This window comes from Polaribacter sp. 11A2H (assembly GCF_011379025.1).
In the GTDB taxonomy this organism is placed as follows: Bacteria; Bacteroidota; Bacteroidia; order Flavobacteriales; family Flavobacteriaceae; genus Polaribacter.
This window is the reverse complement of record NZ_WTLD01000011.1, coordinates 1-57,671: the sequence shown is the minus strand read 5'-3', so window position 1 is coordinate 57,671 and position 57,671 is coordinate 1. Positions and strand designations below refer to the sequence as shown.

Sequence of the window (57,671 nt, the reverse complement as noted above, 5' to 3'; positions counted from 1 at the left end):
TGCCTCTGCAAATGGGGTTTTGCCTACGGCGGATTTAACAATTGCAAGTATACCTGCAGGTGGTTCTGTGGTAATAAAATCTTTGGCATCACTAACCGGAGTTACTTTAATAAATAACCCAACCGAAGTAACAAATACTGGTGTAGCCGATTTGGCTGGAGGAGACGATACTATAATTCTATCAAAAACAGTAAATGGATCTGCATGGGAAAACAGATATGATGTTGTAAAAAGTATTAGCGATGAAACATCATTAGTACGTATAGACGAAATAACAAAAGCAAATTCCACTTTTACGGCAGCAGAATGGCTTTCTTTTATAGATGATTCAATAGAAGTTGTTGGAGATTCAAAGCCAATTCCTGCAATAGTCAGACATGTAAATGCACCACTTTTATCAGAAGTAAAAACACCAATTAATGAGACTAATTGTGGTTTAGGCTTGCATAGAGTAAGTCCAACTATTCGTACAGGATCTGCTTGGAGTAATGGTTTTCCGGATAAATCTAGAAGCGTAATCATTAAAGAAACATACGAGCATTCTACAGGTAGTTTAAATGCAAGAATATTAGATGTACAAGGCAGTAACGTGTTAAGTGTTGGTAATAATCCATTAATCGTTTTAAATAATACCAATATTAATGTAAATGCACAAATCAGAATTTTAGGTACTGGACAGTTTATTCAAGTGCACGATGGTAATCGTAATGTAACCGGTAATGGAAAACTATTAATAAATCAAAAAAGTGAGGTTCCAAATGTATATAGGTATAATTATTGGTCATCACCTGTAGTAGAGTTTATTGGCGGAAATACGTATAGAGTTTCAAAAATTATGAAAGATGCTGGAGGTGAGCTTACTGCTAGTTCAATCTTATCAGATATTAATTTTGTTAGCGGTTACGATGGAGCTGTTGCGAGCCCAATACAAATAGCTAGTCATTGGATTTGGACTTATTTTAATAGTACAGCAAATAATGATTGGGTGCAATTAAAAGAAACGAGTTATTTATCTAAAGGTTTAGGATATATTATGAAGAGTACAGGTGCTAATGCACAATATTTTACATTTTCTGGAAGTCCATTAGATGGAGATATCTCATTTAATATCTCAGGAAATACAAATAGTCTTATTGGAAATCCGTATGCAGGTACTTTAGATGGTCATGCATTTATTCTAAATAATGAAAATACAATTGATGGTACACTTTATTTTTGGGAACACTCTGGTGAAGCAACAGATAGTGGGCATGTAAAAGGTGGATATGAAGGTGGTTATGCACAATTAACTTATGGAATGGGAGTCGCTGCAACTAGCGTTGTAGGAATAAACGGGGTAACAGATTCTTACTCTTATACTACACCAACAAGATATATTGCTATGGGGCAAGGATTTTTTATCTACTCAGATGCAGATGGAGGAACGGTGAATTTTAATAATAAGCAGAGAAGTTATCAAGCAACAGCGCCTCATTTTTTTAAAGGACAACAGAAAGAAGTTGCTAATAGTACGCTACCAATTTTAAAATTAGGAATGGATTTTACCAATAAAGACTATTTAAAAATTCATAGACAAATAGGTGTTTCATTTAATGAAAACCATTCTTATGCTTTTGATTATGGATATGAAAGTGTAATGATAGATGTTCAGGCATCAGATATATTTTGGAATTTTGAAGAAATGAACCATAAGAAATTGGTTATTGCAGGTGTTGAAGGTATTAGTGATGCTTTAAAAGTGCCACTTACAATTCTTGTTGATTCTGATGAACCACTTTTTTTAAGAATAGATGAATTAGAAAATATTGATAGAAAAATTTATTTATTTGATGCTGTAGAGAATACTACCAGAGAATTAAAAACGGATGAGGTGGTTGAATTAACATTATCAAAAGGAACTTATGACGATCGTTTTTTTATTACCTTTAATGAAGCAAAAGTGTTATCTGTTTCTAATGAGGTTTTAGATTTTAGTTTAAGAGTTTATATGGATAACAATTCGAATGCAATATCAATACGTAACAATACCAATCTTTTTATAGAAAATGTAGCAATATTTAATGTGTTAGGTCAGCAAATTAAAGCATGGAATCCAAATGTTGTAAATGAAAAAATTGACTTAGAAGTTGGTAACTTATCAACCTCTATTTATATTGTTAAAGTAAAAACAAACAAAGGTACATTTACAAGTAAGATTTTAAAAAAATAAAAAAGTACATACTGTATTCTAAAAAACCTTTCCTAATAAGAAAGGTTTTTTTGTTATGTAACAAATCTTACAAAACTGTACTTTAAAATCAATTATCTTTGTGGTTATGAATGAAAACTTAAATCCTGAAAACGACCATTTATCAAATGAAGATTTAGATGTAGAAAAAAAATTACGTCCGCTTTCTTTTGATGATTTTACAGGGCAAGATCAAGCAATAGACAACTTAAAAATATTTGTTGAAGCAGCAAATCAAAGAGGAGAAGCTTTAGATCACACACTTTTTCACGGACCTCCAGGTTTAGGAAAAACAACTTTAGCGCATATTTTAGCAAACGAATTAGAAGTAGGAATAAAAGTTACTTCTGGTCCTGTTTTAGACAAACCCGGAGATTTGGCAGGTTTGTTAACAAACCTAGATGAACGTGATGTGCTGTTTATTGATGAAATTCATAGATTAAGTCCTATTGTAGAAGAATATTTATACTCTGCAATGGAAGATTATAAGATTGATATTATGATAGAATCTGGCCCAAATGCCAGAACTGTTCAAATAAACTTAGAACCTTTTACTTTAATTGGAGCCACAACCAGATCTGGTTTGTTAACCGCACCAATGAGAGCTCGTTTTGGAATAAGTAGTCGTTTACATTATTACAAAACAGAATTGTTAACCACAATTATTCAAAGAAGTTCACATATTTTGGGGGTTCCTATTTCTATGGAATCTGCTATAGAAATTGCCGGTAGAAGTAGAGGAACACCAAGAATTGCAAATGCTTTACTAAGAAGAGTTAGAGATTTTGCACAAATAAAAGGAGACGGAAGTATTACCATAGAAATTGCAAAATATGCTTTAAAGGCATTAAATGTAGATGCGCATGGTTTAGATGAAATGGATAATAAAATTCTAATGACCATTATCGATAAATTTAAAGGAGGCCCTGTTGGTTTAAGTACCATTGCAACGGCCGTTTCTGAAAACACAGAAACGATTGAAGAAGTGTACGAACCTTTTTTAATTCAGCAAGGTTTTATTATGAGAACTCCAAGAGGAAGAGAAGTAACCGAATTAGCATACACACATTTAGGAAGGGTAAAAGGAAAAAGTCAAGGAGAATTGTTTTAATCTTTAGAAACAAGAAACAAGAAACAAGAAACAAGAGAAAAGAGAAAAAAGTAAGAATTCCTTCCCTTTGGGAAGGTTAGGATGGGCTAATGAATATAAAAAAAATAATACCAATTTTAGAATGGTTACCAAACTACAATAAAGCTTTTTTTAAAGGAGATTTGTTAGCTGGTATCACTGTTGGTATTATTTTAATTCCGCAAGGAATTGCCTATGCTTTAATTGCAGGTTTACCACCAATTTATGGTTTGTATTGTGCGTTAATGCCACAAGTTATGTACGCCATTTTTGGATCATCAAGACAAGTGGCAATTGGTCCTGTAGCCATGGATTCTTTAATTGTAGCAACAGGGGTTTCCACATTAGCTTTGGCAGGTTCCGATAGTTATATTTCCATTGCTATTTTATTGGCATTAATGGTTGGGGCTATTCAATTTATAATGGGAGTTTTTAGTTTGGGGTTTATTGTAAACTTTCTATCAAAACCCGTAATAACCGGCTTTACATCCGCGGTAGCGTTAATTATTGGGTTCAATCAATTTCGGAATTTATTTGGAGTAGATTTTGTACAAAGTGATCAATTACAGTATGTTGTAGTAGATGTTTTTGGTAGGATTATCGACTTTAATCACCCAACAACTATTATCGGATTAATTTCTGTGGTAATCATTATCATCCTCAGAAAAATCAATAAAAAAATACCAAGTGCACTAATTGTAGTTATTTTAGGTATTCTAATTTTAAAGTTTTTTGGAAGCTCTATAAGTGATGTTTCCATTGTAAAAGACATTCCTTCTGGGTTGCCAATTTTCGGAATTCCAGAATATGATATCGATCTAATAAGAGAGTTATTACCAATTGCATTTACGTTGGTAATGGTTGGGTATTTAGAAACCATTTCTATAGGGAAATCTTTAGAAGCAAAACAAGATGAATATAGAATAAGACCCAATCAAGAATTAATAGCTTTAGGAATCAGTAATATGGTGGGGTCGTTGTTTAAAGCATACCCAACAACCTCTAGTTTTTCTCGTTCTGCAATTAATCAAGAAAGTGGAGCAAGAACAGGTATGGCAGCATTAATTTCTGTGGTTATGGTGGTTATTACACTATTATTTTTAACACCATTATTTTACCATTTACCCAAAACAGTATTGGCGGCAATTATTATTGTGGCCGTTTTTAATTTGGTAAATATTAAAGAAGCCATTTTTTTGTGGAAAGCAAATCATTTAGATTTCTGGTTAATGTTAGCCACATTTATAGGAACATTATTTTTAGGAATAGAATTTGGTATTATGGTTGGCGTAGGCTTGTCTTTAATTGTATTAATTTATAGAACCTCTAGACCTTATGTTGCAGAATTAGGAAAGGTACCAGGCTCTAATTTTTATAGAAATAAAAGTCGTTTTGAAGAGGTAGTTATAGAAGACGATGTTTTAATTTTTAGGTTCGATGCACAAATATTTTATGCAAATTCTAGCTACTTTAGAGATAAGTTAGATGAAATGGCAGATAGAAAAGGAGCCGCTTTAAAGTTGATCGTTTTAGATGCAGAAAGCATTAATAGAGTAGATAGTACGGGAGTAGAAATGTTAAAAGAACGGATTAAATTCTATAAAAAGAAAAATATTACTTTTTTATTAGCAGGTGTAAAAGGCCCCGTTAGAGACGATTTTTTTAGAAGCGGAATTTTAGAAATTATAGACATCAATCACTTTTTTATGAGACCAAACGATGCTGTTAGGTTTTATAAGACAGGAGATAGAAAGCATCAAGAAAAATATGCGAAATATATTCATCAAGCATATCATTAAAAGGAATTAGTTTATATCCTGTAAGGTTTTTAAAACCTTGTAGGTATAATGGACAAGACCTACAAGGTTCTAAAAAAGACCTTGCAGGATAAATCAAAAAATAACATACATGATTATAGAACAAATTTATACAGGGTGTTTAGCGCAAGGAGCTTATTATATAGAAAGTAATGGCGAAGTTGCTATTATAGATCCATTAAGAGAAGTGCAAGACTATATAGATAGCGCAGCTAAAAATAATGCAAAAATCAAATATATTTTCGAAACGCATTTTCATGCAGATTTTGTGAGCGGACACGTTACGTTGGCAGAAAAAACAGGTGCAGAAATTGTATTTGGACCAACAGCAACAACAAATTTTGATGCAATTATAGCAGAAGATAATCAGGTTTTTAAAGTAGGTGATATTACTATTACGGTGTTACATACTCCTGGTCATACAATGGAAAGCTCTTGTTATTTATTAAAGGATGAAAACGGAAAAGACCACGCACTTTTTAGTGGAGATACCTTGTTTTTAGGAGATGTTGGTCGCCCAGATTTAGCTCAAAAAAGTGATGTTACAGAAAAAGATTTAGCTGGTTTTTTGTTTGATAGTTTACGTACTAAAGTAATGACTTTAGCCGATGAGGTTATTGTATATCCAGCACACGGAGCAGGTTCTGCTTGTGGTAAAAATTTAAGTAAAGAAACGGTAGGTACCATTGGTAATCAAAAAGAAACCAATTATGCGTTAAGAGCAAACATGACCAAAGCGGAGTTTATTAAAGAAGTAACCGATGGGTTATTGCCTCCGCCAGCCTATTTTCCTTTAAATGTAAAGTTGAATAAAGAGGGCTATAAAGACATAGATGAGGTGCTAGAAAATAGTGCAAAACCATTGTCTGTAGAAGCCTTTGAAATTCATGCAAATGAAACTGGTGCAGTTATTTTAGATGTTCGTCATCAATCAGAATTTATAAAAGGTTTTATACCACAATCTATTTTTATTGGTTTAGGTGGTACTTTTGCACCTTGGGTTGGCGCATTGGTAAAAGATATTAAGCAACCTATTTTATTGGTAACTCCAGCCGGAGAAGAAGAGGCTACAATTATACGTTTATCTAGAGTTGGTTTCGATAATGTTTTAGGGTATTTAGAAGGTAGTTTTGGTACTTGGGAAAAAGCAGGTAAAGAAATAGATACCTTAATTTCTGTTTCTGCAGATGATTTAGAGGAGAAAATTAAAGAAAATGTAGTTGTTTTTGATGTTAGAAAACAAAGTGAATATAATAATGAACATATTGAAGAAGTAGTAAATACGCCTTTAGATTCTTTAAATGATCATATTTCTAAGTTCCCTAAAGGAGAAGATTTTTACCTGCATTGTGGTGGAGGTTACCGTTCTGTAATTGCTGCTTCTATCTTAAAAGCAAGAGGAATTCACAATGTAATTGATGTAGCAGGTGGTTATGCTGCTATTAGAAATACAACGATTAAGAGAACAGCTGCAGTTTGTCCATCAACTTTAAAATAAAAATTATGAAAAATATTTTATGTATTTTCTTTATGAGTTTCTTTTTTATCAATTGTAACTCACAAGAAGATGTTAAGTCGGTTTCTACACAAGAATTAAAAGAATTACTTTCTAAAGAAAAAATTCAATTAATGGATGTAAGAACACCAGCTGAAACAAAAGAAGGTGCTATAGAAACAGCCACTTTTGCAAATTATTTTGATGCTGATTTTAGTAAAAAAGCGTCTAATAAATTAGACAAATCTAAACCAGTATATTTATATTGTAGAAGCGGGAAAAGAAGTCTAAAAGCCTCTAAAATTCTTAAAGAGAATGGTTATGAAGTCTACAATGTTTTAGGCGGATATAATAAATGGAAACAAGAAAATTAAATTTGACGATATTAGGATATCTAGGGTAAGCGATAAAAATTGGGTATTAGATAAACCGAAATATTTTGTAGGTAGTCCTTTTTGAAGATTTAATTTTTAACGTTAAAAAACACATAAAAAAGAGAGAACAAGAACCTTAAATTGGGTTTTTGTTCTCTCTTTTTTGTATTTTAGTTTTATAAAAAAATAGAGAAGTTTGAGTATTTATAAATCCGTTTTCATTGCATTTTTTTTATTGTTTGTAACAAGCTTAAATGCTCAGTTTTCTGCTGAATATTTAAAGTATCAGAAACTGCATCCAGAAGATGGAAGAGTCCGTTTACAACAAGAAACTAGTATTACAATAACGGTTGTAAATGATAGTTTACAAATACAGCAAGAGTTTATTGAAGAAGATTTGTATTTAAACGATGCTGCAACGTATAATTCTAAAAACACCTTAAATTTCTCTGCATTTTTCGAACTAAAGAATATAGAAGCTTCTTCTTTTTCTTTTGATAATAATGAATATATAGAAAATAAAGTAGAAAAATTTACAGAAAAAGATGAATTGAATCAGTCTTTTCATGATGATTCTAAACTGTTAAACTTTGTATATGCTAACTTAAAAAAAGGGTCGAAATCTAGGTTGAAATATAGTCAAGAAATTAAAAACCCTCGTTTTTTAACACCCTTTTATTTTGGTGATTATTTTCCTGTGGAACAAAATAAAGTAACCATTATTGCTGATGAAGATATCTCTTTAGAGTTTAAAGAATTTAATATTTCTGATGCTGAAATTACATTCCATAAAGAAAAAAAAGGAAAGAAGGTAATTTATAGTTGGACGCTAAACAACCAACCGAAATATGAATATGAGTCTAATACACCAAGTTATAAAACCATTTTACCACACATCGTTCCTATTATTACTTCTTATAAAATTAAGAATGAAAACAAGAAATTATTAGGTGAAGTTGCAGATTTGTATAATTGGTATTATTCTATGGTAGAGAATGTAAATACAGAAGCTCCAAGTACAGAACTGGTGGCTTTGGTATCTAAAATTACGGCAGATAAAAAAAACGATTTAGAAAAGGTAAAGGCTATTTATTATTGGACACAACAAAATATAAAATACATAGCTTTTGAGTATGCTTTAGGCGGATTTATTCCGAGAGAATCTAATGACGTTTTTAGAAAAAAATATGGCGATTGTAAAGACAATTCGAGCATTTTATACAGCATGTTAGCAATTGCAGGCATAAAAGGAAATTTAACATGGATTGGTACCAGAAGCATTCCTTATACTTACAATGAAATTCCAACGCCAGTTGTAGACAATCACATGATTCTTTCTTATGAAAACAATGATAAAACCTATTATTTAGATGCCACTGGTCGGTATATAAAATTCGGAATGCCAACTTCTTTTATTCAAGGAAAAGAAGCATTGGTGGGCTATGGAAAAGATTTTAAGATTAAAAAGGTACCAATTATCGCCGCTAAAGAAAATGCAATTATAGATGTAACTAATATTAAAATTGAAAACGGCAAGGTTATTGGATCCTCTAAAACTACTATTTCTGGGTATCCAAAAATTGATATTTTTCATACGTTAGAAACTGGAGACTCAGAAACGAAGTTGAAAAAATTCTATAAAAATGTGTTTGGAAAAGGGAATAATACCTTTCAGATTAATAATTTTAAAGAAACCAATAAATATCATTACGACAATGATTTTATAGTAGATTACGATTTTGAAATTAAGAATTATGCCAAAAATTTAGGAGATGAAATTTACATCAACCTAAATTTTAATAAAGAGATTTCTTTTTATAAAACAGATAAAAATAGAGAAAACGCCATTGAATACGAATATCAAAAATACTATAAGTATACTACTATATTAGAAATTCCTGAAGGTTATAAAGTAGATTATGTGCCAGAATCAATAACAGTTTCTAATGATTTATTAATTTCTAAAATTACCTATCAAGTAAAAGAAAATGAAGTAATTTACAATCATGAAATTGAGTTAAACTTCTTAGTTTTATCAACAGAACAACAAAAAGAAGTAAATAAAGAGATTCAGAAAATTGAAAGAAATTATAAAGAAATTGTAGTTTTAAAAAAAGAATAAGAACAAAACGAATTGACCAATAATCATGAGGTGTCATTCTGAATTTATTTCAGAATCTCCTATAACGATTTTTTATTTTAAGACCCTGAAATAAATTGATGGAGACAAATAAGACATGATTTTAAATAAACGAATGATGAAGAATAAAATTCACCTATTAATTGCCTTATTATTTGCTTTTCAGATTGCGATAGCGCAAGAAAAACCCTTTTTTGAAAGCTATGATTGGGAGGTAAATCCGAGTTATAAAGTAGATAAAGAAATTTCTGAAGACATGATTGCTGTTAAAGAAAAAACAGTGACAGAATTTTATTTTCAAGAGGAAGATTTAGTAGAATTCTATTTAGAACACAAAGTTTTATGGCTAAATTCTGATGATGCAATTGAGGAGTATAACAAAATATATTTGCCGTTTTCATCCGAAGCAGAAATGCAAGTGAATAAAGCAAGAGTGATTACTCCCGATGGAAAAATCATCAACTTAGATAAATCTAAAATTCTTACAGCTGAAGATGAAGAAACTGGTAATACTTATAAATATTTTGCTTTAGAAGGCATTACAAAAGGTAGTTTTATAGAGTATATGTATGTGGTAAAAAGACCACCAAGTTATACCGGAAATAAAATTTACATTCAAGATGGGTATTATAAAGACCAAGTAGCGTTCGATTTGTACTCGCCAAGTAATTTGTTGTTTAAATTTAAGAGCTATAATAATTTACCAGATGTAGAAAAAGATACATTAAGTACAGATAAAATACATTATAAATTACATGTTTCTAAGGTAGAAAAATTAGAAAACGAATACCAAGCTCCTTATAATGCTTCGAGAGGTTTTATTGTTTATAAAATGGATAAAAATGTAGATAATATGGACGAAGATATTATCTCTTATAGCAATATTGCACAGAATGTATATGCTTCTTATTATCCGGAATATTCCGAAAAAACAAAGGAGTTGTTAAAGGATTTTATAAAAGAACTAGCGTTGCCAAAAAATGCAGATCAAGAAAGTATTATTAGAAAATTAGATTTTTATATAAAATCGACCGTGTTTTCGCAGGATACTTTTAATGAAGACTTGCAAGATTTAGACCTTATTTTAAAAACGCAAGTAGCCAATGAAAGCGGAGTTATTAAACTATATATTGCTGTTTTAAGAACCTTAAATATAGAACATGAGTTGGTGATAACAACGGATAGAAATGAAATAAAATTCGACCCAGAGTTTGAAGCAACAAATTTTTTAACGGACTTTTTACTGTATTTTCCTACATCAAAAAAGTATTTGTCTCCAAATGCATCCGGAACAAGATATGGTTTTCCGTTGCCTTATGTAACAGATAATTACGGACTATTTTTGAAGGAAGGTGTTGTTGGAGATCAGAAAACGGTTACCGGAAGAATTGCATATATAGAGCCTGTAAAAGTTGATGAGGTTTTAGATGTGATGAAGGTAACCATCGATTTTAATAAGGATAATTTAACCGAAAATACCGTTCATTTAGACAGAGCTTTCAGCGGATATTACGCCATGAATATTCAGCCTTTTATGCATTTAATTCAAGGTGAAGATGCTAGAAATGACTTGGTAGATAGTTTTGTAGAAAGCATGACGTATGATTTTGATGTAGAAAAAAGAGAATTAATAAATGCCGATGCAGAATTGTTCGGAATAAAGCCTTTACAGATAAAAGTAGATTTTACTACGGAAGGTTTTGTAGAAAAAGCAGGAAGAAAATATTTGTTTAAGTTAGGCGATTTAATTGGACAACAAATAGAAATGTACCAAGAAAAAGAAAGGGTTTTACCGTTAGAAGGGCAGTTTCATAGAGGTTATAATAGAACCTTAACATTGCATATTCCTGAGGGCTATAAAATTACCAATTTAGACGATATTAATATTAATAACTCCTATGTGAAAGACGGAAAAGAATTGTTCTTTTTTAAATCTTCTTATCAATTAGAAGGAAACACATTAACTGTAACTGCTAACGAATATTATAAAGAAAACAGTATTGAAGTTGACATGTATGAAGAGTACAGAACTGTAATTAATAGTGCGGCAGATTTTAATAAAATTGTGTTGTTGTTGGAAGCTGAATAGTATTTATAAGTCATTGTTTTTTGTGATATTTTATCATATTGTCACTAATTTAATGTTGTTTTAATTCTCTATAAGTGTCTTTTTATTTCTTAAGGTTGTTCCACTGTATTTGCTAAAGTACGTTTTAACAAGGTTGTATAAATAGGTTTGTTTCCTAGTAGCATTGTAAATACAGATGCAGTAACTGTAGTGATTATTAAAGGTAATATTAACTCATAGTTAGATGTCATTTCTATGGCTAATACTAGGCCTGTTAGGGGTGCTCTAACAGTTGCCGAAAAAATACCAGCCATTCCTGCAATGGCAAAAATTCCAGGATGAGAAATTAAATCAGGAAATAATTGTTGCATGCTAATACCAAATAGCACACCTAATATTACACCTAGTGTTAACATGGGTAAGAAGATACCTCCAGGCACACCTAAACTGTAACTAAAAAAAGATAAGAGTAGTCTTACCGTAAATAAAAAAACTAAAAATAATAAAGTAAACGAATTGTCTAACACCTTTGTGATGGTTTCGTAACCACCACCAATCATATCTGGAGAGAAAATACCGATAATAGCAATAATAGATCCCACAAAAATACCTGTATAAAGGATTGGTAATTTATTAGAAAATTGGAAAAAATTTAAAGATAGAATTAGTACTTTGTTGTAAATTAAACCAATAATACTGCAAACTAAACCTAGAATAATAAATAACCATAAACTATAAATATTAGGACTAGGGAACACCATCATTTGTATAGTGGGTTTAGATTCTACTAAAATACGTACTATAAAATCTGCTGAACCAGCACCAATCATAATGGATGCTACGGAATAAAAGTTAAACTTAAAATGTCCATGCATTTCTTCTATTACAAAAATGATACCCGCAAAAGGAGCATTAAAAGCACTTGCAAGTCCTGCAGCAGCTCCGGTAGAAATTAAAGGATTATTTTCAAGACTGGTTTCACCAAAAGTATCTTTAATCATTTTACCAATATTAGCTCCCAATTGAATTGTTGGACCTTCTCTACCTAATAATAACCCACTTCCTAAAGAAAATAAGGAGGCTATAAATTTTATAGGAATTACCCTTTTCCATCTCATTGGACGCACGCCGTCTAAAGCACCTTCGATTTCTTGCACTCCACTCCCTGATGCTTCTGGAGCAAATTTTCGAACTAAAAATAATGCGATACTAATTGCTGTAATAGCAAATAAAATAGGCCATACCCAGCTTACTATATCACCAGTTACTGCATTTTTAAATAAGCTTTCTCTAAAGCTTTCAGTATAACTTAGACTAAGCCTAAACAAACCTGCAAAAAGGCCTACAAGAATTCCAATTAATAAAGCATAAAATAACAGTTTGAAATTTTTTGTACTCTCATCTGTAGATCGTAGATGTTTATTATGAGATATATTAAACGGTATCATAAATCAATTATTTTTTGATTCGAGTATTGTAAATGTCACCTAAAAAGTAAAAGATTCCTTATTATTTTAAAAGTAAGAATCGTTGGAACAAATATTTTAAGTTCAAATTTTGTTTGTGGTAAAATTACTAAAAAATGAAATTGTAGCTCTTTTTTTACTGATTTACTTTTGTTTTTTTATTGATGATATAAAGGGAAAAGAATACAATAGGAATTTGTAAATTAAAAGTAATTACTTACATAAAGGACATCTTAATGTGGGTTTTAACCAAAAAAAATCCCAAGCAAAAGCTTGAGATTTTAAAAAGTAATTTCAATAAGTAAACAAAAGTTTATCCTAAATATGTTTTTAAAAGATGTGTTTTAGATTGATGTTGTAAGCGTCTAATTGCTTTTTGTTTTACTTGGCGGACTCTCTCTCTAGATAAATCAATCGTTGCTCCAATTTCCGTTAAGCTATAAGAACTAGGAAGATTAATGCCGTAAAACATTTTTATCACTTTTGCTTCCTTGTTAGAAAGCGTGTCTAAGGCTCTGTTTATTTCAATGGATAAAGATTGCTTCATTAAGTTTTTGTCGGGTCTAGGAGACTCGTCAGACTGTAATACGTTGTATAAGTTAGAATCTTCTCCTTCTTTAAAAGGTGCATCCATAGATACATGTTTACCAGAATTTTTTAAAGATTGCTCTACCTCATCTTCAGTCATGTCTAACTGCTTCGCAATTTCTTTATTAGTAGGCATTCTTTGCTCTCCTTGTTCTAAACGAGCATATATTTTACGTATTTTATTAATGCTACCAATTTTGTTTAAAGGCAAACGTACAATACGAGATTGTTCTGCCAAAGCAGACATGATAGATTGACGAATCCACCAAACGGCATAAGAGATAAATTTAAAACCTCTTGTTTCGTCAAAACGTTTTGCAGCTTTTACAAGACCTAAATTTCCTTCGTTTATTAAATCAGACAATTTTAAACCTTGTCCTTGATATTGTTTTGCAACAGAAACAACAAACCTTAAATTTGCGGTAACAAGTTTATCTAACGCTCTATTATCTCCTTTTTTTATTTCTAAAGCTAGTTCTACTTCTTCATCAGCAGTTATTAGCCCAATTTTACTAATTTCTTGAAAATATTTCTCTAAAGATTTGGCGTCACGATTGGTTACTTGTTTTACAATTTTAAGTTGTCTCATATATTGTTTCTGGTTTTTGTAGATTAATTTTAAATAAATAGATTGCAATCATCACACGTTTTCATTTCTCCATAATATGTTTCTCTGTATTGATGGATCGTTTTAATAGGAATTCCTAAAAAATACTTTTTAATGTACGTTACTCTAGAATTTAGAGTTCCCATAGCAGACGAATAGTATTTTTGATATTTAGTTTTTCTTTGAACTTTAATTATTTTCATATATATAGATTTAAAGAAGTGTAAAAACACTTTTTTATAAAATTGTAGATGACAAAGGACATAATTTCCTTTAAAAAATTAAGAAGTAGAAAAACTAGAAAGCAGTCGTGATGAATTTATCAGAATGATTTTTTAAAAGACAAAAATCAAAAGAATAAATGCTCGTATTATTTTCGATGTAAAAAGAAGAATTTCTCATGAATCTACAATATACGAAAAAACGAGCGATTTTCAATAGAAAATGCTCGTTTTGTTTATTTTTTTAGTCAGTTTTAATCAAAAACCTCGATATAAGGATAAGAGAATAAATCCTTGGTTATCGCCCTGCGATTAAAACTTTAAGGTAACGCCAACTAAGAAGTTTCTAGTAGCTTGTGGGTAATAACCTGCTCCGTCACCAGTAACTGTATTTCCATTATCAGTATAATCATACGTGTAATAATAACCTCTGTCTACATATTCTGTATTAAAAATATTATTTACCAAAGCAGAAAATACAATCGATTTAAATACTTTGTTTGGTGTTATTTGATACACAATATTAAAATCAGACGTAAAATAATCGTTTAAAACATCGTTATCAGAAATAGCACTTCCAAAATTACTCATGTATTGTTTGCCAACAAATTTAGATAAGAAAGAGAACTGTAAATTGTCTATTGGTTTAAAAATAAACATGTTTCCTGCAATAATATCCGGAGAAAAAGACAAATCTGTATTTCCTAATGCTTGCGGAATTGGGTTTGCATCTCTCGTAATAAAAAAGTCTCTGTTTTTATTAGAACTAAAAGCAACATTCGGTTTTATAGAAAATTGATCTGAAACCCTAATATCTGCATCTATTTCTAAACCTAAACGGTAGCTGTCTCCAGAAGTCGCTCTTACAGGCGCGCCAACATCATCTAAAGCACCAGTTAATACCAACTGGTTTTTATAATTCATATAATAAATATTGGAGTTTAATTTAAAGTTCTCCGACTTAAATCTCCAACCAAATTCTAAATCATTTAAAGTTTCATGTGTGGTAACGCCAGCTTCAAAATCGTTTCTGTTTGGTTCTCTATTTGCAACTGCAAAAGAAGTATATAAATTATTATCGTCGTTAATTTTATAGGTTAAACCTACCTTCGGATTAAAGAAATTAAAGTTTGCATCTACGTCAATTGGAGCTCTTTTAGAAGTAATTCCTTTGGTTTCATAATTTACAAAACGTCCTTGTACATCTGCATAACCAGATAATTTCTCACTAATATCAAAAGTTGCTTTTGCAAAGATTGAAAAATCTGTTTTCTTAGCGTCAGAAAAATAATATTGATCTCTAATGCTTGCGGTATCTGTAAACTCTTTTCCCCAAATTACTTCACCAAAGTGGTTTCCTGTATAATTAGAATATGAAATTCCTGAAATTAGATTCAGTTTATCCGTTTTGTAATTGGTGTTAAAATTCACTACATAAAAATCGTTTTCTAACCAACGTCTTACAATAGCATCTGTAATCGGTATTAAAGAAGTACTACCGTCTTCATTTTCTACAGTTTTTATCTTTGTTCCTTCTAAGATACCATTATAATTATCAAAATCTAATGTACCGTCTTCATCTAAATCACTAATTACTTCTGTATCTGCTTTGTATTGCTCAAAAAATCCAGCACCTTTTGTATAGTTCAACGCTAAATTAGTAGACCAGTTTTCGTTTAACTTTTCATTCCAATGTAATTGGTAATGGTTTTGGTCATAATCATCCACTTCATTCTCATACGTATAAGGATTCTGTCTTCTATCTTCTTTAAGTTGATCTGCCGTTAAACCTTCCCAAGCTTGGTACGTAACTTCTTTTCCACCAAAAGTAACCGCTTTTATCAATGTGTTTTCATCGGTATAACTACCTTGTAAATAGTACGATTTTATATCAGAGCTTGCTCTATCTACATAACCATCAGAATAAATATTAGACAAACGACCTGCAATTTCTATGTGGTCGTTAATTTTACCTGTTGTAAATTTTACGGTATGTTTTCTAGTTCCGTAAGAACCAAAAGAGTTGGATATTTCTCCACCAGCTTCCTCGGCAACAGCATCTGTTAAAATATTTAAACTCGCACCAAAAGCACCAGAACCATTGGTTGAGGTTCCTACACCACGTTGCAATTGTAAATTCTCTGTAGAAGAAGCAAAATCTCCTAAATTCACCCAAAAAGAACCGTGACTTTCAGCATCATTATACGGTATTCCGTTTACGGTAACATTAATTCTTTCTCCGTTAGAACCACGCACACTCATGTAGGTATAACCAACACCTGCACCAGCATCTGATGATGAAACCACAGAAGGCATATAATTAAGCAGAATAGGAATATCCTGACCTAAATTACGGGTTGCGATTTCCTTTTTAGAAAGATTAGAAAATGTTACTGGCACATCAGCATTTACACGAACTGCAGAAACCAAAACTTCTTCTAAAACCGTGGCATTTGGAACTAAAGTAAACTCAATTTCATTGTTTTTGTCTAAATGAATTTCTTTAGAAACGGTGTTGTAACCAATAAATGAAACCTGAATGGTGTAGTCTCCTTTTAGTAGATTTAATTGAAACTTTCCATCAAAATCGGTAGAAGTTCCTTTGTTGTTTTCTTTCACCAAAATAGTGGCTCCTGGCAAAGATTCATTGTGTTCGTCTACTACTTTTCCTTTTAAAGTAAGCGACTGGGCGTTTGCAAATATACCTGCAAACAAGAATAAAAAAAATGTGATTTTTTTCATTTTAAAATAATTTAAAACGAATAAAAAGAGGTAATTATTCTTGTGATTTATGTTGAATAATTAGTGTTTATCATTTATGTAAAATAAGAACAAAATAATTTTCAGTTAAATTGTTTTACGCTACATAACGATGTGTTATGCAAAATGGCGATTATCGCCTCCCTAAACAGCATTATCTGTTCTAGGTTCATTGGGTATGATCTCAGCCTTAAAAAGTTGAAAGTTTATATCGTTAAAAGTATAAAAAGTCTGTTGAGACTGAAAACTAATAACTGAAACTGCCAACTAAAAAGCACCCCTTTATGAGAACGCTGCAAAATTACCTCAGTTTTTTGACATAAAGAATAACAAAAGCTTTTTTTTTTGAAGCTATTTCCTGCTTTCACTACTCGCTTTTTTTATCCTAAAAAGGGATAAAAAAGAGCTCAAACATGTCGTTCAATCAGGGCTACATTTGTTTGCTAACTTTATTAAAATAAAATTGTAATTAGTAGTTAATGTTTTTTTCTATCTTTAGAAAACCAAAATCATCAAAATGAAAAAAAGTATTGTAATTTTATGTCTTATAATTGGCTTAATATCTTGTCAAAAAAAACAAAGTGGTTATATTGTAGAAGCAGATATTACAGGTTTAAAAGACAGTACAAAAGTACTTTTATTTAATTCTAACACTTGGAAAGAATTAGATTCTACAATCATCATAAATAATAAATTTACTTTTAAAGGAAAATTAAATGATCCTACACCTGTTGGTATTTATATTTCTGATGTATCTATTGGTTTTTGGTTAGAAAATAAAAAAATTACGATAAATTCTTCTAAAGAAGAACTATTAGAAAAAAATAATGACTTTAGTAAAATTATTACAGGTAGTGAAACAAATAAAATTGCACTTCGTCATGAAAAACTTTTGAAGCCTTTTAGAGACAGGCAAGCAGAAACGTATAAAAAATTTAATAAAAAACTTATTTCAGAAGAAGCATATAAAGCATATAGAGATTCAATTACAAATACTTCTACTAAATTTCTATTCGAGAATCCTAATAATTATTTTTCTTTATCAGAAATCTTAGATTACAGGTTTGATTTAAAAAAAGAAAAACTAGAAGATTATTTCAGTCAACTTCCTTTAGAACTAAAAAAATCTAGTTACGGAAAAATATTGGATGATTTTTTACATATAAAACCAGTTAGAGAAGGAGATGATATTGTAGATATTATCGGAAAAAACTTAGACGGAGAAGAAATAAAATTAAGTGATTTTAAAGGAAAAGTAGTGCTTTTAGATTTTTGGGCAGGTTGGTGTCCTCCGTGTATAAAACAAATAAAAGAAGAATTTCCTTCGTTAATAGAAAAATACAAAGACAAAAATTTTCAGATTGTAAGTTATTCATTTGATATAAGAAGAGAAATGTGGAAAAATGCAAGTGATAAATTAGAAATAAATTGGCCAAATTTTTCTAAACTAACTAAGATTAATATTGATCCGGTTGCATTACAATATGATATATCATCCATACCAATTACTTTTATTATAAGCGAAGAAGGGAAAGTTTTAAAAAAAGTAGAATATAATGATGATTTAGAAAAAGAATTGGATAAAGTATTATTGGGTAAAGAGTAAATTTAAATTATATATCATCTTATTTATTATTTTAGCTTTTGTAATTTGCTATATATAATTACGACTGTTACAATTTAAAATATTTTTTTTGATCAATTTAAAACATTCTAAAACTGCTATTCTTATCTTTTCGCTTTCGCAAGAAGCCGAAAATTTACGTAAGCCTTTCCTTCAAAAAAAGGATACGGCTAGCAAACTGAATGCTTTAATTAAAGAAAAAGTTAGTTCTTTAGGTGTAGATTATTTTCATTATACAGAGAAAGATCAAAAAGGAAATAATTTTGGAGAACGGTATGTAAACACCATTTCCGAGATTTTTAATAAAGGCTATACTAATGTTATAACCGTTGGTAACGATACTTTAAGTTTAGAAAAAAAACATCTTCGTACCGCATTAGATTCGGTTAATAGTAAAAAAGTACCTGTTGGTCCTTCTTATGATGGTGGTTTCTATCTTTTAGGTTTGCATAAAGATCAATTTAATGCATCAGAATTTCTATCACTTCCTTGGGAGTCATCAACATTATATAAAGAGTTAAAAACACTTTTATCAGCAAAAGAAATAACCACTGCTACACTTCCTTATTTATACGATTTAGATGAAGAGTTAGATATTTCTAAAAACATAGCAGCACTTTCTTTTCTAAAAATAAAAGCACTTAAATTATTACAAAACCTACAAGTAGTAATTTTAAGAGCATGCAAATATATTTTACAAAAATTTAAAGAAGCTTCTTTAAAGCTGCCTTACAATAAAGGACCTCCATTGGTTTGTAATTAACTATAAGTACAATTTCCTGTAAATAAAACAGGACTTATTATTTTACACATATTTTAACTCAAACTAATGAAAAATTTATTTTTCGGGTTACTTGCGCTATTTACTATTAGCCTAAGTGCTCAAGAAGGTCTTGTGGTATACGCCATAGATTATAATACCAAAGAACCAATTAAAAATATAACTGTAACTCTTGTGAATGATCAACAAGGTTATGAAGTTAAAAAGACCACAAACGAAGTAGGTAAAGCCTCTTTTAATTCCATTGCCGTAGCAAACGGTTATCAAGTTATTTTTGATGGAAATAAAACATACGGAACCACAATTTCCGATAGGGTAGATGTGCGTTCTAATGAAGAATCTGTAGTCAGATTGTTATTATTTCCGGCTTCATTTCAGCAAGAAACGTTAAACGAAGTTGTTGTTACTGCTTTAGGAATTAAAAGAGAAAAACAATCTTTAGTATCTTCCGTAACCACTATAAAACCTGCGGCTCTTACAGAAGTTACGCTTACGAACGTGGTAAATAGCCTTGCAGGACAAGTTGCTGGTGTAAAAGTTACCAATGGTTCTTCTGGTGTAGGATCTTCTTCTCGTATTGTTATTCGTGGAGAGAATTCTTTAAGCAGCTCCAATCAACCTTTATTTGTTGTAGATGGTGTACCTATTAGTAATGAGCAAATTACAAGTGATTTAGTAAACGACGGTTCGTTACAAGAAGTAGATTATGGTAATGGCGCATCTGAAATTAGTCCAGATGATATTGCTTCTATCTCTATTTTAAAAGGAGCTGGTTCTGCGGCTTTATATGGTGCAAGAGCGGCTAACGGAGTGGTATTAATTACAACCAAAAGAGGTGAAAAGAAAAAAGGTTTAGGTGTTAGCATTAATAGCTCTTTAACCATAGAAACTTTATTAACCCTGCCAGATTATCAAAATGTATATGGTGGTGGTTCTAATGGTCAATATTCATTTCAAAACGGTGCTGGTGCTGGTGTTAACGATGGTGGTTTAAGTAGTTATGGTCCGCGTTTAGACCAAGGCCTTTTAATCAATCAATTTGATAGTCCATCTGTAGATATTAACGGAAATACAGTTCGTGCTGGAGACGTTATTGCAAGAACACAAGCAGACGGAACTTTAACGCCTATTACACCTACTGCTTGGGTTTCTAATCCTAATAATGTGCGTAATTTTTTTAAAACCGGAATTACGAAGCAAAATAATATTGCTATTAGCTCTTCTGGCGATAAAGGAAGTAGTAGGTTTTCGTATAGTAATTTAATAAACGAAGGAATTGTACCAAATACCGATTTAAAAAGAGATGGTATCTCTATAAGTTTAAACCAAGAATTACACAAAAAGTTACATGTAAATGCTTTTGTTAATTATATTAATACAAGAAGTGGAAACCGTCCTAATTTAGGATACGGATATGAAAATCCTCTTTATGGTTTTAATTGGACAGGTAGACAAGCAAATGTTAACTCCTTTAAAAATTATTGGCAAGCAGGACAAGAAGGTTCTCAGCATTTTGATATTAACTACAACTGGTTAACAAACCCTTATTTAACTGTTTTTGAAAACACTAACAGTTTTAATAAAAACAGATTTTTAGGAAACGCTGCCGCTGTTTACAATATTACAGACAAATTAACTGCAACCGTACGTGCTGGTTTAGATACTTATAATGATAAGCGAGAATTTAGACGTGCTGTAAGTACCAATGCAAATTTAGAAGGATCTTATAGAGAAGACAACGTGTTTTTTAAAGAATTAAACACAGATGTATTAATCTCTTATGATGATGTAATTAATGAAAACTGGAAATACAACGTAAGTGCAGGTGCTAACCGTTTTGATCAAGAAATTGAGTACAGTTATACTTTAGCACCTCAACTAGCTATTCCAGATATTTTTACACTTGCAAACTCTAAAGCTGCTTTGGTTGCAGAAAGTAATACGTTTACTAAAAGAATAAATAGTGTATATGCTACTAGTAATGTAAACTATAAAGATGCTCTTTATTTTGATGTTTCTTATAGAAATGATTGGAGTAGTACTTTACCTGCCAATAACAATTCTTTTGGATATTATTCTGCCGGCGTAAGTGCTGTAATTAGTAAATTAGTGACATTACCAGAAGCAATCTCTTTCTTAAAACTTCGTTTTAGTGGTGCAAGTGTTGGTAATGATACAGATCCTTATCAAAACAATCAGAACTTTTTATTAAATCAGAACTACGGAACCAATTTTCGCGTAACCAATGAGAATGTACTAAAGAATTCCAATTTAAAACCAGAAAGATTAAATGCTCTAGAAACGGGTGTTGAGGCTTGGTTTTTTAAGAATCGATTACAGGTAGATGTTTCTGCTTATCAAAATACGAGTGTAGACCAAATTATATCTAGTCCTATTTCTCAAGCGAGTGGTTTCGGTAATTTTAACATAAACGGAGGAGAAGTTCGTACGAGAGGTTTAGAAATTTTATTGAGTAGTATTCTAATTAAGAATAAAGATTTTAAATGGGAAAATTCTGTGAATTTTTCTACTTCTAGAAGTATTGTTACAGAATTACCAGAAGGAGTAGATCAATTTGTAACAGGTTCTGCAGACGTGTTTTCTGGTTCTGGCGGTTCTAATAGTGTTTTTTATATTGCCCAAGAAGGTGGTAGAGTTGGAGATATGTTTGGTACTGGTTTTGTAGAAATTGATGGAGAGATTCTTCACAATGCTAATGGTCTACCTGTACAAGATCCTAATTTACGCTTATTAGGAAATTATAATCCAGATTTTCAAGTAGGTTTTAATAATAACTTCACCTATAAAAATATAAACCTATCCTTTTTATTCGACTGGAGACAAGGTGGAACAATCGTTTCAAGAACTAAAGCTTTAGGAAGTACTTCTGGTGTATTAAAAGAAACTTTAATAGGTAGAGAAACAGGTATTGTAGGTAATGGTGTGGTTAATATAGGTACAGATGCAGCTCCACAGTATGTAGCAAACACAACTAATGTTTCTGCACAAACATACAATAATAGCTTTTTTGATCGTGGTAATGAAGCAAGTGCATTATATGATGGTTCTTATTTAAAATTAAGACAACTAAGTATTTATTATAAGTTTAATAAAGACTTAGTCAATAGAATTGGTTTCCAAAAAATAAAAATTGGTTTAACAGGGAGTAATTTATTCTTATTTACAGAAAACCCTCACTTTGATCCAGAACTAAATGCTTTACAAGGACAAAGTGTAACACAAGGTGTTGAAGATTTCTCATACCCATCTACAAGGAGTTTCGGAATTAGTATTAAAACTGAATTTTAAGAAAATGAAAAATTATAAAAATATATTTTTAGCAATCTTCGTTTTTAGTACATTTTTTACTGCGTGTACTAACGGTTTCGAAGAAATTAATACAAATAATAATAATCCAGAATCTGTTGCTCCGCAATTTTTATTAACCAATGTTCTTTCAGTTTCTTCTGATTTAAATGCCTACGACCAAGGCTTTAGACAAGCCAATTATTTAGCTCAATTTTCGGCTAGTATTGAATTTGAACGTATTGATCGTTATGAAATGGGGTCTAATAGTGGCTATTGGAATGCTATTTTTGGTTTACTTTCTGATATTGAATCTATACAAAATTCAGAAACTACAAACAGTGCTTATAATGCGGTTGGTGATATTATGAAAAGTTATTTATTCTCTCAACTTACCGATTTATGGAATGATGTTCCGTATTCTGAAGCTTTAGGAGCTGTTGATGGTGTTTTTTCTCCTAAATACGATACGCAAGAAAGTATTTATACAGATCCTGAAACAGGTATTTTGGCTACTTTAAAAAATGCTGCCGCAACATTAGAAAACAACAATGCTATTATTGATGGAGATGTTTTATTTAATGGCGATTTAAGTAAATGGATAAAATTTGCCAACTCTTTACAAGTTCGTTATTTAGTGCGTATTAGTAAACGTTTAAGTGATTTTTCAGACTTACAAGCTTTGGCAGATTCTGGTAACATCATGCAATCTAACAATGATAATGCGGTTCTTCCTTATTTAAGTACATCTCCAAATCAGTTTCCTTTATTTAATGCAGCTTCTGGTATTAATAATGAACATACCATGACGATTACTGTAGAAGAAATTTTAAAATCTTGGAACGATCCTAGAATGGCAGTTTTATACAAACCTACAAATGCAACTGCTAATACAACCGCAGAATTTCATGGTTTATTAAACGGACAATCGAATAATAGTATTGCCGCGAGTGGTGTAGACTTAAATAATATTTCTTTATTCGGAAGTATTTTTAGAGATACTCCTAATGGCGTAGATGCACAATACATGCAATATTCCGAAACTCAATTTGCTTTGGCAGAAGCTGTTGTAAAAGGTTTTATTTCTGGTGATGCAAATACATATTACCAAAACGGAATTGCAGCTAGCTTTGCTTATTATAACACAGAAATGCCTGCAGATTATTTTACAAGAACTGCTATTGCTTTAGACGGAAGTGAAGATGATATCACAAAAATTATGACTCAAAAATGGTTGAGTTTAATTTCTGTAGGTCATGAAGCTTGGTTTAATGTTCGTAGAACAGGAATTCCTAATCTAGTAGCTGGTCCAGATAATTTTAATCAAGATCGTTACCCAGTTCGTTATTTGTATCCAGAATCTGAACAAGCTTCTAATAACGCTAATTATAAAGAAGCTGCAGAAAGGATTGGTGGAGACAATATTAATAGTAAAGGTTGGTGGGAAAAAGATTAACTTTTTAATCTTTAAATTAGAAATAAAGAGAGGTAAACCCATAATTTATACTTTAAAAATGTGGGTTTACAATCGAAATATAAAACATCATTATATAATGACAAATTACATGAAAACGATATACACATTTATACTCTTCTTGTTGGTTTCTGCCTTTGCAGAAGCACAACAAAAACCGATACATTTAATTATTGATGCAGACACCGCAAATGAAGTAGATGATCTTTTTGCGCTGGTTCGTGCTATAGATGAACCTGCACTTCATCTTTTAGGGATTACTTCTGCACAGTTTCATACATCGCCACAAGCAACGGATAATACGGTTGGTGAAAGTCAGGCTATTAATGAGCAAATCATTAAAGTGATGAACCGCCCAGAAATTAAATTGCCTTTAGGTAGTAATGTTCCGTTAGCGTCTATGACAACACCATCTCCTTCGGAAGCTTCTAAATTTATTATTAAAAAAGCGCACGAAATGAAAGGTAACGAAAAGTTAGATTTGGTTATTTTAGGTTCTTGTACCAATGTTGCTTCTGCAATTTTAGAAGATCCTTCTATAATTTCTAAAATCCGAGTAAATTATCTTGGTTTTTGGCACACGGTAAAAACAAATACGTATAACAAAAAAGAGTTCAATTCTGGTAACGATCCACTTGCAGTGGATGTGCTTTTAAATACGGTTGATTTAGAGTTTAATGTAATGACAGCAACTACTTCTCAGCATTTAGTGTTTAAGAAAAAAACGATAGATAAGCAGTTAAAAGGAAAAGGCGGAATTAAAGACATCTTAGTAAATCGTTGGGATACGTACAATCGTTGGTGGACAAAAAAAGATCCTAAAAAGAAAAAATGGGTAATGTGGGATGTTGCAATTATTGAGGCTTTAATAAACCCAGAATATGCAACAATAACGCCTTTACAAACCCCAAAAGAAAACACAAAAAGAACTATTGGTGTGTACACAGATTTAGATAAAAAAGCAATGGAAAAGGCTTTTTGGAACCACCTTAATAAATTGTAATATGAAATATATCGATATAAATTCATCGTTTAAAATAATTAAAGAATTATTATTAGAAATCAATTTTTTAAAGGAGTCTGAAGAAATTTTATTCATAGAAAAACCAGGAGAAGGAAATATGAATGTGGTGTTGCGTGTAAAAACCAATCAGCGTTATTTTATTGTAAAACAATCGCGTCCTTTTGTACAGAAATATCAAGATATTCCTGCACCAGAAGATAGAATTGATGTAGAATATCAGTTTTATAAAGCTATTGAAAGTCCTGCTGTAACTTCTCATATTCCTGAAGTTCTTGCTTATGATGCAAAAAATTATGTATTAATTTTAGAAGATTTAGGGAATTGCGAAGACATGAGTCTTGTGTATAAAAATCGTGTTATCGAAACGGAATCAATTCAACTTTTGGTAGATATTCTTTCTAATATTCATAAAAGTGATGTTTCTAACACGTATCCAGAAAATAAAGAATTACGAGCTTTAAATCATCAACATATATTTGTTTTACCTTTTGCTGTTGATAATGGTTTTTCTTTAGATACCATTCAAGATGGATTAGAAGAAGTGTCACAAACTTATAAAAACGATAAAAAATTAAAAGAACAAATTGCTTTGGTTGGAGAGCGTTATTTATCGGAAGGAACAACTTTACTACATGGAGATTATTATCCTGGTAGTTGGATGACCAAAGAAGATGATGTATTTGTAATTGACCCAGAATTTAGTTTTAAAGGTTTTCCAGAATTCGATTTGGGAGTTATGGCGGCACATATGGTAATGGCAACCGGAAATAAAATATTAATTTCTACTGTTAAAAAAGCGTATACATTAAAGTTTGATGAACGTCTTTTCTTGCAAATAACAGGAATTGAAATTATGAGAAGGCTAATTGGTTTAGCCCAACTTCCGTTGGATAGAACTTTAGATGAAAAGAAAGAATTACTTGAAATAGCGAGATTATTAATAGTTGATTAATCTAATCCTGGTTTTTTTCTCAATGCTTTTTTTACAGAAGTTCTCTTTTTCTTTTCTGCATTTTTTCGAACAGAAGATTTACTTGGTTTTGTAGGTCTTCTTTTTTTCGGACGAATTAAACTGACACGTAATAATTCTAAAAACCGTTTGATTGCTAAGTCTTTGTTTCTGTGCTGAGAACGTGTTTCTTCACAAAATAAGATGAGGTTATTTTCTTTTGTTAACTTGCTTGAAAGTTTGATTTTTAAAAGGTCTTTTTCGTTATCAGAAAGAGAAAGAGAGTTTTCTAAATCGAAAGTTAATTCAATTTTAGAAGATGTTTTATTTACATGTTGTCCACCAGCTCCAGAGCTTCTAATGGCTTTAAAATTAAGTTCTTTTAGTATGTTTTCTTTGTTCATGTTCTAAAAATAGATGTTAGAATATAGATAAAAGAAAATAGACGAGCTTCTTAGGGCTATTCTCTAACTTCTTTTTTCTATTTTTTTAATACTCAAAAGGAGTGCCAAGATCATTTGTGTTTTGATGCATAAAATGCAGGTCTACATCTTGTAAAGAATCAGAGAAAGAATGCAAATCATTTTTACTAGCAATTATTTTGTCTATAACTTCTGTTGCATTCCTTAAGCGCGTTTCTTTATCGCCTTTTAATAAAATATAGGGTCTGTTGTTATCTATTAAAGATTTTTTGAATGCATTAAACATTTCTAAACGCAATTCTGGTCTGTCTCGTAAATCATCTTCTTCCCAAGGTGTATCAATGTACGTTAACAGATATAAATCATATTGATTTTCGCTTGCTGCTTCGTTTAGTCTTTCATCAACAAAACCACCATAAAACTCTTCTGAGTATACTTTGGTTTCTAGTAAATCGGTATCGCAAATTAAAATTTTATCAGCCTTTTTTGCTAAAGAATTTTCTAATTTCATTTGTCCGATGGCAATAGGAAGTAAATCTTCTTTTTCGCACGTTTTACGCTCGTTGTTCCATTTTTCTTGTAAATATTCACGTGCAAATTCTGGTGCCCAAACCGTATGGTAATAACGTGCTAAATGACGAGAAAGTGTAGTTTTTCCTGAAGATTCTGGTCCAAAAAGCACCACTTTTACGATGTTAATTGGGTCTTGTTTAAGTTCTTTTTCCATGCTAAATAACCAGATATCGCTATAAAAGTAAATATTAAATATTGAAAACTCGTAAAAGTAAACCCTTTATAAAAATACAAAGGAGCAGAAATAATGTCTCCAACAATCCAATAAATCCAATTTTCTATTTTTCGTTTTGCCATTAACCACATACCAACAAAGAAAATTGCCGTTGTAAGGGTGTCTACATAAGCCGTCCAACTAGTCCATTTTTCGAAATACGTATAAATTCCGTAAACAAAAATTAACGTTGCTATAAATATAAGAACACTTAGCTTTTTTTCTTTTAAAGTAGTTCTAGAAATAGGCGTTTCATGTTCTCCATCGCTTTTACAAGTCCAAATATACCAGCCATAAACACTCATTATAAAGTAGTAAGCGTTGATCATCATATCCCCTAAAAGTTCCCATTTATAAAGTAGGTACACAAAAATAAGCGTGCTAATCATTCCTGTAGGAAAAACCCATATTTTATTCAATTTAGAGTACCAAACAGATAAGAAACCGAATATTATAGCAATAATTTCTAATGAGATATCTATAGTAGAATAAGTTTTGTATTGTCCGAAAAGGAAATCGATAATTTCTGACATTGAGTTTTATTTGAAGTTGTAAATGTAATCTTTTCAGTTTTTATTAGTAAACGTAAAAGTGTAATTCATTTAAAACTACTTTAAAAAAGATAATCGTGTCATTTCGAACTTTAGGGAGGAAATCTCATAAGGTTTGGTTGTTGTTGTGTTATCACTGTTATGTGATTTCTCCTAACGTCGAAATGACAATTGTTGTGTTTTTTTTGCGTTCAGTTTTTGCTGCACCCAGTTTTGTCATTTCGACCTTTTGGGAGAAATCACATAAAGCTTGGTTGTTGTTGTTGTTGTTGTTGTTGTTGTTGTGTTATCACTGTTCTGAGATTTCTCAATACTTCGAAATGACAAGTTTGTGGTTCAGTTTTGTGGGATCACTGTTATGAGATTTTTCCTAGCGTAGAAATAACAAACAGTGAGGAAATATTAAAGCGTATTATTTTTTAAGTTGATTAAAAAACGCTTCATCATTTTCAAAAGCAGTACCAATAACCACTAAATCTGCACCAGCATTAAAAGCGGTTTCTAATTGTTTTTTAGAACGAATTCCGCCACCAACAATTAAAGGAATGTTTAAATTCTCACCCACAACAGTGATAATATTATGGCTGACTGCCTCAGTCGCTCCGGAACCGGCTTCTAGGTAAATTAGTTTTTTACCAGAAAATTCGCCAGCTAAAGCGGTGTTTAAAATGAGTTCGGTGTTTTCTTGCGCAATTGGTTTTGTGTTGCTTACTTTTTGGGTAGCTGTATCTTTTTTGCCATCAATTAAGATATATCCTGTAGAAATAATCTCTAAAGAAGAATCCTTCAAAAAAGGGACACTTCTTATTTGTTGTTCAATTAAATATTCTGGATTTCTGCCAGAAAGTAGACTTAAAAATAGAATTCCGTCTGCTTTTTGAGAGATTTGTTTTACATCACCAGGAAAAAGAACAACAGGCAAATGCGTTGTTTTTTTAATTGCCGCAACAACTGTATCCGTTACGTTATCTTTATCTGTACTACCACCAACAAATATATGCGTTGTTATAGATTGATGTACTTTTTCAAAAAAAGAAACGATGTTTTTTAGATCAATCTTTTCTGGATCGATTAAAACTGCTAACAGTTTTTTGCCTTCTTTTTTTGCTAGTAAAATGTTCTTATAAATATTCACAACTGCGAAAATAAGAAATTACAAGCAGATTAATATTAAAGTGATCTGTTTTTACAAGTTGTACTAATTGTCTATTTAGAAAGTATATTTTTTTCTAAAATCCATTGGCGTACAACCAGTTTTAGATTTAAAGAATCGAGAAAAATAGGCGTAATCAGAAAACTGAAGTGTATCTGCAATAGCAGCTAAATTATTTCCGGAATGAATAATTAATCTTTTAGATTCTAAGATAATTCTTTCAGAAATTAATTGACTTGTAGTTTTGTTCAGTGCTTTTTTTACAACTCTATTAAGGTGTTTGGTGGTGATGTTTAATTGATCGGAATAAAATTTAGGTAATTTCTCTTTATAAAAATGTTGGTGTATTAAGTTTTCTAGATTTTCTAGTATAATTGAATAACTAGTAGAAACGAGTTTTTCTAAATTAACATCTGCAGTGTAAGCCCTTGTTAAATCTATATAAATACTATTTATAAGGTTTATTATTTTTAACTCTCTTAACAAGTTTTGTTGTTGATATTCTGCGTACACTTCTTCAAACTTTAGTTTTAATACATCTATTTTTAATGGAGACAATTCTAAGAAAGGCGGATTCTGATTCGAATAATAAAATGGAAACGAGTGAAGGGTATGATCTAAAAATTTTATTTCATAAAATTCTTGAGAGTGGAAAAAGATAAAACCTTCTGGTTTTGTATCAAACTGCCAAGAATGAGTTTGACCAGGTTTTAAAAAGAAAACCTTGCCTGGGTTTACTTGGTAAGAATTAAAATCAATTTCATGCGTACCAAATCCTCCGGTAAAAAGAACACATAAGTAAAAATTATGACTGTGAGGTTTGTCAATTAACTTCTTATTCAATTCCAAATGGTTTGAAAAAGAATTGACATACAAATCCTTTAAAGATTCAGATTCTTTAAATTGATCAATTTTTAAAACAGGTATTTTCATAAGAATGTCCTAAAAGTACAAAAAATGGCGATTATACTATATGGTAAATGTAGTTTTATCAACTTAATTTTGTTATATTATTAAATTAGAGAGTATGGCAAATGTAATTGATATGTTAAAATGTAAATGTCCTAATTGTAAAAAAGGGAAAATGTATAGCGAATTAGGGAATCTTCTTCTGCTTAGATCTCCTAAAATGTATACAACTTGTAGCGAGTGTCATTTTAAATTCGAGAAAGAACCAGGTTTCTTTTTTGGAGCTATGTTTGTAACTTATGCACTTATATCGGCAGAAATGATAGCAGGTATGGTTTTATTTAAGTTTATATTAGATTTCTCTTACATAACTGTTGCACTTTTAGCAATTACAACGATTATTTTATTAAGTACCTTTAATCTAAGACTTTCTAGATCTATTTGGATTTATATGTTTTATAGTAATACCTAGAAAATTGACTCTGTACCGGATTTTTAAAAAGGAGATTATTTTATTTTTAGTAATTCCACTATTTTAAATCTTAGCCCTTTTAATAAGCAAAGACACACGTAAAGCCTTCAAACTCTAGAAACTCAATATTATAAGACATCGTTTTTCCTTCATATCTAATTTCTCCCGTAGTTTTAGCATCAGAAAACTTAAAATCTTCAATATAAATATTTTCTAAAAAGCGTAATTTTTTCTTTCCGTAAATTTTATACAAACTCTCTTTTCCTCCCCAAACAATGGTTAATTTACTAATTAAGGCATTGTGATTAGCAATGGTAACATACTCTTTAACGTGCGTAAACTTGTGTGCAATTTTTAATATTTTGTCACGTTGCATTTCAATATCAATACCAACAGGTAAATCATCAGAAATTATTAAGCTAGAAAAAGTAAAAGAATGGGTAATAGAAATATACTTTCCATCTTTTAAATGCGGTTTTCCAAATTCATCATAAATTAAATCAGCATCAGAATAGCCTGCTTCTTTTAATAAATGACGGACACTTAAAAAACCTCTTTGGTGTAAGTCAGATTTCATACTATCTAAACGAATTTGGCTTTTATCAGAAAGTAAAACGTTCTTATTTAATTCATTAAAGGATTCATCAATTTTCCAAATAAATACTTTGGTGTTTTCGTTAATCGTTAAACTTTTGTAAAGAGGCATACTTTTTTAAAATGGATGTCGTAACTTTGCAGTTCGAAAAATTAGAATATAAATATACATAATATGAGCACTAAATTAGCTTACGTACCAAACAAAGTTAAGGATATTTCTTTAGCAGATTGGGGGAGAAAAGAAATTTTATTGGCAGAAGCAGAAATGCCAGGATTAATGTCTTTAAGAGAAGAATACAAAAACGAGCAACCTTTAAAAGGAGCTAGAATTGCAGGGTGTTTACACATGACAATTCAAACAGCAGTTTTAATAGAAACTTTACAAGCTTTAGGTGCAGAAGTAACTTGGAGTTCTTGTAATATTTTTTCTACACAAGACCAAGCAGCAGCAGCAATTGCAGCAGCAGGAACAGCGGTTTACGCTTGGAAAGGTTTAACAGAAGAAGAATTTGACTGGTGTATAGAACAAACTTTATTCTTTGGAGAAGACAGAAAACCATTAAATTTAATTTTAGATGATGGTGGAGATTTAACAAACATGGTTTTGGATAAATACCCAGAATTAGCTGCAGGAATCAATGGTTTATCAGAAGAAACTACTACAGGAGTTCATAGACTTTACGAAAGAGTAAAAGCAGGAACTTTACCAATGCCAGCAATTAACGTAAACGATTCTGTTACAAAATCTAAATTCGATAACAAATATGGTTGTAAAGAATCTGCAGTAGATGCAATTCGTAGAGCAACAGATATTATGTTAGCAGGTAAAAGAGTAACTGTTTGTGGTTACGGAGATGTAGGTAAAGGTACAGCAGCATCATTTAAAGGAGCTGGTTCTATTGTAACGGTTACAGAAATCGACCCAATTTGTGCTTTACAAGCTGCAATGGACGGTTTTGAAGTTAAGAAATTAGAAACTGTTGTTGGTAATTCAGACATTATTATTACAACTACAGGAAACAAAGATATTATACAAGGTCGTCATTTCGAAGCAATGAAAGACAAGGTTATTGTATGTAACATTGGGCATTTTGATAATGAAATTGACATGGCTTGGTTAAACGGTAATCACGGTCATACAAAAGACACTATTAAACCTCAGGTTGATAAATATAACATTGCTGGAAACGACATTATTTTATTAGCAGAAGGTCGTTTAGTAAACTTAGGTTGTGCAACAGGTCACCCAAGTTTTGTAATGAGTAATTCATTTACAAACCAAACTTTGGCACAAATAGAACTTTGGAAAAACAGAGATGCTTATGAAAACGAAGTGTACATGTTACCAAAACATTTAGATGAAAAAGTAGCAAAATTACACTTAGCAAAAATCGGTGTTGAATTAACAGAATTACGCGAAGAACAAGCTTCTTATATTGGTGTAACTGTAGATGGTCCTTATAAGCCAGAACACTATAGATACTAGAAATAGTTTTTAGGTTTTAGTTGTTGGTTTTTAGTAGCAACTTGAATTCATAAAATTATTCTGTCATTTCGAAATGAGCCTTTTTGGGCGATTGAGAAATCTCATAATACCTGAAAACCCTTTCATTAATTTGAAAGGGTTTTTCTTTTTTTTCTGTCATTCTGAAATGAGTCTTTTTAGACGATTGAGGAATCTTATAACAGCAGAATCTTTTCATTAATTTGAACTTTTTTAGTTATTGTGTTACAAGAAAAAATGAAGTAAATTTCACTCTAACTGACATCATATTTTTCATACTGTCCCATTGAGTGATTTTATTTTTTTACAAAATTGTATCGAGATGTTTTGTTTTTGGGCGTTTTAACAGGCTTTCCACTATATCTTTTTTGAGAAAAACAAAAAAGGATGCCGTTTCAATCCTTAACGCGGGTTTTAGTAATTAAAGCACATTCTTTATTTTCCTGCAAGGTTTCAAAAACCTTGTAGGTATAAGTTTGATAAGCCATATTTTGGCTAAAGCCACTTTGTTGCAAATATTTAAAGACCTGCAGATAAATCTACAGGCAATTAAAAACTTCATGCTTATATTCAGTTTATCAATTGTCACAGACTTTCGTCTGAATGGAAGAACATTTTTTGCGTTGAAAAGGATAAAAAATAAACAACATTTTGGCTAAAGCCATTGTGTTATAGATAATTAAAATCTCATGTTTATATTGATTTCATGAATTGTCACAGACTTTAGTCTGTGTTTAATTAATATGTAAAATATTGGCTTTAGCCAAATAATTATAGATTGATTAGAAAAAGTGATTGATAATTTTAAAGAGTAAATTCCATTTTCTCTTTCTTTCATACCTTTACAACTTAAAATAATCACCTTGAAAAAAAAACAATTACTCTCTATCATAGCCATCATCATTTTAGTAGCTGTTTTAGGTTCTGAAGAACTATTAGATGCTAAAAAAGAAAATAACATAATAGAAAACGGTAAAACACCTAAAGCAACAACCAATCAATATTTTCTACCAACAAGTACTACAAACCAGGTTATACATCATCAAAACTATTCACTATCCTATAGCGAAAAACACGAACAAGCAGAATGGGTTGCGTATGAGTTAAAAGCTTCCGATTTAAGCAGTACAAATTACAAAAGACCTTATTTTGAAATAGACAGTGCCGTAAAAACCAAAGCAGCACATTGGCGTAATTATAAAAAATCTGGTTATGATAAAGGGCATTTATGTCCTGCAGCAGATAGACGTTTTTCTAAGGAAGCACACGATGAAACCTTTTTAACAAGTAATATTAGTCCGCAAGAACACCAATTTAACGCAGGAGTTTGGAATCGTTTAGAACAGAAAGTACGGTATTGGGCAAAGAAAAACGATGGTGTTTTTGTAATTACAGGAGGGGTTTTAGAAAACAATTTAAAAACGATTGGAAGTGAAGCTGTTGCTGTACCAAACAGGTTTTATAAAGTAATACTAGATAAAACAAACGGTAAAATTAAAATGTTAGCTTTTCTAATGCCGCACAAAGAGTCTAATTTGCCTTTGTATAAATTTGTGGTTTCTGTAGATAAAATAGAAGCTATAACTGGTATTGATTTCTTTAAAGAACTAGACGATACTATAGAAGAAAAACTAGAAAGTTCTAGTAGTTATAAAAACTGGAGTTTTTAGAAAACCCAATATTAAACTGGTTAGCCAGTTTAATATTCACTATTTTTGTGCCCACTTTAATAGGTGTTTAAAATAGTAAAAACTACCACTTCATGAAAAGCTCAAAGGCAATTTTTTATATGATTTTTAGTGTTATTGCATTTTCACTAATGAATACTGTTGTAAAATTCTTAAATGATTTTAGTGCTTATCAAATTGTGTTTTTTAGATCTATTGGTACGTTGTTTTTTACGGTGCCATTAATTTTAAAAGCGAAGATTCCTATTTTAGGGAATAATAAAAAACTGTTATTTATTAGAGGGCTTGCAGGAGTAATTTCCTTAACAACTTTTTTTCAGGCTTTAAATTATTTGGCAATTGGTACGGCAGTTTCATTAAGATATACTTCTCCTATTTTTGCTGCTATTTTAGCTCTTATTTTCTTAAAAGAAAAAATAAAAACAGTTCAATGGTTTTTATTTTTATTATCATTTATAGGGGTTTTGGTTATTAAAGGGTTTGGTGGAGATGTAGATTCTATGGGAATAATCTTAGTGCTTTTATCTGCAATTTCTTTAGGTGTAATTTTTGTAGTAATTCGTAAAATAGGAGACACAGAAAACCCATTAGTAATTATCAATTATTTTATGGTAATGGCTTTTGTTTTTGGAGGTATTATGTCTATTAATAATTGGAAAAACCCAAATTTAGTAGAATGGTTATTATTACTAAGTTTAGGTATTTTTGGTTATGTTGGTCAATTATATATGACCAAAGCATTACAATCTCACGAAACAAATGTAATTGCACCTTTAAAGTATTTAGAAGTCATTTTTATGATTGTTATTGGCGCTTTTTGGTTTGGAGAAATTTATACTCTTTGGACTTTACTAGGAGTCTTTCTAATTATGTTCGGTTTGCTTTATAATATCTATTTAAAACGAAAACGTAGTTAATTTTACTAAAAGGTTTTTTTTAAAAATCAATCTCATTGAATAGCTAAAACACAAAACAAACAGTTTTTCAACCATAATTCTATGTGAACTTTGCAATTTACCTTTGCGTCTTTGCGTTTAATTAATGTCAACTTTTACCCCAACCAACCATCTCTATCTAAACTTCTATATTGTATGGCTTCTGCAATATGATCTGGAGAAATATCTTTAGTGGCAGCTAAGTCTGCAATTGTTCTAGAAACTTTCAAAATCCTGTCATAAGCACGAGCAGAAAGGTTTAGTTTTTCCATAGCCGTTTTAAGTAACGTTAAACTTTCTTCGGATAATTTACAAAACTCACGAATCTGTTTTACACTCATTTGGGCATTATAATGAACGTTTTCGAAATCTTTAAAACGCTCAGATTGTATTTCTCTAGAGGCTGTAACGCGTTCTCTAATTACAACGCTAGATTCGCCTTTTCTTTCTTCGGTTAGTTTTTCAAACGGAACGGGAGTCACTTCTATATGAATATCTATTCTGTCTAATAAAGGTCCAGATATTTTACTCAAATAACGTTGCATTTCTTGTGGAGAAGAAGTCATCGGACTATTTGGGTCGTTAAAGAAACCACTCGGACTCGGGTTCATACTTGCCACCAACATAAAACTACTTGGGTAGGTAACCGTAAATTTTGCACGAGAAATAGTAACTTCTCTGTCTTCTAAAGGTTGACGCATTACTTCCAACACATCTCTTTTAAATTCTGGTAATTCATCTAAAAATAAAACCCCATTGTGGGAAAGTGAAATCTCTCCAGGTCTTGGGTATTGTCCGCCGCCGACTAAAGCGACGTTAGAAATTGTATGATGTGGGCTTCTAAAAGGACGTTGGTATAGCAAACCTTCCTTTTTTATTTTTCCTACCACAGAATGAATTTTTGTAGTCTCTAGAGCTTCATGCAAAGTCATTGGTGGTAAAATAGAAGGCAAACGTTTTGCTAACATAGTTTTTCCAGATCCTGGAGGACCAATTAAAATAATATTATGTCCGCCTGCAGCGGCAATTTCCATACAACGCTTAATAGATTCTTGTCCTTTTACATCAGAAAAATCGAATTCGGGGAAATCGATATTTTTATAAAACTCCGCTCTTGTGTCAACAATAGTGGGTTCAATTTTTTTATCATCATTAAAATGATTGATGACTTCCAAAATATTTTCTACACCTAACACTTCTAAATCATCTACAATGGCAGCCTCTTTTGCGTTTTCTTTCGGAAGAATTAAATATTTATAACCTTCTTCTCTTGCTTTTATGGCAATTGGTAAAGCACCTCTTATGGGTTGTAAACTTCCGTCTAAAGAAAGCTCTCCCATAATAATGTATTCTTCAATATGGTCTGATTTTATTTGAGCAGATGCCGCTAAAATTCCAACAGCTAAAGTTAAATCATAAGAAGCGCCTTCTTTCCGAATATCGGCGGGAGCCATGTTTATGATAATTTTCTTTCCAGGAAGTTTGTAGTTATTGTTATTGAGAGCAGCAGAAATTCGATACGAACTTTCTCGAACAGCATTATCTGGCAAACCTACCAAATGATAGCCAATTCCTTTATCAATATTTACTTCTACGGTAATTGTGGTTGCCTCAATACCAAAAACGGCAGAGCCATAGACTTTTACAAGCATTCTTTTTCTTTTTTCTAAAGATAAAGAAAATTAATTAAGGTTTGGTTGCTTAAAATTAATAGGATCCCATCGAGTAGGGTCGTGTTTTTGTAAAAAACCTTTTAATAAGTTTTCATCTCTATAACTTTTATAATCGTCATAGATAAATTTAGTGGCTTTTGTAGAAAGATTTTCAGTAGAAATTAAAAATTGGTTATCATCAATTTCTTCAAAAGAAACCGTTGAAAATTTATATTTTTTTTTGAAGTTTAAATCCTTGTTTATAGAAGAATAAGTAGGATTGTTATCAGCTTTTAGCTGAAAAGAAGTAGTGTAAATACTAACAGGAGTAAAATTATTGTTGGTAGTTTGTTGTTGTGAAAAACAAAAACTACCAACAAATAAAGTTAAAAGTAAGAAAGCGTATTTTCTCATGGTACGTGTTATTACTTTATAAATATACTGTAATTAATTGATAAATAAAATTTTAAGCAGAATTTCTACTTGCATTAATATTACCAAATAAAGAACGCATTACCATTTTTTCGTATACTTCAATTTCTTCTGCGCTTCCGCCATTTTTTTGAAGTTCTTGAATTTTCTTTAATGCGAACTGTTGTATTGTTAATAAAGGCAATACAATTTGTTCTCTAATTTCTATAGATGCTTTTCCTACAGGAAAATTTTCCATTAATTCAGATTCTCCAGTAAGTTTTAAAAGTAACCTTTTAGAAGTTTCGTATTCTGTAAAAATCAAAGTCCAAAATTCACCAAATTCTTCGTCATCTGCCATATAAGAGGTTAAGCCAAAGAAAGATTTGGTTAAACTCATCATACTGTTTTCTAACAAAGTTCTAAAGAAATCTGAAGCGTGATAAAATTCTTTTACTTCTTCAAATCTACCAGCATCTTCGTATTTTTTAAGAGCAGTACCCACACCAAAGAAACCTGGTACGTTTTGTTTTAACTGACTCCAGCTACCTACAAAAGGAATGGCTCTTAATGCAGAAAAGTCTAACTTGTCAGATCCACCACGTTTACTTGGTCTACTTCCAATATTGGTTTTTGCATAGTATTTTAACGTACTCATTTTTTCTAAATACGATAAAAATTTAGGATGATTTTTAAAGTCTACATACGTTTGATAACTTGTAGCAGCCATGTCGTTTATTAACTCTCTATGGTTATCATTTAATTGATCTTTTGTAAAAACATCATTTTTAATACCAGAACTTATCAATTGTTCTAAGTTGTATTGAGATGAATTTAACGTACCAAAGTTAGAACTAATTGTTTGTCCTTGTATGGTTAATTGTATTTCTTTATCCTCTATTGTTGGGCCTAAAGAAGCATAGAATTGGTGTGTTTTTCCTCCTCCACGTGCTGGTGGTCCACCACGTCCGTCAAAGAAAACTACTTCAATATCAAATTCTCTAGAGATTCTTGTTAAAGCTTCTTTTGCTTTAAAAATACCCCAGTTAGCCATTAAGTATCCACCATCTTTTGTTCCATCAGAAAAACCTAACATAATTGTTTGTTTGTTTTTTCTTTTAGCAACATGGTGTCTATATACTTGATTAGAGTATAGGGTTCTCATTACTTCTTCTGAATTTTCTAAATCATCTACAGTTTCAAAAAGCGGAATAACATCTACTGGTAATTCGTTTTCAAAACCACATAAATTTAGCATTGCAAAAGTTTGCATTACGTGTAAAGCACTTTGGTTGTTACTAATAATGTAACGGTTTGCTCCACGTTCTCCATTTCTTTGCTGAATCTCTTTTAACGCATAAATAGATTCTATAGTTTTAACAGAAGTTTCGTCTGTTAAAATACTTGGGTCTATACTTCCTTTTACAACAGATAGAACTTCCACTTGTTCTTCATCTGAAAGACTTAAATAGTTTTTAGGGAAAGTAGTGTCTCCTGTTTTAAGTAAATCTTCTACAATTTGAGTAAATGCTTGGTGATGTACTCTACTATCTTGTCTAATATCTAAAGTTGCAAAGTGAAAACCGAAAATTCTAACTTTATTGATTACGTCATTTAATTCTTCTACAAATAAAGATTGATGATCATTTACAATAATTTCTCTGGCAGCATATAATTCGTCTAATAAGATTTTTTGAGAAAAATTAACTTTCGTATAACTTCTTACAACATGCTTATAAAGTCTCTTTTCTAACTTTGCAAAAATTTCTTGAACACCATCAAACGTATAACGTCTTTTTAAACGTCTTATGTCTCTATAGTAATTTCTTAAAATTGTTTGACGCAATCTTTCTGCAACATCTAAAGTTATTTTAGTAGTTACAAACGGATTTCCATCTCTATCTCCACCTGGCCAAAAACCAAGTTCAATAATTTCATTTTCTATTGGTTCTCCATCATAAATATGATGTTGAATGTAGTTGTATATTTTAGGCACAGAGTGATAAAAAACATGTTCTAAATACCAAATTAAACTTACAGCTTCATCAAACGGAGATGGTTTTTCTTTTTTATAGAAAGGTGTTTTTCCTAATTGAGCTAATAATTTTCTAATTAGTAATAAATCATCATTTTGAATTGCTTTGTCTAAGTCTGTAATGATACCTAAAACAGACCCCGGATAAAATTGTGTTGGGTGCGCTGTTAATACAACACGTACTTTAAAGTCTTCTAAGTGCTTTTTTAATTCGTCTTTTTTATTGCTTAATAGCGCTAGCTCTTTAGAGTTTCTTAACGTACCAAAACCATCCATATTATTTACAATAGGATATGCGGCATCTTCTACAGCATCAAATAAAACTACTTGACGTTCTATAAATTGAATAAAACGAAAAAGCAAATCTGATTTTTCTTTTTCTGTAGGTTCGTCTTGGTATTTATTAAAAAAGTGTTCTACAATTTCTGTAGGGTTTTTTTCTAATTTAAAACCTTTACTACAAACTTTATGTAAAAGAGGTAATAAAACCCCAGTATCGTCTATGGTGTCAAAAGGTAGCGTTGTGAAAATACTGTTATAAATCTGATATTTAGACAGTACGTTTTCATTAAATCTATCTAGCTTAGGTAAATTGTTCATTTTCTTATGATTTTACGGGATTAAAATTACGAAAAAGGGAAATGATTAAGCCTACTTTTTAATGAATAATCATGTTTTTATTTGCGAAAACGATATAAATTTGATTCCTTTTTAGTGAATTGTTTATTTTCTGTTACTTAATGTCCATTTTTGTTTTTATCTAAACAAAAATAGTTTGCATAAATATATTCTTTATTAAAAATAATAACTGTGCTGCAAAGATTTTAATTTTTATAAATAAACGTTGTTCTTATAATTTTAAAGATTGTAGTGTTTCAACTAATTTTTCATCAGAAGGTCTTGGTGCATTTGCATTTACAATATTTCCGTTTGGGTCTATTAATATAAAACGTGGAATCCCTTTTATGAGGTATTCTTCTATAAATTTAGACTCCCAATTATTATCTGCAAATAACTGTATTCCTTTTAAATCTTTATCTACAATCATTTCTTTCCATTTTTCATGGTCTTTCATTTTGTCGATAGAAATACTTATAAATTGAATGTTTTTATCATGATATTCTTTCTCTAATTTCTTTAAAGAAGGAATCTCTGCAATACAAGGTCCACACCAAGTTGCCCAAATATCTAAATATAAATATTTTCCTTTTAAGTCGTCTAAAGAAGTGGTTCCGCCTGCATTGTTTTCATAATCTACAAATTTTGGAGACGGACTTCCTTTTGCCAAAGCTTTCAATTTGTTGTAAGAAGTTGTAATTGTTTTGTTGTTTTCTTCGTTGGTAGAATTGTTAGAAAAAAGGGAGTAAAATTCTTCTAAATTCTCTGTGTAAGTAACTCCGTATTTAGCGGCATCATATAATAGCTTATTTTTTATTTTATCACTTTTAATTTTTGCAGTCAATTTTAAATAGGCAATATCATCTGCTATAGAATCTTTTTTTGCTAATACTGTCGCATTGGTTGCTAATGCATTAGCAACAAGACTTCTATACCCTGGAGAAAAAAGAAAGTCGTTTTCATTTTCTAAATCGATATTTTTTAATTCATCTAAAAAGTTTTCCGAAGCTTTAAAACTTTTGTCTTTAGTGTAATATCCATGATAAGGAGTGTAGTTCTGTAAAGTAGATAAATAACTGTAATTAATGTTTTTAAGTTCCTTGTTTTTAAATTCTTCAGAAATATCATTTGTTTTTATTAATAAATCTTCTTCTGTTTTTTTTATATTTAATAAATGTGCTTTAAAACTTGCTTCATCTTTTAGATACATTTCTTTTTGATCTCCAGTTGTAGCTGCTATAACCTTATTTTTTTCTGATAAGTATTTATTAATAGTGCTATTACTGCCTGATAATTGTAGCGTAGAGTCTTTTTTTTCTGAATCGTATTCAATTTTTAAAATGCTTCCTTTAGTAATATATAAATTAGTGAAATCTTTATCTTGACGCAGTGCGTAAAAGTCGGTAGATATCTTTAAAGTGTCTCTAAAAGTACCATCTTCTGCAATAGTTATATCAGCAACTTTATCCATTGTATATTGATCGTAAATGATTACTTTTTTAGAATCTGTATTTTCAATTTTACCAGAAATAATTGCATAGTCTACCGTTTCTTCAGGTTTTTGTTTACAAGATAATATGGTTGTAAAGGCAATTAAAAGTAGTAGCTTCTTCATAATTTTATTGGTTTAAGTTTATATTGAAATTTTTAAGAGTGTATTGTTTTTTTTGTTTGTATCAAAACGATTGTCTTTTCTATATCCTACAATCCAAATAATGGCATTGTCATTATTGCAGAGTAGCCATGTGTTTTGTTTTTGTAAAAGCGAGAATTTTTCGTCTTTAAAATACTTGCTTAATTTCTTTTTCCCAGTCATTCCAGAAGGATAGAAGAAATCTCCATCTTGCCACTTTCTAAGTGTTAAAGGGAACTGTAAGTTTTGTTTATCAATATAAATGGTTTGTTTGTTCTCTGTTGATTTTTCTTGTACTTCTTCAATTTTTAAATGAATAGGATTTGTAATTTCTACAGTGTCTTTATCAATCTCAAAGATAGTTTCTACTGCTGATAACCCTTTTTTTGTTAGAATTAAAAAATTTCTATCTTTTAATAAAGTATGTGTTTTAGAGATAACTTGTTTCCCAGACTGTGCAGAAAGTAGATCGGCAACATCATTCCATTCTGTAAAATTATAGTCTTTTAAAAGTTGATATAAATAAGCCTTCGGGTTCGATAATTTTTCAATTTTAGAAATATCAATTTTAGAAATATTGTTTTCTGTCGCTATTGTTTCTGCTGATATTTCATTAATTCGATCTTCAATGATTTGCTGACTTTCCTTTAAATGTGCCGTTGTTTTTTCAAAAGTTTCTAACAAACTAGGGTTTATTTCCTTTAAAACAGGAAGAATTTGATGTCTAATTTTATTTCTGATGTATTTTGTAGAGGCATTGCTTTTATCTTCTCGCCAAGAAATATTGTTTTCTTTTACAAAAGTTAAAATTTCTTCTCTAGAAAACTTTAAAAGCGGACGTACAATATTCCCATTAATTTCCGGAATTCCTGTTAAGCCATCTAAACCGGCACCACGCGTTAAATTAATTAGAAAAGTTTCTAAATTATCATCTGCATGATGAGCTGTTAAAATATAATCGAATTGGTGTTTTTCTATAAGTTCATTAAACCAATCATACCGTAAGTTTCTTGCAGCAATTTGTGTAGATTGTTTGTTTTCTTTGGCAAATTGGGTTGTATTAAAATGAATTGTAAAAACTTCGGTATTTAGTTTTTTACCTAAGGCTTTTACAAACTCTTCGTCTATATCACATTCAATTGGTCTTAAATTAAAGTTGCAATGTGCTAAAGAAATATCAAATTTTAATGTTGATAAAAGATGCGTTAAAACCACAGAATCTACTCCGCCAGAAATGGCGATTAATAACTTTTTATCCTTTAAAAAAGGAAGGTTTTGGTGAATGTGGTTCTCTAGTTTTTTTAGCATTATACCTCAAAAATAACAATTTTAAATGTGATAGTGTAATTTAATTTGAAGAGTATTGTATATCGTCTTTTGTATTCAATTTTCCATCTCCTCCTAAAGAAGTCAATTTGTAATTTTGTCCATCTTTAGATGGAATATATACAAAAGTAGATTTCCAATAATCGGTTGTTAAATTGCTTCTTAATGGGTTGTTTCTAATAATGACTTTTAATTCTGATGGGAATTTTCCAAATTGTTTCTTTTCTGCTTCTAAAAGTTTAGAAATTTCCAGCATTCTTTTTGTAGTTCTCTTTGGATTCTCATTTTTAAAAAAGAAGAAAGAAAATAGGAAATAAACAGGAATAAAAATGATAAATAAAACTAAAAGTGGTTTTGCCATTGGGTGCCAAACAATACTTTTTGGTAGGTTATTTTCTTTCTCATACTTTCTTCTTCTTTTTAATTAAACCAATGTTTAATGTCTAAATAGGTGTCTAAAATACATCCTATAAAAGCAAACATTTTATTGTTTATTTAACCAAGCACGAATATCTTTTCTGATAGAAACTTCTGGTTTTGGCAACGGAATAGTTTTACCAAATTGTTTACTTCTGTTAAATTTAGAAAAGGTTACTTTAAGAGCTTTCCATTCTGCTGGGTACAACGTTAAAAACATATTAAACATATTCTGTTCAGTTGGTTTTTCTTTTAAATTATCTAATGTTTTCTTAAAAAGTTCTTCTTGATTTGGTATCATAATGTAGATTTAAATAAAATTATTAATTGTTTTTTATTGCCTTATAAAACACTTGCTGCAGCTTTGGTCTTATATTTAGATTGTATATATTTCTATGGTTTCTATTGGGATATACTCTGTTTGATAAGAATATAAAAACTAAATTATTTGTAGGATCTGCCCAAACAAAAGTTCCGGTAAAACCACTATGTCCAAAACTCTCTGGACTCACTTCTGGTGCAGGATAAGCTTCTTTTATAGATAATGTGGCATTGTTAATTAAGGGTTTGTCAAAACCTAAACCTCTTCTGTTTTCGTTATTTGGATATTGAATTCTGGTAAATTCCTTTAAAGTGTTTTCGGAGATATATCTTTTTCCGTCATAGATTCCGTAATTGGCATACATCTGCATAATTTTTGCCAAATCTAATGAAGTACCAAACAAACCTGCGTTACCCGAAATTCCTCCTAAAAGAGCTGCATTTTCATCATGAACCCAGTTTTTTGTAAGTCCTTTTCTAAAAAGGCTATCGACTTCTGTTGGCACAATTAAATTATTAAAGTTTTTAGATTTTGGTCTGTATCCTAAAGTGGTAGCTCCTAATGGCCCATAAAAATTATCCTGCAGATATTCTGTGTAATTTTCATTGGTAATTTGACTGATCAAGTCAGGATAAATTAAAAAACTTAAACCAGAATATTTGTATTTTTTTACATCAGAAACTTTAGATCGGTTAATTTGTCTAAATACTTTATTTTTAAATCGATTCTTAATATAAAGTCCTTCGTAAGCTTCGTTTTTAAATCTTCTACTAGCTTTAGTTCTTATAAAACGTGATTTTATTTTGCCATTTTTCTTTAAAACTTCATTTAAAAAAATAATATACGGACTCAATCCTGCCTGATGTGCTAAAATTTCTCTAACGGTAAGTTCTTTTTTATCTTTTCTTTTTTTCCAAGGTTTCCAATATGTGCTAAAAGGACTGTCTAAATCTAGTTTTCCTTCAGAATGAAGTTTCATTAAAGCAGGTAAAGGTCCTGTAATTTTTGTTACAGAAGCTAAATCGTACATATCATCTAAACGTACTGCTTGAATACTGTCATAGGTATGAAAACCATAGGCTTTATTAAAAATAATCTTACTGTCTTTTACCACTAAAATCTGTGCACCAGGAAATGCTTCTTGTTGTATTCCAACAGTCATAATGGAATCTACTTTGGTGTAAATGTAAAGTGAGTCCATACCCACTTCAGAGGGGTTTCCGTAAGTGATTTTTAGATTTTGAGCAATTGTAAAATGTGTGATAAATAAGAATACAATTAACAATAAAGTAGCTGTTTGTTTAAATGTTGTCATATTTATTGATAATTATTTTATGATTACTGTTTACTTAGAATTCAATAAAGCAAACTTCATTGCTTTTGCTTTTAGCAAACATTCTTCGTATTCTTTTTCTACAACAGATTGTGCTGTAATTGCGCCGCCAACGGAGTAAGAAACATATTTTTCTGCTTCATTATATAAGATACTTCTTATGATTACATTAAAGTCAAAATCGTTTTCTGGTGTAAAATAACCAATCGTTCCAGAGTATAAACCACGTTTGGTTTCTTCTAAATCTTCAATAATTTTCATGGCAGAAACTTTAGGAGCTCCGGTCATACTTCCCATCGGAAACGTACTTTGTAGCACGTCTATAGGATGTGTGTTTTCTTCTACTTCAGAAACTACTGTAGAAATTAATTGATGCACTTGCTTAAAAGAATACACTTTGCACAATTCTTCTACTTTTACACTTCCAATTTTAGCCGTTTTAGACAAGTCGTTTCTAACCAAATCTACAATCATTACATTTTCTGCGCGTTCTTTTTCGTCTCGTGTTAAATCTAACGCTAATTGTGCGTCATCAAACTCGCTAACCAATCTTTTTGCAGTTCCTTTTATAGGTTGAGAAATTATTTTTGTGCCTTCTTTTTTAATATACCTTTCTGGTGAAGCACACAGAGCATATTTATCATCTAGTTTTAAAAAGGCAGCAAAAGGAGGTTCGGAAATTTGGTTGAGGTGTTTATATACTTCAATCGGATTTATAGTAGCATTTTCTGCATAAAATTCTTGACAAAAATTGGCTTCGTAAATATCTCCTCTTTTTATGTGTTCTAAAACTTCGGTTACTTTTGCATGATATTCATCTTTATGAATTCGTAGTTTTATTTTGATGTCACTTTTAGATTGCTGGATTGTTGGATTTTTAGATTTAAGAATCTCATCAAAATCACTTTCAATTTCATCATCTACCATTCTTAAATACTGAAAATCTACAGAATTTCCCTTTATAAAAACAAGCTTCTTAGGTTGAAAAAAATACAAATCGGCAAAATCTAAACCATCAAAATTCTTGGAAGAAAGTTGCTCTACATCATTTTTAACATCATAGGTGATGTAACCAAAAATATAATCTTTGGTAATGGTTTGGTATTCCTTTAATTTCTCAAAAGCGTTGTAATAATCTGTTTTAATAGAAGTAAAATCGTCTGCTGCTAATGCACCATCGAAACTAGAGTATTTTTGATGATAATTGTTGGAGTCTAACCAAATAACAGTTTCAAATTGTTGCGCCCAAGACAATAAATTGTTTTTGAACTCAATAGTATTATCAACAGAAAAAGTGCGAGTTGTTCTTTGCATATTCGCTTCAAAAATACAATTCTTATTTCTTTGAGGTATAAATTTTTAAATTGATTTGATGTTGATGTTAAAATGTTTTTCCAATTGTAAATTGGATAGGAATTGCAACTCCAGAATTTTTAGTAAAAATATTTCCGTTAGAGTAATGCATAATTCTAAGTTCTGCATTGTAAGCTCTTTTTTCTCCAAAGAAAACACCTAAACCCATCGTATCTTGATACGTGATTTTAGGTCCTGTTTCTAGATTATCTATGTTGCTTTTGGTTAAATAAGTCGGGCCAATTAAAGAGTAATTGGTGTACATGTCAAAACCATCTCTTCGCATTAAGTAAAAACGCATGGTAGGGAAAATAGAAAACGCAAACACATTTGTATTGGTGGCTTCCGTGTTAAAAGCCGTAACACTAACTCCCCAATCTAAAGAAAAAAGTTTTTGTGTTCTAAAAGCAAGTCTTTGGTAGGTTATAGAAAAAGAATTTTCTGCTTTTACATCTCCAACCCAAAAAACCGGAATTCCGAAACTTTCGAAATTACCAACTTTTAAACTCATTCCGAAAAATTGGTTTGTACCAAAACCAATTTTACTAGTTCCGTAACTGACTTGTAAAATGTTCTTTGGAAAGAAATACCTTTCATCATTTTCATACTCTAAAGCCAACTCTTCTGGAATTTTTTGGATGTGGTATTCAAAACCAACAGAGGCTTGTGAAATAGAAGGTTGATTATGTTTATCTGATTTCGGAAAAAAGGTTCCGTTTAAGGCCAATTTCCATCGGTCATTTAATTGATAATTGAAACCAAAACCATAGAGGAAACTTCCATAATGAGCATCGTCATAAATTACTTTGTCTTCAATAGAAAAACCACTTCTTGTAACATTTGCAGCGCCAACTTCTCCAAAAAAGGATAATTTATTGGTAATGTTGATGTTCTTTTTAAGTGACAAATACCAAGCGTTAATCCACACACTTCTGTAGTAACCAATATTATTTACATTGTCGTATTTAAACCAAGAAGCAGGTCTAATAACTCCAAATTGTAATGCTAAGTTTTCTTTTATTTTATAACCAAAACCTAATTTTCCTGAAAAATAGTTTTTACTGAAGGTTTCTGTTTCATAACCATCAATTAAGTTATCATTAGAAAAAGGATAAAAAATACCACCAAAGTTAACACTATAGTAAAAATTGGATAAAAATTTAGAAGGTTGTGTTTTTGGGGTCTCACTTTCTTGACTATTCAGGTTAAAGAATATCATAAAAAAAGAAAGTAAGAACATGTTTTTTTTCATTTTATAAAAGTAAGTAACTTTTTAAAAAGAAAAAGGATTGGTAAAGAAGCTATTTTTATGAAGTATATTTTTAGATTTATTTTTTCGGTAGTATCTTTACATTATGGAGTTAATTATTTTAGGACTGGTTATTGGTTTAGGTATTTCCTATCTAATATCGAAACGATTTTCAGTATCAAAGAAAAAGAATTTAGTAGAAAAGCAATCTGTTATTTTATTGGATAAAATAAAGAAAGTGTCTAAATTGATTACTGTAGAAGGAGATTTTTCTGAAATTTATCATCATGAAAATACCAAAGAAAACTTTTGGGGATTTAGTAGTAAAAAGAAAGCGATTGTTTTAATTCAGGCAAAAGCACACATTGGTTTCGACTTTAGAAAAATTAAACTGGCAGCTAATACAGAAAAAAAGGAAATTGTTTTATCAGATTTTCCGCAGCCAGAAGTGGTTTCTATTGAATGCGATATTAAGTTTTACGATATAAAAAATGGCTATTTAAATAAATTTGGTACAGAAGATTTTACCAGTTTAAATAAAGATGCAAAAGAACATGTGTTGAATAAAATACCAGAAAGTAATTTAATACAATTGGCAAATAAAGAAGCTTTAGAAGCCATTTTATTAATGGAAAATATTGTAGAAACGATTGGCTGGAAACTAGATTATACCGCTTTGGAAGCAAATGAAGCGCATAAAAAAATCTCGAAATAAAATGTATTTCGAGATTTTTAAAATTATATATTTTACTAATTAAGCATTTAAAGGCTTTCCGTCCCAAGCAGCTTTTGCAGCTTCTTTTACCGCTTCAGAATACGTTGGGTGACCATGACAAATTCTTGCCAAGTCTTCTGCAGATGCTCTATATTCCATTGCAACTGCAGCTTCCATAATTAAATCTGCAACACGTGCACCAACCATGTGAACTCCTAAAATTTCATCTGTATTTTTATCTGCAATCACTTTTACAAAACCATCTGTATCTCCACTTGCACGAGATCTACCTAAAGCTCTCATAGAAAATTTACCAACTTTGTAATCTACTTTTGCATCTTTTAATTCTTGTTCTGTTTTACCAACAGCAGCAACTTCTGGCCATGTGTATACAATACCAGGAATTAAATTATAATCGATATGTGGTTTTTCGCCAGCTAAATACTCAGCTACAACAACACCTTCTTCTTCTGCTTTGTGTGCTAACATTGCACCTTTAACAACATCACCAATTGCGTAAATATTAGAAACATTGGTTTGCAAATGATCGTTTGTGGTAACTTGTCCACGTTCGTTAACTTCTACACCAATTTTTTCTAAACCTAAACCTTCTGTGTATGCTTTTCTACCAACAGCAACCAAACAATAATCTCCAGTAAAAGTAACTTCTTCACCTTTTTTGTTATTTGCTTTTACAATAACCTCATCACCGTTTCTTTCTACAGAAGTAACCCCTGTACTTAAGCTAAACTTAATACCTTGTTTCTTTAAAACTTTAGTTAATTCTTTAGAAACATCCGCATCCATAGTTGGTGTAATTTTTGGTGCGTATTCTACAACAGTTACATCTGCTCCTAAACGTTTGTAAACTGTACCTAACTCTAAACCAATAACACCACCACCAATTACAATTAAATGTTTTGGTACTTCAGTTAATTTTAAAGCTTCGGTAGAAGTAATTACACGTTCTTTATCTAAGGAGATAAATGGTAAAGTAGACGGTTTAGAACCTGTTGCAATAATAATATTAGTTCCTTCAATTATTTCTGAAGAACCATCTTTTTTAGTAATCTTTACATGTGTTGCATCTTCAAAAGAACCTAAACCTTCAAAAACATCAACATTGTTTTTGTCCATTAAATAGGTGATTCCTCCTGTAGTTGTTTCTACAACTTTGGCTTTTCTTTCTACCATTTTTCCAAAATCGAACGTAGGGTTTTCAACAGAAATTCCGTGTTCTTCGAAATGGTTAACAGCATCATAATAATGATGCGAAGAATCTAACAATGCTTTAGATGGAATGCAACCAACGTTTAAACAGGTTCCTCCTAAAGTTGAATATTTTTCTATAATTGCTACTTTTTTACCTAATTGAGAAGCTCTAACTGCAGAAATGTATCCTCCAGGACCAGATCCAATTACAATAATATCGTATTTCATGATTGCGTTTGTTTTGCGTATAATGTAACCTTTCGGTTTTTTTTTTATATTGATGAACAAAAATACATATATTTTCATAGAATAAAGTAAGAAATAAGTAGTTTTACCAATCTGAATTTCTTATTTTTTAGCTAAATAAGTTTTAAAAAGAACCAGATTTTAAATGAAAAATGATTTGAAAGAATTAACAATACAAAATGTCTTAATTATTGGTTATGTTTGGGTTGAGCCAAATTCTTCTGCTGCCGGAAGTAGAATGATGCAATTAATTGAGCAGTTTTTAAAATATAATTATAGAATAACTTTTGCTTCTCCTGCGCAAAAAAGTGAAAAAGCTACAAGTTTAAATTCTTTAGGAATTGATGAAGTTTCTATTGAGCTAAACAATGCTTCTTTTGATGATTTTATAACAGAGTTGCAACCAGAAATTGTAATGTTCGATCGTTTTATGATGGAAGAGCAATTTGGTTGGCGCGTTGCGGAAAATTGCCCAAATGCAATTAGAATATTAGATACGGAAGATTTACATTTTTTACGTAAAACACGTCATCAACAATTAAAAAAAGGAGAAGAATTTACAACAGAAGCATTATTAAAATCGGATGATGCAAAAAGAGAAATTGCGGCTATTTTGCGTTGCGACATGAGTTTGATTATTTCTACGTATGAAATGGATTTATTAAAATCTGTTTTTAAAGTTGATGAAAAAATCTTGTATTACCTACCTTTCTTATTAGATAAGATTGATGAGCATCAACAAGAAAAATGGAAGTCTTTTGATGAAAGAGCAAACTTTGTGTTTATAGGTAATTTCTTTCACAAACCAAATGTAGACGCTGTTTTAACTTTAAAAACTGAAATTTGGAGTGAAATTAGAGAGCAACTTCCAAAAGCAGAAGTTCATATTTATGGTGCGTATGCGAATCAACAAATAAATCAATTACATAATAAAAAGGAAGGTTTTATTATTAAAGGTTTTGCCGAGGATGCTAAAGAAGTGGTAAGAAATGCGAGAGTTGTTTTGGCTCCGTTACGTTTTGGAGCAGGAATAAAAGGAAAACTGACCGAAGCGATGATTTGTGGAACACCAAGCGTAACTACAGAAATTGGAGCAGAAGGAATGTGCGATAGATTTCCTTGGAATGGTTTTGTAGAAAATGATTTTTCTGATTTTGCATTGATTTCCGCAGAATTGTATCGAAATAAAAATTTGTGGAAAAGTCATCAATTAACAGGAGCTGAAATTATCAATGAAATATATGATAAAGAGAAGTTAGGTGTGCTTTTTATCAACCAAATAAAAGAAATTCAAGAAAATTTAGAACAACACAGAACTCAGAATTTTTTAGGAAATTTATTGCAACATCAAACGTTACAGTCAACAAAATACATGAGTAAATGGATTGAAGCTAAAAACAGTATTCAGTAATTTATTTTAAAGAGATCAGTACTTGTTTTCAAATATTATAATTGCATAAAAAATGCAATATGTCTGGTTGAGCGCAGTCGAAACCTAATTTTAAGTATCTAATAGTTCTCAACTGCGCTCGAACTGACAATAGTAATTTAATTTCTATAAATTAATTTCCTTAACAATACTCTCGTTTCCAAATTTATCAACAGCAGTTATGGCAATCGCTTTTAAAATGCTTTTTGAATTTTTATTATCAACCTTAACTAAAGGTATGTTTTGTGAGTTTGTAAAAATACCATGAATGCTATAATCCCATTTAGAATTGTATTTGTAATAAATTACCCAATTTGCAATTTCATCAATGTTTTTATGCGCCCAAATTACCGATAAATTGTCTTTATCTTTAGAGTAATTTACAGTTGGAGCTTCTGGTGCTGTTGTGCTTAACCAAGGGTAACTAGGTGTTAATGCTTGCTTTTTATAAGGACCATTAAAAATTGCTTCCGTAAGTTCTGGAGAATCAATTAAAGGCGCAATACTCCAGTGCACCGTTCCTGGAGATTTTGAGGTCATTCCACGCGTAATCATAATCTGATTGATGACTTCATCAATTGCTTCTTCCCCTTTTTTACTAGCAAGACTCATTCCTGGCCAAAGATGTCTTTGTTTGGTGTTTTCACCTATCCACCAATTTAATAAAACAGGAAAACTTACATCCATTCTATTAATAGGCCAATACAATTGCGGTGTAAAATAATCTATCCAACCTTCGTTTAACCAAAGTTTTGCATCTGCATACAACTCGCTATATTGGTCAAAACCAGCAGTTACTGAAGCAGGATAATTAGGTCTCCAAAATCCAAAAGGACTAATGCCAAATTTAACGTTAGGTTTTGTTTCTTTTATATTTGTGTAAATACTTTTAACGAATTGGTTTACATTATCTCGTCTCCAATCATCTCTTTTTAATTTTCCGCCAGTATTTAAGTATGCTTTCCAGCTTTTATCATCAGGAAAATCTTTGTTGTTGTTGTAAGAAGGGTATGGGTAAAAATAATCATCAAAATGAATTCCGTCTACATTATATATTTCAACAATATCCATAACAACTTTGTAGCTATGGTTTTGCGTTTTTTTATTTCCTGGATCTAGCCAATAAAAACCAGTTTCTAGTTTTACAGCCAATTCTGGTTGTTTGCTAACAATAGAAGCTGCTGTTATTTCGCCTCCGGTGGTGTGGTGTGCTCTATAAGGATTTAGCCAAGCATGTAATTCTAGTCCTCTTTTATGTGCTTCTTTAATCCAAAATTCTAAAGGATCATAATATGGAGAAGGCGCTTTACCTTGAGTTCCTGTTAAAAAATAAGACCAAGGTTCTAAGTCGCTTTTGTACATAGCGTCTGCTTGCGGTCTCACTTGTAACACAACGGCGTTAAAATTATTTTTATGAAGCAGGTCTAATAATTTAATAGCTTCTTCTTTTTGTTGTTTGCTAGAAAGACCACGTTTACTTGGCCAATTTATATTTGCAACACTCGCAATCCAAGCAGCTCTAAATTCTCTTTCAGGAGCAGGAATTACCCTTTTTTTTATCTCAATAATTTTTTCAACTTCAACACTTTTTTCAATTTCAATGTTTTTTTGTATTTTATTGTCTGTTTTGACTTCTTTGTTATAAATTTTTTTACTACAATTTATAAATAGCAAAGTGAATAAAACAATAAAATATATTGATTTGGTGTTTTTATAAAAAAGCATTTTCATTGATGTTGTTATGTTTATTCTAATAATCGCTTTTTTTTCTAGTTGAAAATTACATTAAAACTACGCCATCTTTAATGTAGTATTTCTTTTGTCTTCAATAAGAATGAATCTAAAAAAATATTCAGTCGCAGTTTTCAGTATATAAATAACTGAATACTGCGACTGAAAACTGAAAATTAAATTAACCCTGCTCTTCTTAAAAGTGCATCTGGTTTTGGTTCTTTTCCTCTAAAACGTTTGTATAATTCCATAGGTTTTTCTGTTCCACCTTTAGAAAGTACGTTGTCTTTAAATTTTGTAGCTACTTCTTTATTAAAAATCCCTTCTTCTAAGAAATATTCAAAAGCATCTGCATCTAAAACTTCTGCCCATTTGTAAGAGTAATATCCGGCAGAATATCCTCCTTGAAAAATATGAGAAAAAGCAGTACTCATACAATTTTCTGCAACATCAGGATATAATTTTGTGTTTTCAAAAGCTGTATTTTCAAACTCTTTGATAGATTTTATTTCTGATGGATCTTGTCCGTGCCATTGCATGTCTAAAAGACCAAAACTAAGCTGACGTAAAGTTTGCATTCCCTCATGGAAACTAGCAGATTCTTTAATTTTCTCTACATATTTCATCGGAATAACTTCTCCGGTTTCATAATGCTTTGCAAACAATTCTAATGCTTCTTTTTCGAAACACCAGTTTTCTAAAACCTGACTTGGTAATTCTACAAAATCCCAAGAAACAGACGTTCCAGATAAGCTGTTGTATGTGGTGTTTGCTAACATTCCGTGTAGCGCGTGTCCAAATTCATGAAACAAGGTAGTCACCTCATTAAACGTTAATAAAGACGGTTTGGTTGCGGTTGGTTTGGTAAAGTTGCAAACAATAGAAACCTGTGGTCTTTCGTTAATTCCGTTTTTAATTTGTTGCGATTTGTAACTTGTCATCCACGCACCATTTCTTTTTCCTTTTCTAGGATGAAAATCAGCATAAAAATGCGATACAAAATTTCCGTTAGCATCAGTTACGTTATATGTTTTAACATCATCATGGTATTTGTCGATGTTGTTTATTTCTTCAAATTTTAAATCATATAAACGATTGGCAATTTCAAAAACACCATCAATTACATTTTCTAATTTAAAATAAGGTTTTAAAGCCTCTTGATCTAAATCGAATAATTCTTTTTTTAACTTTTCTGAATAATAAGAACCATCCCATTTCTGAAGCTGATCTATTCCGTCTAATTTTTTTGCAAAATTTTCTAAATTTTCAAACTCTTTTAATGCAGCAGGTTTTGCTTTTTCTAAAAGGTTGTTAGAAAATTCGATTACTTTTTCTGGCGTTTCTGCCATTCTTTCTTCTAAAACAAAATGAGCATGTGTTTTATAACCTAGTAAATTAGCTCTTTTCTGACGAAGATTTACAATGTCTAAAACAACTTGTTCGTTATTAAATTCATTGTCCTGAAATGCTTTTTTACCAGCAGCAATGGCCATTTCTTTACGCAATTCTCTGTTGTCTGCATACGTTAAAAAAGGAATGTAACTTGGGTAATCTAAAGTAAAAATATATCCTTCTTTATCTCTAGATTTTGCTACTTCTTTAGCAGCTTCTTTTTCGCTTTCTGGTAAGCCTGCAAGATCTTTTTCATCCGTTAAATGCATCTCGAAAGCCTGCGTTTCAGCTAGTACATTTTCGCCAAACTTTAAAGATAATTTAGAAAGTTTTGCATCAATTTCACGAAGCTTCGTTTTATCTGCTTCCTTTAAATTAGCACCGTTTCTAGCAAAACTTTTATATTGCTTCTCTAAAAGCATGGTTTGTTCTGGTGTTAAATCTAAATTTTCTTTAGCATCAAAAACGGATTTTACCCTTTTAAATAAATCTTGGTTTAAGGTAATGTCGTTTCCAAATTCACTTAACCAAGGAGAAACTTCTTGTGCTATTTTCTGAATCTCATCATTTGTTTCTGCAGAATTCAAATTGAAAAAAATACTGGTAATTTTATTCAGTTTTTCACCAGAAAAATCTAAAGCAACGGTTGTGTTTTCAAAAGTTGGTTGTTCTGTATTATTTATAATTGCATCAATTTCTGCTTTGGCAATTTCAATCCCTTTTTTAATGGCAGGTTTGTAATCGTCATTAGAAATTTTTGAAAAAGGAGGCGTATTAAAATCTTGTAAAAGTGGATTCATGATTTCTTTGTATATAGATGTAAATATAAATATTCTATCAATTTTATACTTGAAATCAGTATAAAAACTTTCATTTAACGAAGAAATAATTAACTTTATCTAATTTTTATAAATTAAGGTATGCTTTAGAGTTACCTTTAGATGAATACTTAATATATCTCCCAAATCATGAAAAGCGTATTTATTAATTTAATAATAATTTTAATTACTTGTTTTAGTTATGGACAGACAGCTAATGATGGTCTATATTTTGATGGTGTAGATGATTTTATAAATGTAGGTGGTGCTGCAAATACTAATATAACAAACATTAATAGTAGAACAACCAACAACAGAACTTACGAGACATGGTTTAAAGCAGATGCAGTTACTTCTAGGCAATTTATTATGAAAGAAGGGGCTGGTACAAGAGCAATTGTTGTTTATATAGAAAATGGATATTTAATTATTGGAGGCTATAATAGAAACGATTATACACCAGATTGGGAAGGTACTTTTTTAAGAAAAGCTATTTCTGCAGGTACGTGGTATCATGTTGCTATGGTGTTAGATAATGCTTTAGCTGCTAATACTACTACAAATCTTATGGGAGCTAATGAAAATACTGCTTTAAAATTTTATTTAGATGGTACTTTAATTGGTGAAAATTCGGGATATGAATTTAGAGCTCATAACACTGTTAGACTTGGCTATAAAGATGCAGCTGTTAGATTGCCTAGTGTTGCAGGAACTTGGGTAAGTCAATTAAGTTCTGAGTATTTCTATGCCTCATCAACTTTAACAAATTATTCTGGTGATGATTATTTTAAAGGATATTTATGGGGATTTAGGCTTTGGAATAGAGTTAGAACTCCTACGGAAATAGATGCTTATAAAGCAGACATTATAACTACTGTAGGTACAGATGACTTAGTTGCTATCTTAGATGGAGATACTTTTACATATTTAAATAATGACAATACAACTACCTCTGAAGCTACCGTTTCCTCTGTTCCAACTATTGTTTGGAGTGCTACAGCTGCTTCATCAGATTGGAATACGGGTTCTAATTGGGTTGGTAACATTGTACCAAATTCATTAAAAAAAGAAAGTGCACAAATACAGGTTTCTAGTAATTATCCAGAAATAGCAACCCATATTGTTGTAGGGGATTTAATAGTTGATACTGGAGCTAGTATAACCGTTAATACAGGCGGAACGATGGAGGTTTCTTATGATTTAACAAATAATGGTACTATTACTGTTTTAGATGATGCTAGTTTAATTTTAAGAGAAAAAGATGCAGCTGTAAGTGCAGGTACGTTTAATATTCAAAAAGTTACGCCAACTTATGGCAGTAATAAGTTTTATTCATATTGGAGTTCTCCGGTTGTAGCCTCAGACTCTAATATTGCAACTGTTTTTTCAGACGCTTCAATAATTTATAAATTCGATGCGGCTGCTGCAAATTCAGATTGGGTTTCTACAGGGAGTTCAGATTTTAATCCAGGAATTGGATATGCTGTTCGTAATGAGAGTACGGGAGGACAATTAAGAACTTTTACAGGAAATATTAATAAAGGTGATATAGCCGTAGATATATACAATACTACAAATTTAACAGGGCCAGATTTTGATGGAATTCCATGGTCTACAAGTGGAGATAATTTAATTGGTAATCCATATGCTGCAGCGATAAATTGGGACTTAGTTATTACAGACCCAGATAATACAGAAATAGATGGTACTATGTACCTTTGGGACCAAAACTCGGTTCATATAGGTGAAAACAGACAAGCAGATTACTTAGAGTATAACATGACAGGTGGGGTAAGTAATACAACCACTAGTAATATTGGTTCTGGTCAAGGTTTTTTTATAAAAACAACAAGTGCAAACCCTAATTTAAAAATCACTTTTAAGACAACACATCAAATTGCAGGGGCAAATACAAAATTTCTTAGAAGTAGTACTAATAACGATAGTAGTGTAAAGAAGAAAGGTCGTTCTTGGTTTACTTTTAATCATAATGATATTACAAAAACAATATTGATAGGTTCCTTAGAGGGAGCAACAGAAAATTTTGATCGCTTGTATGATGCTCCTTTTGATGTGGAGAAGAAATTTATGGGGTTTTATTCGTTTGTAGAAGATGCATACAAGGCAACTATACAAGGTTTACCTGTTTTAAAAGAGGATATTAAAACAGTTAAGCTAGGGTTTGTAGTAGATGAAATAGGAGGTTATGCTATCAGTATTCAAGAAGAGCAAATAGAAGAAGGTTATAATATTTATTTATTAGATACAGAAAAGGGAATGACTGTAGATTTAAAGCAAGCAGAATATAATTTTACTATTGATGCTGTTGGTGAAAATAATACCAGATTTAAAGTAGTGTATGCTAAAAGTAAATTTAAAACATTAGGTAAAGAGTTTAATGAGATTGAGGCTAAAGAACTTTCTGTGTATCTCGATGCTGGAAAAGAATTAATAGTAACATACAATAATAGTAAAGATGATATAGATGAGGTTTCTTTGTTTAATGTTAAAGGAAGAAAGGTAGCTTCTTACAAAGGAATCCAAAAAAAGAATACGTCTAATTTGTCACCTGGGGTTTATGTTGTAAAAGTAAAATTACAAGATACTAGCACCTTAAATAAAAAAATATTAATTGGCACTGTCTCATAAAGTGTGTAAGTTTTAAAATCTCAGGTTAATTAATTAACCTGAGATTTTTTTATTAATTTTAA

43 protein-coding genes (1 of these 43 running past the window's edge) are annotated in these 57,671 nt (G+C 30.8%); 20 read left to right on the top strand and 23 right to left on the bottom strand.

The genetic code is table 11. The features are described 5' to 3' along the window. From GQS58_RS13515 to GQS58_RS13485, 7 genes are all read left to right on the top strand, one after another. Positions 1–2,209 carry the 3' portion of a T9SS type A sorting domain-containing protein gene (locus GQS58_RS13515; protein WP_166386775.1) on the top strand. The gene continues 2,060 nt to the left of window position 1, outside the view, so 2,209 of the gene's 4,269 nt are visible here — the last part of the coding sequence; its start codon lies off the left edge, out of view; it ends in the stop codon at positions 2,207–2,209. A gap of 106 nt (positions 2,210–2,315) precedes the next feature. Continuing rightward, positions 2,316–3,338, top strand: a complete 1,023-nt coding sequence (gene ruvB / locus GQS58_RS13510; RefSeq protein WP_166386773.1) for a Holliday junction branch migration DNA helicase RuvB — start codon at positions 2,316–2,318, stop codon at positions 3,336–3,338. Positions 3,339–3,427: 89 nt separating this feature from the next. Beyond that, on the top strand, positions 3,428–5,155 hold the full coding sequence (locus GQS58_RS13505; RefSeq protein ID WP_166386771.1) for a SulP family inorganic anion transporter: 1,728 nt from the start codon (positions 3,428–3,430) through the stop codon (positions 5,153–5,155). Between the two features lie 109 nt (positions 5,156–5,264). Continuing rightward, complete coding sequence (locus GQS58_RS13500; protein ID WP_166386769.1) at positions 5,265–6,671, top strand: MBL fold metallo-hydrolase; 1,407 nt, start codon at positions 5,265–5,267, stop codon at positions 6,669–6,671. A 5-nt stretch (positions 6,672–6,676) separates the two neighbouring features. Further along, the gene (locus GQS58_RS13495) at positions 6,677–7,042 is read left to right on the top strand and encodes a rhodanese-like domain-containing protein (protein WP_240914624.1); all 366 of its coding nucleotides are present in this window, start codon (positions 6,677–6,679) and stop codon (positions 7,040–7,042) included. A gap of 196 nt (positions 7,043–7,238) precedes the next feature. After that, positions 7,239–9,164 carry a DUF3857 domain-containing protein gene (locus GQS58_RS13490; protein ID WP_205860438.1) on the top strand — a complete coding sequence of 642 codons (1,926 nt, stop codon included), beginning with the start codon at positions 7,239–7,241 and terminating at the stop codon, positions 9,162–9,164. Between the two features lie 133 nt (positions 9,165–9,297). Continuing rightward, a complete protein-coding gene (locus tag GQS58_RS13485) occupies positions 9,298–11,271 on the top strand; it encodes a DUF3857 domain-containing protein (protein ID WP_240914623.1) in 1,974 nt (657 codons plus the stop codon). Between the two features lie 89 nt (positions 11,272–11,360). Here the strand turns inward: GQS58_RS13485 and clcA are convergent, their stop codons facing one another. The 4 genes from clcA to GQS58_RS13465 form a co-directional block, all read right to left on the bottom strand. Next, complete coding sequence (gene clcA / locus GQS58_RS13480; protein ID WP_166386767.1) at positions 11,361–12,698, bottom strand: H(+)/Cl(-) exchange transporter ClcA; 1,338 nt, start codon at positions 12,696–12,698, stop codon at positions 11,361–11,363. A gap of 331 nt (positions 12,699–13,029) precedes the next feature. Further along, a complete protein-coding gene (locus GQS58_RS13475) occupies positions 13,030–13,893 on the bottom strand; it encodes an RNA polymerase sigma factor RpoD/SigA (protein ID WP_166386764.1) in 864 nt (287 codons plus the stop codon). A 29-nt stretch (positions 13,894–13,922) separates the two neighbouring features. Then, positions 13,923–14,114 (bottom strand): hypothetical protein, encoded by a 192-nt coding sequence (locus tag GQS58_RS13470; RefSeq protein WP_166386762.1) that lies wholly within the window; start codon positions 14,112–14,114, stop codon positions 13,923–13,925. A gap of 330 nt (positions 14,115–14,444) precedes the next feature. Continuing rightward, positions 14,445–16,874, bottom strand: coding sequence for a TonB-dependent receptor (locus tag GQS58_RS13465; protein WP_166386760.1), 2,430 nt, complete (start codon positions 16,872–16,874; stop codon positions 14,445–14,447). Positions 16,875–17,409: 535 nt separating this feature from the next. On the opposite strand from GQS58_RS13465, the gene GQS58_RS13460 reads away from it, so the two are divergent. From GQS58_RS13460 to GQS58_RS13435, 6 genes are all read left to right on the top strand, one after another. Then, on the top strand, positions 17,410–18,498 hold the full coding sequence (locus GQS58_RS13460; RefSeq protein WP_166386758.1) for a TlpA disulfide reductase family protein: 1,089 nt from the start codon (positions 17,410–17,412) through the stop codon (positions 18,496–18,498). Between the two features lie 88 nt (positions 18,499–18,586). Continuing rightward, positions 18,587–19,279, top strand: a complete 693-nt coding sequence (locus GQS58_RS13455) for a DUF2064 domain-containing protein (RefSeq protein ID WP_166386756.1) — start codon at positions 18,587–18,589, stop codon at positions 19,277–19,279. A 66-nt stretch (positions 19,280–19,345) separates the two neighbouring features. Further along, the gene (locus GQS58_RS13450) at positions 19,346–22,606 is read left to right on the top strand and encodes a SusC/RagA family TonB-linked outer membrane protein (RefSeq protein WP_240914622.1); all 3,261 of its coding nucleotides are present in this window, start codon (positions 19,346–19,348) and stop codon (positions 22,604–22,606) included. Between the two features lie 4 nt (positions 22,607–22,610). Next, the gene (locus tag GQS58_RS13445) at positions 22,611–24,059 is read left to right on the top strand and encodes a SusD/RagB family nutrient-binding outer membrane lipoprotein (protein WP_166386754.1); all 1,449 of its coding nucleotides are present in this window, start codon (positions 22,611–22,613) and stop codon (positions 24,057–24,059) included. Between the two features lie 109 nt (positions 24,060–24,168). Beyond that, entirely contained in the window at positions 24,169–25,080 is a 912-nt protein-coding gene (locus GQS58_RS13440) for a nucleoside hydrolase (RefSeq protein ID WP_166386752.1), read from the top strand. Position 25,081: 1 nt separating this feature from the next. Then, complete coding sequence (locus tag GQS58_RS13435; RefSeq protein WP_166386750.1) at positions 25,082–26,053, top strand: phosphotransferase; 972 nt, start codon at positions 25,082–25,084, stop codon at positions 26,051–26,053. Here GQS58_RS13435 and arfB read toward each other — a convergent pair. The 5 genes from arfB to GQS58_RS13410 all read right to left on the bottom strand — a co-directional run bounded on the left by arfB (position 26,050) and on the right by GQS58_RS13410 (position 29,896). Further along, entirely contained in the window at positions 26,050–26,454 is a 405-nt protein-coding gene (arfB, locus tag GQS58_RS13430; protein ID WP_166386748.1) for an alternative ribosome rescue aminoacyl-tRNA hydrolase ArfB, read from the bottom strand. The genes GQS58_RS13435 and arfB overlap by 4 nt on opposite strands. An 85-nt stretch (positions 26,455–26,539) precedes the next feature. Further along, positions 26,540–27,199 carry an AAA family ATPase gene (locus GQS58_RS13425; RefSeq protein WP_166386746.1) on the bottom strand — a complete coding sequence of 220 codons (660 nt, stop codon included), beginning with the start codon at positions 27,197–27,199 and terminating at the stop codon, positions 26,540–26,542. After that, positions 27,160–27,792: a nicotinamide riboside transporter PnuC gene (gene pnuC, locus GQS58_RS13420; protein WP_166386744.1), complete on the bottom strand. Its 633-nt coding sequence runs from the start codon at positions 27,790–27,792 to the stop codon at positions 27,160–27,162. The genes GQS58_RS13425 and pnuC overlap by 40 nt, the downstream gene beginning before the upstream one ends. 430 nt (positions 27,793–28,222) lie before the next feature. Then, positions 28,223–28,945, bottom strand: a complete 723-nt coding sequence (locus GQS58_RS13415) for a geranylgeranylglyceryl/heptaprenylglyceryl phosphate synthase (protein ID WP_166386742.1) — start codon at positions 28,943–28,945, stop codon at positions 28,223–28,225. A 75-nt stretch (positions 28,946–29,020) separates the two neighbouring features. Next, positions 29,021–29,896: a helix-turn-helix domain-containing protein gene (locus GQS58_RS13410; RefSeq protein WP_166386740.1), complete on the bottom strand. Its 876-nt coding sequence runs from the start codon at positions 29,894–29,896 to the stop codon at positions 29,021–29,023. A gap of 94 nt (positions 29,897–29,990) precedes the next feature. On the opposite strand from GQS58_RS13410, the gene GQS58_RS13405 reads away from it, so the two are divergent. Next, complete coding sequence (locus tag GQS58_RS13405) at positions 29,991–30,344, top strand: DUF983 domain-containing protein (protein WP_166386738.1); 354 nt, start codon at positions 29,991–29,993, stop codon at positions 30,342–30,344. A 79-nt stretch (positions 30,345–30,423) separates the two neighbouring features. On the opposite strand, the gene GQS58_RS13400 is transcribed toward GQS58_RS13405, so the two are convergent. Further along, complete coding sequence (locus GQS58_RS13400) at positions 30,424–31,050, bottom strand: 4'-phosphopantetheinyl transferase family protein (RefSeq protein WP_166386736.1); 627 nt, start codon at positions 31,048–31,050, stop codon at positions 30,424–30,426. Between the two features lie 63 nt (positions 31,051–31,113). On the opposite strand from GQS58_RS13400, the gene ahcY reads away from it, so the two are divergent. From ahcY to GQS58_RS13385, 3 genes are all read left to right on the top strand, one after another. Continuing rightward, a complete protein-coding gene (gene ahcY, locus GQS58_RS13395; protein WP_166386734.1) occupies positions 31,114–32,427 on the top strand; it encodes an adenosylhomocysteinase in 1,314 nt (437 codons plus the stop codon). Positions 32,428–33,308: 881 nt separating this feature from the next. Next, positions 33,309–34,115: a DNA/RNA non-specific endonuclease gene (locus tag GQS58_RS13390; protein ID WP_166386732.1), complete on the top strand. Its 807-nt coding sequence runs from the start codon at positions 33,309–33,311 to the stop codon at positions 34,113–34,115. 92 nt (positions 34,116–34,207) lie between these two features. After that, complete coding sequence (locus GQS58_RS13385; RefSeq protein WP_240914621.1) at positions 34,208–35,050, top strand: DMT family transporter; 843 nt, start codon at positions 34,208–34,210, stop codon at positions 35,048–35,050. Positions 35,051–35,184: 134 nt separating this feature from the next. Here GQS58_RS13385 and GQS58_RS13380 read toward each other — a convergent pair whose 3' ends face one another. The 10 genes from GQS58_RS13380 to GQS58_RS17210 all read right to left on the bottom strand — a co-directional run bounded on the left by GQS58_RS13380 (position 35,185) and on the right by GQS58_RS17210 (position 47,420). After that, positions 35,185–36,720 carry a YifB family Mg chelatase-like AAA ATPase gene (locus tag GQS58_RS13380; protein ID WP_166386730.1) on the bottom strand — a complete coding sequence of 512 codons (1,536 nt, stop codon included), beginning with the start codon at positions 36,718–36,720 and terminating at the stop codon, positions 35,185–35,187. A 30-nt stretch (positions 36,721–36,750) separates the two neighbouring features. Then, on the bottom strand, positions 36,751–37,134 hold the full coding sequence (locus tag GQS58_RS13375) for a hypothetical protein (RefSeq protein ID WP_166386728.1): 384 nt from the start codon (positions 37,132–37,134) through the stop codon (positions 36,751–36,753). A 52-nt stretch (positions 37,135–37,186) separates the two neighbouring features. Beyond that, positions 37,187–39,766 carry a phosphoenolpyruvate carboxylase gene (locus GQS58_RS13370; protein WP_166386726.1) on the bottom strand — a complete coding sequence of 860 codons (2,580 nt, stop codon included), beginning with the start codon at positions 39,764–39,766 and terminating at the stop codon, positions 37,187–37,189. A 250-nt stretch (positions 39,767–40,016) separates the two neighbouring features. After that, positions 40,017–41,399 carry a TlpA family protein disulfide reductase gene (locus GQS58_RS13365; RefSeq protein WP_166386724.1) on the bottom strand — a complete coding sequence of 461 codons (1,383 nt, stop codon included), beginning with the start codon at positions 41,397–41,399 and terminating at the stop codon, positions 40,017–40,019. A gap of 18 nt (positions 41,400–41,417) precedes the next feature. Beyond that, a complete protein-coding gene (gene tilS, locus GQS58_RS13360) occupies positions 41,418–42,725 on the bottom strand; it encodes a tRNA lysidine(34) synthetase TilS (RefSeq protein WP_166386722.1) in 1,308 nt (435 codons plus the stop codon). Between the two features lie 40 nt (positions 42,726–42,765). Continuing rightward, the gene (locus GQS58_RS13355; RefSeq protein ID WP_166386720.1) at positions 42,766–43,104 is read right to left on the bottom strand and encodes a type II secretion system protein GspG; all 339 of its coding nucleotides are present in this window, start codon (positions 43,102–43,104) and stop codon (positions 42,766–42,768) included. Between the two features lie 123 nt (positions 43,105–43,227). Continuing rightward, positions 43,228–43,461 (bottom strand): hypothetical protein, encoded by a 234-nt coding sequence (locus tag GQS58_RS13350; RefSeq protein ID WP_166386718.1) that lies wholly within the window; start codon positions 43,459–43,461, stop codon positions 43,228–43,230. Positions 43,462–43,483: 22 nt separating this feature from the next. Further along, positions 43,484–44,797 (bottom strand): serine hydrolase domain-containing protein, encoded by a 1,314-nt coding sequence (locus GQS58_RS13345; protein ID WP_166386716.1) that lies wholly within the window; start codon positions 44,795–44,797, stop codon positions 43,484–43,486. Between the two features lie 30 nt (positions 44,798–44,827). Continuing rightward, entirely contained in the window at positions 44,828–46,129 is a 1,302-nt protein-coding gene (locus GQS58_RS13340) for an anthranilate synthase component I family protein (protein ID WP_166386714.1), read from the bottom strand. Between the two features lie 67 nt (positions 46,130–46,196). After that, on the bottom strand, positions 46,197–47,420 hold the full coding sequence (locus GQS58_RS17210; protein ID WP_240914620.1) for an acyloxyacyl hydrolase: 1,224 nt from the start codon (positions 47,418–47,420) through the stop codon (positions 46,197–46,199). 103 nt (positions 47,421–47,523) lie between these two features. Here GQS58_RS17210 and GQS58_RS13325 point away from each other — a divergent pair, with 103 nt between their 5' ends. After that, positions 47,524–48,132 (top strand): DUF4230 domain-containing protein, encoded by a 609-nt coding sequence (locus tag GQS58_RS13325; protein WP_166386712.1) that lies wholly within the window; start codon positions 47,524–47,526, stop codon positions 48,130–48,132. Positions 48,133–48,171: 39 nt separating this feature from the next. Here the strand turns inward: GQS58_RS13325 and lpdA are convergent, their stop codons facing one another. Continuing rightward, entirely contained in the window at positions 48,172–49,572 is a 1,401-nt protein-coding gene (gene lpdA, locus GQS58_RS13320) for a dihydrolipoyl dehydrogenase (RefSeq protein WP_166386710.1), read from the bottom strand. A gap of 163 nt (positions 49,573–49,735) precedes the next feature. Here lpdA and GQS58_RS13315 point away from each other — a divergent pair, with 163 nt between their 5' ends. After that, positions 49,736–51,001: a glycosyltransferase family 4 protein gene (locus tag GQS58_RS13315; protein WP_240914619.1), complete on the top strand. Its 1,266-nt coding sequence runs from the start codon at positions 49,736–49,738 to the stop codon at positions 50,999–51,001. Positions 51,002–51,145: 144 nt separating this feature from the next. Here the strand turns inward: GQS58_RS13315 and GQS58_RS13310 are convergent, their stop codons facing one another. Beyond that, complete coding sequence (locus GQS58_RS13310) at positions 51,146–52,750, bottom strand: glycoside hydrolase family 10 protein (protein WP_166386708.1); 1,605 nt, start codon at positions 52,748–52,750, stop codon at positions 51,146–51,148. Positions 52,751–52,926: 176 nt separating this feature from the next. Further along, a complete protein-coding gene (locus GQS58_RS13305; protein WP_166386706.1) occupies positions 52,927–54,942 on the bottom strand; it encodes a M3 family metallopeptidase in 2,016 nt (671 codons plus the stop codon). A gap of 168 nt (positions 54,943–55,110) precedes the next feature. Here GQS58_RS13305 and GQS58_RS13300 point away from each other — a divergent pair, with 168 nt between their 5' ends. After that, complete coding sequence (locus GQS58_RS13300; protein ID WP_166386704.1) at positions 55,111–57,609, top strand: LamG-like jellyroll fold domain-containing protein; 2,499 nt, start codon at positions 55,111–55,113, stop codon at positions 57,607–57,609. Positions 57,610–57,671: the final 62 nt, after the last annotated feature.

Excerpts from the sequence above, each read along its gene's own strand:
- GQS58_RS13370 (WP_166386726.1), bottom strand. The coding sequence starts at position 39,766 with ATGAACAATTTACCTAAGCTAGATAGATTTAATGAAAACGTACTGTCT.
- GQS58_RS13385 (WP_240914621.1), top strand. The coding sequence starts at position 34,208 with ATGAAAAGCTCAAAGGCAATTTTTTATATGATTTTTAGTGTTATTGCA.
- GQS58_RS13315 (WP_240914619.1), top strand. The coding sequence starts at position 49,736 with ATGAAAAATGATTTGAAAGAATTAACAATACAAAATGTCTTAATTATT.
- GQS58_RS13325 (WP_166386712.1), top strand. The coding sequence starts at position 47,524 with ATGGAGTTAATTATTTTAGGACTGGTTATTGGTTTAGGTATTTCCTAT.
- GQS58_RS13355 (WP_166386720.1), bottom strand. The coding sequence starts at position 43,104 with ATGGCAAAACCACTTTTAGTTTTATTTATCATTTTTATTCCTGTTTAT.
- GQS58_RS13310 (WP_166386708.1), bottom strand. The coding sequence starts at position 52,750 with ATGAAAATGCTTTTTTATAAAAACACCAAATCAATATATTTTATTGTT.
- GQS58_RS13500 (WP_166386769.1), top strand. The coding sequence starts at position 5,265 with ATGATTATAGAACAAATTTATACAGGGTGTTTAGCGCAAGGAGCTTAT.
- GQS58_RS13440 (WP_166386752.1), top strand. The coding sequence starts at position 24,169 with ATGAAAACGATATACACATTTATACTCTTCTTGTTGGTTTCTGCCTTT.
- GQS58_RS13380 (WP_166386730.1), bottom strand. The coding sequence starts at position 36,720 with ATGCTTGTAAAAGTCTATGGCTCTGCCGTTTTTGGTATTGAGGCAACC.
- GQS58_RS13405 (WP_166386738.1), top strand. The coding sequence starts at position 29,991 with ATGGCAAATGTAATTGATATGTTAAAATGTAAATGTCCTAATTGTAAA.
- GQS58_RS13410 (WP_166386740.1), bottom strand. The coding sequence starts at position 29,896 with ATGAAAATACCTGTTTTAAAAATTGATCAATTTAAAGAATCTGAATCT.
- GQS58_RS13475 (WP_166386764.1), bottom strand. The coding sequence starts at position 13,893 with ATGAGACAACTTAAAATTGTAAAACAAGTAACCAATCGTGACGCCAAA.
- GQS58_RS13365 (WP_166386724.1), bottom strand. The coding sequence starts at position 41,399 with ATGAAGAAGCTACTACTTTTAATTGCCTTTACAACCATATTATCTTGT.
- GQS58_RS13460 (WP_166386758.1), top strand. The coding sequence starts at position 17,410 with ATGAAAAAAAGTATTGTAATTTTATGTCTTATAATTGGCTTAATATCT.
- GQS58_RS13345 (WP_166386716.1), bottom strand. The coding sequence starts at position 44,797 with ATGACAACATTTAAACAAACAGCTACTTTATTGTTAATTGTATTCTTA.
- GQS58_RS13495 (WP_240914624.1), top strand. The coding sequence starts at position 6,677 with ATGAAAAATATTTTATGTATTTTCTTTATGAGTTTCTTTTTTATCAAT.
- GQS58_RS13305 (WP_166386706.1), bottom strand. The coding sequence starts at position 54,942 with ATGAATCCACTTTTACAAGATTTTAATACGCCTCCTTTTTCAAAAATT.
- GQS58_RS13445 (WP_166386754.1), top strand. The coding sequence starts at position 22,611 with ATGAAAAATTATAAAAATATATTTTTAGCAATCTTCGTTTTTAGTACA.
- GQS58_RS13350 (WP_166386718.1), bottom strand. The coding sequence starts at position 43,461 with ATGATACCAAATCAAGAAGAACTTTTTAAGAAAACATTAGATAATTTA.
- tilS (WP_166386722.1), bottom strand. The coding sequence starts at position 42,725 with ATGCTAAAAAAACTAGAGAACCACATTCACCAAAACCTTCCTTTTTTA.
- GQS58_RS13375 (WP_166386728.1), bottom strand. The coding sequence starts at position 37,134 with ATGAGAAAATACGCTTTCTTACTTTTAACTTTATTTGTTGGTAGTTTT.
- pnuC (WP_166386744.1), bottom strand. The coding sequence starts at position 27,792 with ATGTCAGAAATTATCGATTTCCTTTTCGGACAATACAAAACTTATTCT.
- GQS58_RS13400 (WP_166386736.1), bottom strand. The coding sequence starts at position 31,050 with ATGCCTCTTTACAAAAGTTTAACGATTAACGAAAACACCAAAGTATTT.
- GQS58_RS13450 (WP_240914622.1), top strand. The coding sequence starts at position 19,346 with ATGAAAAATTTATTTTTCGGGTTACTTGCGCTATTTACTATTAGCCTA.
- GQS58_RS13485 (WP_240914623.1), top strand. The coding sequence starts at position 9,298 with ATGATGAAGAATAAAATTCACCTATTAATTGCCTTATTATTTGCTTTT.
- ruvB (WP_166386773.1), top strand. The coding sequence starts at position 2,316 with ATGAATGAAAACTTAAATCCTGAAAACGACCATTTATCAAATGAAGAT.
- GQS58_RS13300 (WP_166386704.1), top strand. The coding sequence starts at position 55,111 with ATGAAAAGCGTATTTATTAATTTAATAATAATTTTAATTACTTGTTTT.
- GQS58_RS17210 (WP_240914620.1), bottom strand. The coding sequence starts at position 47,420 with ATGAAAAAAAACATGTTCTTACTTTCTTTTTTTATGATATTCTTTAAC.
- GQS58_RS13340 (WP_166386714.1), bottom strand. The coding sequence starts at position 46,129 with ATGCAAAGAACAACTCGCACTTTTTCTGTTGATAATACTATTGAGTTC.
- lpdA (WP_166386710.1), bottom strand. The coding sequence starts at position 49,572 with ATGAAATACGATATTATTGTAATTGGATCTGGTCCTGGAGGATACATT.
- GQS58_RS13425 (WP_166386746.1), bottom strand. The coding sequence starts at position 27,199 with ATGGAAAAAGAACTTAAACAAGACCCAATTAACATCGTAAAAGTGGTG.
- GQS58_RS13505 (WP_166386771.1), top strand. The coding sequence starts at position 3,428 with ATGAATATAAAAAAAATAATACCAATTTTAGAATGGTTACCAAACTAC.
- GQS58_RS13465 (WP_166386760.1), bottom strand. The coding sequence starts at position 16,874 with ATGAAAAAAATCACATTTTTTTTATTCTTGTTTGCAGGTATATTTGCA.
- GQS58_RS13435 (WP_166386750.1), top strand. The coding sequence starts at position 25,082 with ATGAAATATATCGATATAAATTCATCGTTTAAAATAATTAAAGAATTA.
- clcA (WP_166386767.1), bottom strand. The coding sequence starts at position 12,698 with ATGATACCGTTTAATATATCTCATAATAAACATCTACGATCTACAGAT.
- GQS58_RS13470 (WP_166386762.1), bottom strand. The coding sequence starts at position 14,114 with ATGAAAATAATTAAAGTTCAAAGAAAAACTAAATATCAAAAATACTAT.
- ahcY (WP_166386734.1), top strand. The coding sequence starts at position 31,114 with ATGAGCACTAAATTAGCTTACGTACCAAACAAAGTTAAGGATATTTCT.
- arfB (WP_166386748.1), bottom strand. The coding sequence starts at position 26,454 with ATGAACAAAGAAAACATACTAAAAGAACTTAATTTTAAAGCCATTAGA.